The sequence below is a fragment of the Acrocarpospora catenulata genome, assembly GCF_018476525.1.
GTDB classification, from domain to species: domain Bacteria; phylum Actinomycetota; class Actinomycetes; order Streptosporangiales; family Streptosporangiaceae; genus Acrocarpospora; species Acrocarpospora catenulata.
This window is the reverse complement of sequence record NZ_JAHCST010000038.1, coordinates 1-57,671: the sequence shown is the minus strand read 5'-3', so window position 1 is coordinate 57,671 and position 57,671 is coordinate 1. Positions and strand designations below refer to the sequence as shown.

Genomic DNA, 57,671 nt, shown 5'->3' with positions numbered 1-57,671 from the left:
GGCTCCCGTCGGGCCGGTCGTGTCCATCGTGATCCATGTCGTCTGCGGTCAGTCGACGACGAACCTGGAAGCGAGTTGCTGCGGTACGGCCAGGTGCGTGCGCCGCCGTCACTCACGTCAAGGTGCTGAATGGCGACGTGAGTGACCGCGGACCCCGGAGTCGATGTGCTCCCACACCGCATTCCCCGTAAGCGTTCGGCGGCGACTGACGTTTCGTCGGATGCTCAGCGAGACGACCGCCGTGACCACGAGCATGCAGATCCCGACCACCAGCAGCGTGCGGATCGCCTCCAGAGGCTGGCCGCCTTCGGCCGTGTATGGGAACGCAGCCGTGGCCAGCGCAACCGCCAGGATCGGGAAGGCCGCGCTGGCCAGCGAGTTCGTCGCCTGGGTGAAACTGGCGGTAGAGCTGAGACGTTCAGGAACAGCGAACTGGTTCACGAGGTTCCACACGGTGCTCACGTAGAGGCCGCCACCGCTGCCAAAGATCAGACCGGACATCGCCAAGGCGACCTCGCTGTCCATGGCGACGAGCACGACAAGGAGCGCGACGATCATGAGGCCCATGCCCGCGACCATGATCAATCGCCCATCAACCCGTCGAGCAGCCAGGCCCCCGATCACTCCGCCGCTCGCATAACCAACCGTGTAGCACAGGAATATCCACGCATACCCCGTGGCACCGATGCCCAGCCCGTACCCAAGCCCCGCGTCATCAGAGATGAATGACACTGTACTCAAGATGGCGAGAAAGATCGGGCCGACTGCCATCCCGAGCGAATAGCCGGCAATCGTCGCGATAATGGATCGATTTGACAGCACGCGTAGATCGATCAAGGGCTCTCTCAGGCGCAATGCGGAGATGATCCACAGCACGGATCCAACCGCTCCAGTGATCAGCAGCAGCAAAACGAGACCTGAGGACCATCCCCGTTCGGGGCCGAGGCTCACCCCCGCCAGTAAGGCGACCATCGATCCGCCCAGCAAGGCAGCGCCGAGGAAGTCCACCTGGCCGGTTGCCCTCTCAGTTGTGCGCGGAATCACCAGCGACGCCAGCATCACGAAACTTGGCCGCTGCGGAGGATGGGGCAGCCCAAAGAATCCTCGAACCTCGTGCTCTTCCTCGCATCGGATGATTCCAGCTACTCAACCGGCGCCGATTTTGTTATTGACGGCGGACAGGTCACCAAAATGTAATCCGTTTCAGCGAGCGCGATGCCGGCGACATGGGAGGGGAGCCGTACCGTCCCGTCTTGGCCCGCGCACAAACCTTCCGTCAGCCGGTGTCTGTCGGCGAGCTGGTAGTCCTAGATGGCGATCCAGTTGGTCACCACGTCGATGCCGACGGCGGTGTGGCAGCGCAGGTAGAAGGGGGTGCGCGGGATCGGGCGGAGGGTGAAGCAGCCGACCTGGTCGGTGGTGACGACCAGTTCCTCGCCGGACAGGGTGAGCACCTGGATGTCGAGCACCTGGCAGGGCACGATCTGCCCGTGCACGGCCTCGTCGGTGATCTCCAGTTCGAAGGTCAGCTCGGGCGAGGAGTAGGTGAGCGCGCGCAGCGGGGCGGACTCGTCCCGGGTGAGGGTGCCGGCCCGGTCGCCGTCGTACGCGGAGTCGTAGGTGAGCTCGGCCAGCTCATCGTCGATGCTGAGCCAGGTGAAAGCCAGCTGCCCGGCCTCGGCGAACTCCAGGGGCACCTCACCGGGCGCGCGCAGAGCCAGGGCCAGCTCCGCCATCAGCTCGTCATCGTCCCATCCCGGCTTCTGGTCATCCATCGCCGCCGCTCCCCACATCATCGGCCTCAGGGCCGAGAAAACCCATCAGGTACGGGCTCTGCCGGAGCCGCTCCAGGCACCTACCCCGGGTCGGGCCGATCCCACCGACGGACATGCGCAACCGTTCGGCGATCTCCACGTACGCCATCGGCTCGTCCCGCATGAGCAGGAGCAGCAGCTCCCGGCACCGCGGTGGGAGCTGCGCGAACGCCGCCCGGAGCGCGGCACGCAGCTCGGCCAGCTCCAGTTCCCGCCCCACCATCGCCGCCTGTTCGTCCGGACTCCTGTCGAAGTCCACAAAGTACTCGCCCCCGTCCCGCCTGCGGGCCGCCTGCGCGGTGTGCAGGCACTCCCGCTGGGTGACCGTCGCCAGCCAGCCGGGAAAGGCGCCGGGGGTCTGCAGGGACCCCAGTTTCTGGACCGCGCGCAACCACACGGTCTGGGCCACGTCGTTCATGTCCTCGCGGCTCAGCCGGTAACGGCGGCAGATCGCCAGGATGAACGGGTTGTACCGGTCAAGGAGTTGATCCCATGCGTCCTGGTCGCCCTTCCTGGCCCTTACCACCAGGTCGGCGACGGTCGAGTCTTCTGCCATGGGCTCTCCCAAGGTGGTGAGTCAATTGACTGGGTCGAATGGCTCGATGTCTTCATAGCCGCTGCCGCGGACCGGGTCGACACCTCGCCGGAGTAGGACCTCCATGGCCGCGTGGGCGTCGATGCCCCGCTCGGCGGCCAGGCCCGCGACGGCGCCGGTCACGGCGGCCGTGGCGAAGGAGCTGCCGCTCCACGTCGCACCGCCGGTGAACAGCGCGGTCTTGGCCGCGTGCTCCTTGGTGGCGGGCAGGTTGACGTACCCGTCCAGGAAGAGGCTCTGGACGTGCTCGCCGGGCGCCATCAGGTCGGTCCACGGCACCTGCGGGGAGAATCTCGCCGCCTGCTTCGCCCCGCCCGTCCCGAAGGCTCCGACGGCGACGACCTCGTCGCAGGCGGCGGGCCACATCGGCGTCGTCGGGGTGACCTTGGCGGGGCTACCGGCATCCTCCGCGCCGTGGTTCCCGACGGCGGCGACGAGCACGGCGCGGGCGGCGAGCCGTTGCACGGCGCGGGCCAGCACCAGCGGCGCCTCGCGGTCGACGGTGAAACAGCCGAAGGACAGGTTGACCACGTCGATCCGGGCGTCGAGCAACTCCGCCATGGCCTTGGCCACGGCCCAGGAGCTGGTGCCGAACCCGGTGTCGTCCAGCACCGGCCGGACCAGCACGTCGGCGCCGGGCACCCGCTGGAGGATGAGCCCAAGGATGAACGTGGCGTGTCCCGCCATCGGTGGCAGGGCACCCGTCGGCGTGCGCGGCAGCACGGCCTGCCCGGACGCCAGATACCGGCCGTCGAGCGCGGCCAGGGGCGCGACCCGGGTGTCCAGGAGCGCGACCCTGATGGGTGGCCCGGACGGCTCCGGCCGCTCGGGCAACATGAGGGGGGCGCTCAGCGCCTCGGGTCTGCCGTCGGCCCCGCCCGTGTACGGCCGAGCCTCCACCCCCTCGACCAGCCGGTGCTTGCCTATTGTCGGCTGCCAGCCGTCGTAGGCGGTACGGGCGTGCTCGCGGAGCGCGTACAGCAGCAGGTCGAGCGGCTCGATGTCGGTCGCGTACGAGCCGCGCCGTTCCTTGGTGGCGGCCTCGGCCAGGCCCTCGACGCGCCGCAGGGTGTTCTCGGCGGCGGTCAGGCCGGGCACGGACAGCAGCGACAGACCGAGGGCCGGGCTGTCGTCCACGATGGCGACGGCCGTCTCGCCGCCCCATTCGACGATCAGTTTGACGACCAGGTCGCGGTGGGCGCGCTCGACGACGAGCTGGTCGGCGTGGTAGGTCTCTCGGTCGGTGGTGACAGGAAGCTGGGCGATGGTCATCGGGCTCTCCAGTCCGGAAGAAGATGTGCGTCACCCGGAACAGAGCGGGATGTCGCCCGCCTGATACATCACAGCCCCAAGATCCTCGGGCACACTTCGGGAAGTGGAGACGACGGCCCTCGATCTCGGCGATGAGCTGTTACGCCTCGCGGAGGACGACCCCGCCCGCCTGACCGGGACCGCGGCCGAGGTGAGCGCCGCCGCCCGGGAGCGGGGGGATCTGGCTCTGCTCTCGGTCGTGGAGCGCGCCCTGGGCGTGGCCGCCCACCACCTCGACGACCTGCGCACCGCCGCCGCCCACCAGCGCGCCGCGATGGCGCTGGCCCGCCGGGCCCACTCCCCCGCGCTGGCCGCCGAGGCGCGCATCCGGCTGGCCTTCGTGCTCAGCCTGCGCGGGCGCTCCCAGGTCGCGCTGCGCGAGATCGAGGCCGCCCTGCCCGACCTGCACGGCGCCGCCAGGGCGCGGGGCGAGGCCCAGCGCGCCGCCGTCTACAACCACCTGGGGCGCCGGGAGGACGCGCTGGCCGTCTACCGGGTCGTCATCCCCGCGCTGCGCCGCGCGGGCGACCACGTCTGGCTGCAGCGCGTGCTGTCCAACCGCGCCATCGTGTACGGCTACCAGCACCGGTTCGCCGCCGCCGAGGCCGACCTGCGGGAGGCGCAGGCGCTCTGCGAGGCGCTCGGCCTGGACCTGTCGCTGGCCGTCGTCCGGCTCAACCTCGGCTGGGTGAGCGCCCAGCGCGGGGACGTGCCCACCGCGCTCGGCCACTTCGACGCCGCCGAGGAGCGCTTCCGCGCGCTGGGCACGCACCAGCTGGGGTGGCTGCTGCACGACCGCGCGGAGTTGCTGCTCTCGGCGGGCCTGGTCACCGAGGCCAGGGCCGCCGCCGAGCAGTCCGTCGAGGAGCTGCGCCGCCGGGACCGGATGATCGGCCTTTCCGAGGTACGGCTCCTGCTGGCCCGCACCGCCACCCTTCAGGGCGACCACGAGCGCGCGCTCGCGGAGGGCCGTAGGGCGGTGGCGGAACTGGCCCGCCAGCGCCGCCCCGAATGGTCGGCTCTGGCGAAGTTCGCGGTGTTACGGTCGCGGACCTTCCAGGAGCCGGACGGCCGCGGCCTGCTGGGCGCGCTCGAACGGAGCGCCGACCGGCTCGCGGCGGCGGGCTGGCCGCACGGGGAGGTGGAGGCGCGGCTGCTGGCCGCCCGGCTGGCGTTCGCGCGCGGTCACGGCGACCGGGGCCGCCGCCAGCTGGAGGGCGCCGCCACGGCCCGGCTGCGGGGGCCCGCCCTGTTGCGCAGCCGGGGCTGGCACGCCGAGGCGCTGCTCCGGGGCGAGCGGGGCAACCCGCGCGGCGCGTACGCGGCCGTACGGTCCGGCCTGCGGATCCTGGACGAGCACCGGGCCACCCTGACCGCCACCGACCTGCGCGGGTACGGCTTCCAGTACCGGGCCGAGCTGACCGCGCTCGGCCTGCGCATGGCCGTACGGCGGGGGCGGCCCGAGCGGGTCTTCCACTGGGCCGAGCAGGGCCGGGCCAGCCACCTGATGATCCGCCCGGCCCGGGCGCCGGAGGATCCCGCGCTGACCGCGGCGCTCGCCGAGCTGCGTACCACCATGAGCCGCCTCAACAAGGCGGGCGCCGCGCGCGGGCCGCTGGTCGAGCGGCAGATCGCCCTGGAACGCCAGGTGCGCGACCTCTCCCGCCGCCTGCCCCCGTCCGGGGCCGCCGCCCGTCCCGCCGCGCCCGTCCCGGTCGCGGCCCTGCGCGAGGCGCTGGACGGCCAGGCGCTGGTCGAGTACTTCCAGGTGGAGAACCACCTGCACGCGGTGACGCTGGTGGACGGCCGCCTGCGTACGACGCCGCTCGCGCCGCTGACCCCGGTCGGCGATCTGATCGATCGCATTCCGTTCGCGCTGCGCCGCCTCAACAGCCGCGCGCCCGCCGCCAGCCGGGCGGCGGCCGAGGCGATGCTCACCGACGCCACCGGCAGGCTGGACGCCATCCTGCTCGGCCCGCTGGCCGGTCAGCTCGGCGACCGCCCGCTGACCGGTCCCCGCGCCACCGCCGCCCGGGTGCTCTCCGCCCTGGACGGTGCCCGCCTGGCCCACCTGGCGGCGCACGGGCGCCTGCACGGCAGCAACCCGCTGTTCTCCTCGCTCCGGCTGGCCGACGGCCCGCTCACCATCTACGACCTGGAGGGCCTGCGTCACGCGCCCCGCATGGTCGTGCTGGCCGCCTGCGACAGCGGCCGCTCAGTGGTGCGCACGGGCGACGAACTGCTCGGCCTGAGCGCCACCTTCCTCAGCCTCGGCACCCGGACGATCATCGCTCCCGTGGTGTCGGTCCCCGACGCGGCGACCGCCGCCATGATGGTCACCCTGCACCGCCTCCTCCTGTCCGGCCTCTCGGCGGCCGCCGCCCTCGCCCAGACCCAGGCCGACCATCGCACCGCCTCAGCCGGCTTCGTCTGCATGGGCGCGGACACCTTCCTGCCGGGCTAAGCGGACCGGTGTCGTGGTCGTCCAGTCGAAGTGGTCCAGGGCGGTGCGGATGGTGCCGCGGAGGACGGCCGAGTCGCCGAGGGCGGAGCGATGGACGGTGACGAACGGAGGCGCGTCGGTCAGCAGGGATTTGACGGTGGTGGTGAGCAGGTCGCCGAAGGCCCAGGTGAGGGAACCTCCCAGGACGATGTGACGGGGGGCCAGCGTCCAGCTGAGCGTGGACAGGGCGCGGGCGAGGATGGCGGCGAAGCGGTGCACCTCGGCGAGGGCGGCGGGGTCGCCGGTGTGGGCGCGGGCCAGCAGGGCGGCGGCCTCGGCGCGCCGGGATTCCGGCTGAAGGCGGCCGAGGCCGATCAGCGGGGAGGTCCTGAGGTCGTCCAGGCCGAGTGCCTTGGCCCAGAAGATCTCTCCGGCCGCGCCGTCGACACCGCGGAAGGGGGTGCCGTTGACGACGATGCCGAGGCCGTTGTGGCGGCCCTCGAGCATCAGCCAGAGCATGTGGTCGGCGCCGGGGGTGGCGCCTTCGCGGAGTTCGGCCAGCGCGGCCAGCTTGGCGTCGTTCTCGACGTGGATGGGACAGCTGAAGTCGGCGGCGAACTCCGCGCCGAGCCGGACGCCCATCCAGTCGCGCATGGACAGGCGGACGGCCACCATGCCCCGGTCGTCCACGTTGCCGGGGGTGGCCACACCGACCGCGCCGATCTGGCCGGGGCTGAGGCCGACCGCCCCGAGAGCCTGCGCGATGGCCTCCCGGGCCAGGTCCAGGCGTTCGGCCCGGCCGGGTTCGCCGCGGACGGGGAGCACCCGCCGGGCGAGTTCGACGCCACGCAGGTCGGCGACGGCGGCGGCGCAGTGGCCGTGCGCGATGTCCACGCCGAGAACCATGCCGGCGTCGTCGCGGAACGAGAAGAGCCGGGCGGGGCGGCCCCGGCCGTTGGCCTGCGGGTCGGGCGGGTGGGTCTGGATCCAGTCCCGGTCGTCGAGGTCGGTGAGGATGAGTTCGACGGTCCGCCTGGACAGTCCGGTACGGGCGGTGAGCTGGGCCAGCGAGACGACCGAGTGCTCGTAGAGGGTGCCCAGCACGGTTTCCGCGTTGGCCTGCCGCATCGCCTTCGGGTCAAGTGCCGCCACTCGTGTCCTCCTGCCGCGCATCCCGGGACCGCCGGTCAGCCGACGCGGACGGTGGCGGTCAGCGGACGGTGGGCGGAGGAGAACCCGGCCGTGAGGGTGAAGTCCCCCGGCTCGTACGCCCACCCCCCGTCCCAGTGGGCGAAGGCCCGGACGGGGATGCGCATCTCGGCCTCGCCGGTCGCGCCCGCAGCCAGTCGTACAGTAGCGAAACCGGCGAGCCAGGTCACCGGGCGCTCGATCGCGGTTTCGGCGCGGGCGCAGTACAACTGGATGACCTGCTTGCCCGCCCGGTCGCCGGTGTTGCGGATCCGGACCCGGACGGTGAAGGTGTCGTCGGTGGCGGGGTCGACGGCGGCGGGGTCGACGGCGGCGGGGGCGCGGAGGTCCTCCAGGGCCCACGTGGTGTAGCCGAGCCCGTGGCCGAAGGGGTAGGCGGGGGTGCGGCCGAGGCGGAGCCAGTTACGGTAGCCGACGTGGACGCCCTCGTCGTAGTGGACCTGGCCGGCCACCGGCTCGATCCGGAGGATGGGCACCTGGGCCTCGTCGGCGGGCCAGGTGGTGGGCAGCCGCCCGCCGGGTTCGGCGGCACCGGTGAGCAGGTCGCCGACGGCGCCGCCGATCTCCTGGCCGCCGAACCAGACCTGGAGCACGGCGCCCACGTCGCGGGCCCACGGCAGCAGCATGGGGGCGCCGCAGTTGACCACGGCGACGGTGGCCGGGTTGGCCTGGGCGAGCGCGGCGACCAGGTCGTCCTGGCGGCCGGGCAAGGCGAGGGTGTGGCGGTCCGCGCCTTCGGCCTCCAACTCCTTGTTGCTGCCGACGACGACCACGACCAGGTCGGCGTCTCGGGCGTCGGCGACGGCTTCGGCGATCAGCCGCTCATCGTCGATCTCGGGTGGGAGCAGGCCGATCCGGAAGCCGAGCGCGTTGCGCAGGCCCGCGTCGGCCCGGCGCGGGGCGAGCGTCAGCTTGAGGTCGACCGGCCGGTCCTGGTGTACGGCGAACGGGAAGGCTTCCACGGGGGCGGCGAGCAGGGCGGCGCCGAGGTCGGTGCCGACCGGTTCGATGTGGCGCTCGCCGACCACCTGGCCGTCGGCGGTGACCTGGAGCAGGCCGAGGGTGCTGACGCCGAGCCGTATCTCGCCGCCGGTCTCCGGCAGGTAGCGGGTGCTGACCTCCACGGTGGCGGCGCGTTCGATGGGGGCGTCGCCGCCGAACCAGACCAGGTCGCTGGAGCGGCGCTCCTCGGTGTGGATGACGGAGCCGTGGGCGTCCAGGAAGCGCACCCGCGCGCCGGGCTCGCCGGTGGCGGGGTTGGTCATCCGGCCGGGCGCGAGATGGGTGAGCCCGTTCTCGACCAGCGGCCCCGGCCGGTAGGTGACCTGGGCGGCGGGGAAGGCCGCCCGGATGCCGTCCAGCGGGGTGACCACGTGGGCGGGGACCACGGTCGCGCTGCCGCCGCCCTGGGTGCGGGGGTGGGCGGCGCCGTGCCCGACGACGAGCACCCGGCGCACCCCGGATGGGTCGATCGGCAGCACGCCCCGGTTCTCCAGCAGCACCGCGCCCTCGGCGGCGGCCTCCCTGGCGAACCGCACCGGGTCCAGGTCAGGGGTGGTTCTGGGGACGGCGAGCGGGCTGCCGTCCAGCTTGCCGAGCCGGGCCGCCAGGCGCAGCAGGCGGACCACCTTGCGGTCGACCACCGCCTCGTCGATCTCCCCGGCCTCCACCGCCTTCACCAGAGCCTCCCCCCAGGGGCCGTCCGGTCCTGGCATGACCAGGTCCTGGGGGTACCGGGCGCTGTTCAGGCTGCGTACGCCGGTCCAGTCGCCGATGACGACCCCGTCGAACCCCCACTCGTCGTTGAGCGGTGTCTCCAGCAACGGGTTCTCGCTGGAGGTGGCGCCGTTGACCGCGTTGTAGGCGCTCATCACCAGCCAGGCGCCGGCCTGCCTGACGGCGCCCTCGAAGGCCGCCAGGTAGACCTCGCGCAGGGCGCGTTCGGACACCCGGACGTCCACGGTGTAGCGCTCGGTCTCGAAGTCGTTGCACAGGTAGTGCTTGGGGGTGGCACCGATGCCGTGCTGTTGGATGCCCTCGGTGTAGGCGGCGGCCAGTTCGGCGGTGAGCACCGGGTCCTCGCTGAACGCCTCGAAGTGCCGGCCCCCGCCGGGGGTGCGGTGCATGTTGATGGTCGGGCCGAGTACCACGTCCACGCCCTTGCGCTGTGCCTCCCCGGCCAGCACCGCCCCGTAGCTGCCGGCCACGGCGCGGTCCCAGGCGGCGGCGAGGGCGGTGGGCGAGGGCAGGTTCACCGACGGGTCGCGCTCGTCCCAGGCCTGGCCGCGGATCCCGGACGGGCCGTCGGAGAAGACGATCGAACGCAGGCCGATCCGGGCCAGCTCCCGGGTGGACCAGAAGTCGCGCCCGGTCAGCAGGGAGACCTTCTCCACCAGGGTGAGCTCGGCGCAGAGCCGGTGCAGGTTCGCGGACATCGCGGGGGTTTCGCCTTTCGTCATTTCAGGCCGGTGGTGGAGATGCCCTGGATGAAGTAGCGCTGGAGGAACAGGAACAGCACCAGGATGGGGAGCACGATCACGGTGGCCCCGGCCAGCAGCAGACCGTAGTTGACGGTGTTGGCGCCGGCCGAGATCAGCGCGATGCCCACCGGCAGCGTGTACATGTCCTCGGTCTGCGCGGCGACCAGCGGCCAGAGGAACTCGTTCCAGGAGGACAGGAACTGGAGGATGGCCAGGGTGGCCAGGGCGGGGCCGGAGAGCGGAATGATGATGGTGAAGAAGATCCGGAACTCGCCGGCGCCGTCCAGCCTGGCGGCCTCGATCAGCGAGTCGGGGATCTCGCGGATGAACTGCCGCATGATGAAGACGCCGAGCGGGGTGGCCAGGAACGGCAGGATCAGCGCGCCGTAGGTGTTGGCCAGGCCCATCCGGGTGACCAGGACGAACAGCGGGACGAAGGTGACCACGGTGGGCACCATGAGCATGGTCATGACCACCGCGAACAGGGCGCGCCGCCCGGGGAATTCGATCTTGCTCAGCGCGTACCCGAGCATGGAGCAGAAGATCAGGTTGCCCAGGACGACGGCGACCGCGACGAGCACGCTGTTCACGAAGTACGAGCCGAAGTCCACCCGGGTGAACAGGTCGGCGAAGTTGCGCAGCGTGCCGTTCTCCGGCAGCAGGGTGAACTCGCCGGAGAGGATCTCGCTCTGCGGTTTGAACGCGCCGCTGACCATCCACACGAACGGCAGCACGGTCAGGCCGAGGCCGATCAGCAGCGGGATGTAGAGGTACCACCGGCTGTGCCGGGTGTTTCTGATGGTCAATGCTCTAGTCCTTCGCGCGCAGGACGCGGAACTGCACCAGCGTCACCAGGGCGATCGCGACGGCCAGGATGTAGCTGGCGGCGGAGGCGTGCCCGTAGTCGCCGTAGCCGAACTGGTTGTAGGTGAAGTAGGTGATCGAGAGCGTGCTGTCCAGCGGACCGCCACCGGTCATCACGAACGCCTCCTCGAAGAACTGGAAGTAGTAGACGCTGATCAGCACGCAGCCGAGCAGGATGGTGGGCCGCATCAGCGGCAGGGTGAGGTCGCGGAAGCGCTGGAAGGGCCCGGCGCCGTCCATCCGGGCCGCCTCGTACACCTCGGCGGGCAGGCCCTGGAGCCCGGCCAGGAACACGATCATCAGCGTGCCCATGTTCCGCCACATCGCCATCAGGATCAGCGACGGCATCGCGAAGGCGGTGTCGTGCAGCCAGTCGGGACCGGTCACGCCCAGGGCGGCCAGGCCCTGGTTGAGCAGGCCGTCCGGCTCCAGGATGTACTTCCAGACCACGGCGATGGCGACGATGCTGGTCACCACCGGCGTGTAGAAGCCGACCCGGAAGAACGCCCGGAACCGGTTGATGCCGTTGTTGAGGGCCAGCGCGATCAGCATCGCGACGGCCACGGTGAGCGGCACACCGACTCCGGCGAAGTAGAGGGTGTTCCCGACCGCCCGCAGGAACTTCTCGTCGGTGAACAGGTCGGCGAAGTTGGACAGCCCGACGAACCCCACCGCGAACGGCGTGCGCAGGTCGCGGCTGGTCGCGTCGGTGAAGCTCAGCGCCAGCGAGGCACCGAGCGGCCCGATCATGAAGGCGGCGAACAGCGCGGTGAACGGCAGCGCCAGCAGCCAGCCGGCCAGGGCGCGGCGCCGGCGCCACGCGGGCCGTCGGCGGCGGTGCGGGACGGCGTGCCTGGCCGCCGTCGCGGGCGCGTTGGCGGTGGGGTTCATTTCGGTACGTCTCCTGGGCAGCGGGGGTTACTTGAGGCCGACGGCCGACATGTCCTTCTGCAGGCCCGCCGCCGCGTCCTGCGGGGTGACGGTGCCCCGGGCCAGCCGCTCGCCGTACCCGTCGATGATCGAGGAGAGCTGTGCCCAGGTCGGGATGACCGGCGGGGTGGCGGTGGACTTGAGCTGGTCGTTGAAGACCGCCACGGCGGGGTCCTTGTCCAGTCCGGCCACGCCCCACGCGGCGGTGACCGCGGGCAGGTCGGCGGTCAACTCGCTGAAGTGCGCGGCCTGCTCGGGGGTGGAGATGAACCGGATGAACTTCCAGGCGCCGTCGGGGTTCTTGGCGTCGGCGAAGACGGCAAGCTGGCCGCCGCTGAGCCAGCTCACGCCGCCGCCGGGTCCGGCGGGCACCGTGGCGATGCCGATCTTCTGGTCGAACTCGTCGCCGAGCAACTCCTTGAGCGGACCGATCAGCCAGGAGCCGTTCACCACCGAGCCGATCTCGCCGCGGGCCAGCCGCTCCTCGACCGAGCCCCACGGCTCGTAGGTCCCGGTCTGGCTGGACACGCCGTCCTTGACCAGCGACTGGTACTTGGCCAGACCCTCGATCACCTGCGGGGTGTTCAGGGTGAACTCGGTCTGGTCGGCGTTGGTCAGGGCGCCCCCGGCCTGCCAGACGTACGGCAGGAGCACCTGGTGGGTGAAACCGGCCTCGCCGGTGGCCAGCAGCAGCCCGTCCTTGGCCCCGGCCTTCTTCAGCGCGGCGCCGAAGGTATTCAGCTCGTCCCAGCTCTTGGGGGCGCTGACGCCGGCCTTCTCGGCGAGGTCCTTGCGGTAGAAGAGGGTCCGGGTGTCGACGTAGAGGGGGACCGCGTAGCTCGTGCCGTCGATCTTGGTGGCGGCGATGGCGTTGGCGTCGAAGCCCGACTCGTCGATCAGGCCGGCGGGCACGGGGGCGAAGCCCTTGGCGGCCACGAACGTGGCGAGCGCGTCGGGGTTGAGCAGGGTGATGTCGGGCGTCTGGCCGGAGGCGATGGCGGTCGAGATCTTGGTGGGGGCGTCGTCCCAGGGCACGCCGGTGACGGTCACCTTGGCCTCGGGGTTGGCCTGCTGGAAGGCTTCGCCGATCTTGGGCAGCTGGTCGCCCTCGCCGCCCATCGCCCAGACGGTGATCTCGCCCTTGGCGGGGCTGTCGTCGATGGCGGCGGCGGGGGCGGAGGGGGCGTTCGCGGTGTCGCCGCCGGCGTCGCGGCCGCAGGCGGTCAGGGTGAGGGAGGCGGCGGTGACCAGGGCCAGGCCGGTGGCCCACTTCTTAATGATCATGTGCATCGTCCTTCGGGAGTGGAGGTGGGGGTGGTCCGGCAGCTTCCCGACGGGCTGCGTGCGAGCCACTATGTGGCGTGCGAGCCGATTTATGCAATAGTCGCGCGTTAAATATCTATGAAGTAGTTACAGTGCCACTGAAATCGGCACCCACCCCCACACCCGTCCAGCCGACCTGATCTTTCACTATGATTGAAGGCGTACAAGATTGTTTAAACTTCGTTACACACTGTTAACGCAACATCACCGCTTATAGAGCGGGATGGCCACAGACCGCTTGACCCAGTTCACTGTGGCTGAAACCGTGGGCGCTGCCCGCCCACCCTTGGATCGGAGGTCCCTTGAACGCGCCGGACGCAGCTCTCCCCGCACCGAACCAGCAGAGCGCCGACCAGACCATGGCACAGGTGGGCGCCCGCATCCGGCAGCTGCGCTCCCGGCAGGGACTGACCCTCAAGGAGGTCGCGGAGCGGACGGGGATCAGCACCTCCATGCTGAGCATGCTGGAGCGCGGCGTCTCCAACGCCTCGGTCGGCACGCTGGTCTCGGTGGCCTCCGCCCTCGGCCTGCACATGTACGACCTCTTCGACCGGCCGGACCAGGGCGCCGGATCGCCGGTGACCCGGCTGGCCGAGCAGACCCTGATCCGGGCCGGGGAGGGCACCACCCGGCGGGTGGCGCACAGCGACGCGCAGGCAGGGGTCGAGATGGCGGTCAACACCTACGAGCCGGGCGGCGCGAGCGGCCCGGCGGCCACCCATCACCGCGGCCGGGAGTTCGGCATGGTGGTCTCGGGCTCGCTCACCGTGGAGCTGGACGGTGAGATCTACCAGCTGGCGGCGGGCGACGTGATCGCCTACCCGTCCGCCCGCCCGCACCGCATCGTCAACTCCGGGGCGAACGAGGCCGTCGCGGTGTGGATCAACATCGACTGATGCCGTTCGTCCCGTCATGACGGATTTTAACGTCACTTAACAAGTTCGATCCAATTGAATGCTATCGTCCTTGGCGTGACGCAGAACCACCAGACCTCCCCGGGCATGCGCGTCGTCTCCCCCGACCAGTGGGGCCCCGACCTGGGCCTTGTCGCGGGCGGCACGTGGCGAGAGATCATCGGACCCGGCACCGGCGCCCGCTGCCGCAGCCTCTACGCCATCGACCTGGGACCGGGCGCCGCCACCCGGGCGCTCGCCCATCCCGGCGAGGCCGTCTACTACGTCGTCGGCGGCACCGTGACGGTCACCGAACAGCTGGCCGGGGGCCGCGCCGCCGGTCACGAGCTGGCCGAGGGCGCGATGGCGCACCTCCGCGCCGGATCGCTCTACACACTCGCGGCCGAGGCGGGAGCCCGGCTGGTCGGCGGCCCCAGCCCAGTGGACCCGGCGCTCGGCACCGCGCCCGCCGAACCCCCCGCCGAGCCCGGCGTGACCACCTACCACCGGGACCGGCCGGGCCTGCTGGTGCCGTTCATCTCGGCCGATGCCCGGCTGGTCGTCTGGCTCGGCGCCGGGGCGGTCACCGCCAACATGAACTACGTCGTCCTGGAGCCGGGCGAGCGCAACCGGGAACACGTGCACGCCGAGTCCGAGGACACCATCCACATCCTGGCCGGGCACGGCACCGCGGAGAACGTGACCACCGGGGAGAAGTTCCGATTCGGGCCCGGCGACACCATCCACATCGAGATCGGCTACTGGCACGCGGTGGCCGCCGACCAGGGCGAGCGGGTGGTCAGCGTCGGCGGCCCCTGCCCCGCGGACACCGACATGCTGCGCGCCGCCGGGGTGGACGTGGACGCCCTGCCGCTGACCGGCGCCACGCGATGACCACCGTCGCGCTGGAGCAGATCGACGTGGTGGCCGGCGAGGTCGCCGCCAACCGCGCCCTGGCCGCCACCCGGGCCGCGGCGGCCTTCCAGGCGGGCGCCGACCTGGTGGTCCTGCCGGAGCTGGCGGTCAGCGGCTACGTCGTCGATCCGGTGCTCGCCCGTACGGTCGCCGAACCGCTCGACGGGCCGAGCCTGGCCGCCTTCACCCGGGTCGCCGGCCGGGCAGGTCTGGTCGTGTACGGCTTCTGCGAGCGCGACGGCGACGATCTGTTCAACACGGTCGTGGCGGTGGACGGGGACGGACCGGTCCTGCACTACCGCAAACTCCACCTGTTCGACCGGGAGAAGGGCGTCTACACCCCCGGCGACCTGGGCCTGCCGGTCCGCGAGACGCCGTACGGCGTGCTCGGCCTGTGCGTCTGCTACGACCTCCGGTTCGTGGAGGTCCTGCGCGCCCTCTCCCTCCAGGGCGCCGACCTGGTGATCGCGCCCGCCGCCTGGGTGGCGGGTTTCGACCGCACCGTCCCCGTCGCCGGGGCCACCCGCCACGTCGACTCGGTGCTCGCGCAGGCCAACCTGGACCAGGTGGCCGTGGTCGCGGTGTCCCAGGTGGCCGGAGCCTCGCACGGGGGCCCGGCTACCCTGGGCGGTTCAGTGGCCTGCGACGCGTACGGTGAGGTGCTGGCCGGTCCGCTCTCCCGCACCGCGGCCGACGCCGCCCTGGTGCGGATCGACATCGCGGCGGTGCGCGCGGCCCGGGTACGCGGCCCGGCGATCCGTCCCCGGGAGGACCGCAGGACGGACGTCTATTCCCTGAACTACCGTGGGGAGTCCTGGTGAAGCCCAGCCCGTTCGAGTACGTCCGCCCACGCACCCTCACCGAGGCGCTGGCGGCGATCGCCGAGGACCCGGACGAAAGCAAGATCCTGGCCGGCGGTCAGAGCCTCATCCCGATGATGAACTTCCGCCTGGCCCGCCCCGCCCGCCTCGTCGACGTGAACCGGGTGCCCGGCCTGGCCGGCCTGGCGAGCGACGGGGACCGGGTGCGGGTGGGCACGCTGACCCGGCACCACGCGATGGAGCACAACCCGCTGCCCGGCCCGCTCGGCGGCCTGCTGCGCCGCGCCGCCGCCCACGTCGGCCACCTGCCGATCCGCACCCGGGGCACGTTCGGGGGCTCGCTCGCGCACTGCGACGCCGCCTCGGAGTGGTGCCTGGTGGCCAGGCTGCTGGACGCCGAGATGACGGTGCGCAGCCAGGCCAGGGGAACCCGGGTGATCCCGGCGGCGGACTTCTTCCAGGCCGTCTTCACCACCGCGATGGCCCCGGACGAGATTCTCACCTCGATCGCCCTGCCCGCGCTGGACGAGCACTACCGCACCGGCATCGCGGAGTTCGCCCGGCGGGCGGGGGACTTCGCCATCGTGGCCGCCACCGCCGCCGTCCGGGTCGAGGAGGGGCTGGTCACCGAGGCCAGGATCTGCCTGGGCGGGGTGGCCGAGGTGCCGTTGCGCAGCGCCGCCGCCGAGCGGGTCCTGCTCGGCGAACGCTGGTCGCCGGAGCTGGTGACCGCCGCGGCCGAAGCCGCCGCGGCCGACTGCGACCCGCCGGGCGACGCGCACGGCGACCCGGCCTACCGCCGGGACCTCGTCCGCGCCCTGGTCCCCCGGGCGCTCGGCCTGGACGCGCGGCGATGACCGGGACCGAGCCGCCGACCTGGACCGGCCGGGCGCTGCCCCGGCTGGAGGATCCGGCGATCGTGCGCGGCTGGGGCCGCTACGTCGGCGACATCGCCGCCCGCGACCAGGGCTGCCTGCACGCCCGGTTCGTCCGGAGCGGCGTGGCCGCCGGGCGGCTGGTCTCGGTCACCGCCCCACCCGGCATTACCCTGTTCACCGCGGCCGACCTGGCCGGCGTGAAGCCCATCAGGGCCGTGCTGAACCGGCCCGACTTCGTCGCGGTGGACACCCCGATCCTGGCCGAAGACATGGTCCGCTTCGTCGGCGAGCCGGTCGGCCTGGTGATCGCCGCCTCCGAGGCCGCGGCCGAGGACGCGCTGGAGCTGGTGGACATCGAGATCGAGCCGCTGCCCGCCGTGGTCTCCGCCGAGCAGGCGCTGGCCCCCGGCGCGCCGCTGGTGCACGCGGTGGCGTATCCCGGCGACCCCAACACCGTGGTGGACGGCCGTATCCACACCGAGGGCTTCGACGCGGCCTTCGCCCGGGCCGACCGGATCGTCGAGATCCAGGTCAGCTCGGCCCGGCAGAGCGCGATGCCGCTGGAGGCCCGCGCCGCGCATGTCGCCTACGACCGGGCCGGCGGGCGCTCCACCCTGCACGTGACCACCCAGATGCCGCACGTCATCCGGACCGGCATCGCCGACGCCCTCGGCCTGCGCGAGGACGATCTGCGGGTCGTCGCTCCGGACGTGGGCGGCGGCTTCGGCGCCAAGATGGCGCTGGCCAGGGAGGACGTGGCCCTGGTCTGGGCGTCCCGGCGGCTGCGCCGGTCCATCGCCTGGCTGGAGACCCGCGAGGAGAACTTCCTGGCCGCCTGGCACAGCCGCGAGCAGGTCTACGACATCGCCGGCGCCTTCGCCGCCGACGGCGAGCTGCTGGCTCTGCGCGGCGACCTCGTCTGCGACGTCGGGGCCTACAGCTGCTACCCGGTGACCTGGGGTGTGGAGCCGCTGATGGCAATGGCCGAGCTGCCGGGAGCCTACCGGGTGCGGGAGTACTCGGTGCGGTCCCGGGCGATCGCCACCAACAAGTGCCCGATCGCGCCCTACCGCGGCGTGTCCCGGCCGGTCCAGGTGCTGGCCATGGAGCGGCTGTTCGACGTGGCCGCCGCCGAGCTGGGTCTTGACCGGGTCGCGATCCGGGAGCGGAACCTGATCGTGGAGTTCCCGCACCGCTCGCCCAGCGGCCTGGTCCTGGACCAGGCGTCCCACCTGGAGACGCTGCGCGCGGCCACCGAACTGGCCGATCTGGACGACTTCCGGGACCGGCAGGAGCGAGCCCGCGCCCAGGGCCGCTACCTCGGCCTCGGCATCGCCTGCTTCGCCGAGCGCACCGGCTACGGCACGCCCGCCTTCGCCGCCAGGTCCCGTCCGATCCGGCTCGGCCGGGAGCCCGCGCCGCTGATCACCCCCGGGTACGAGCGGGTGGTCCTGACCATGGACCCGTCCGGCGCGCTCACGCTGCGGATCGGGGCCTCCCCGCACGGGCAGGGGCTGCGGACCACGCTGGCCCAGCTGGTCTGCGACGAGCTGGGGCTGGCGCCGGACGCGGTCCGGGTGATCGCCTCCGACACCGACGCCACGCCGTACGGGTGGGGCAGTTTCGCCAGCCGGGCGATGGTGATCGCGGGCGGGGCGGCGCTGCTGGCCGCCCGGGAGCTGGCCGCCCGGCTGCGGGTGCTCGCCGCCGACCGGCTGGGCGGGCTGCCCGGTGACATCGAACTCACCGGCGGCCGGGCCGTACGGGCGGGGGACGAGACGGGGGTGTCGCTGGCGACGCTGGCCCGGGACACCTACCTGAACGCGCATCTCATCCCCGACAAGGGCGAACCCGCGCTGGAGGCGGTCGGCCTGTACGACCCGTCCGGGACGTTCGCCAACGCCTGCCACGTCGCCGAGGTCGAAGTGGACCCGCTGACCGGCCGGGTGTCGGTCACCCGGTTCCTGGTCGCCGAGGACGCCGGGCGGCTGATCAACCCGGCCATCGTGGACGGCCAGATCCACGGCGGGGTGGCGCAGGGGGTGGCCAACGCGCTCTACGAGGAGCTGATCTACGACGAGCGTGGGGTGCTGGTGACCACCTCGCTGATGGACTACCTGCCGCCGACCATCGCGGAGCTGCCCGGCATCGAGATCGTGCACCTGGACACCCGCTCCCCCGAGTCGATCACCGGCGCGAAGGGGGTCGGCGAGGGCGGCACCATCGGTGCGCCCGCCGCCATCGCCAACGCCGTCAGCGACGCGCTGGCGCCGTTCGGCCTCGGCGTCTTCCACCTGCCCGCCACCCCGCACCGGGTCAGGACCGCCGTCCGCACCGGCACCGACGTCCGCAGAACCGAGAAAGGGACCGCACCATGACGTCCGCGATTCCCCTCCGCCTCTACGTCAACGGCGACCGGTACGAGATCGCGGTCGAGCCCCGCCGTACCCTGGCCGACGCGCTTCGCGAGGACTGCGGCCTGACCGGCACCCACCTGGGCTGCGAGCACGGCGTCTGCGGCGCGTGCACGGTGCTGGTGGACGGGCAGCCGGTCCGGTCCTGCCTGATGTTCGCCGTCCAGGCCGAGGACAGCTCGGTGCGCACGGTGGAGGGCCTGGCTCCGGACGAGGAGCGGCTGCACCCGGTGCAGCAGGCGTTCTGGGAGAACCACGGCCTCCAGTGCGGGTTCTGCACCCCCGGGTTCCTCGTGCTGGTCGCCGGCTACCTGGAGGAACATCCGGACGCGGAGGAGGCGGAGCTGCGCGAGGTGCTCTCCTCCAACCTGTGCCGCTGCACCGGATACCAGAACATTCTGACCGCGACGATGTGCGCCGCCCGGGCCATGCGCGGCGAGGAGCTGCCATGATCGGGGCACGGGCGCTGCGCATCGAGGACCCGGTGCTGCTGCGCGGCGCCGGCCGGTTCGCCGCCGACGTCATCCGCCCGGGCGAGTTGCACATGCGGGTGGTGCGCTCGCCCATCGCGCACGGCCGGATCCGCTCGGTCGACGTCACCCCGGCGCTGCTGCTGGACGGCGTGGTGGCCGCGTGGACCCACGCCGACATCGCCGAGCTGCCCGCCATCGGGTTCCGGCTGACCCCGCTGGCCGACCTGCTGCCCTACCGGCAGCCGGTGCTGGCCCGGCGGATCGTCCGGTACGTCGGCGAACCGGTGGCCGTGGTCTTCGCCACCTCCGCCTACCTGGCCGAGGACGGCGCCGAGCTGGTCAGGCTGGACCTCGACCCGCTGCCCGCGCACCTGGACGCCGACGCGGAACCGACGGCCTGGCTCGACGCCGAGCAGGCCACCTGGGCGGCGGGCCTGGACGTCGAGCTGCCCGCGCAGGACTCCCAGGCCACCGCCTTCACCGTGGAGTACGGCGACGTGGACGCCGCTTTCGCCGCCCCAGGACCCGGCTGGCGGGTGATCGAGACGGACGCCCGGATCGGCAGGCACACCGGCGTGCCGATGGAGTGCCGCGGCCTGGCGGCCGTCTATGACGAGGCCGAGCAGCAGCTGATCGTGGACGGCGCGGCCAAGGTGCCGTTCTGGAACCGGGAGGCGGTCGCCGCCATGTGCGGCCTGCCGCCCCGGCAGGTGCAGGTCAGGGAGACCCACGTCGGCGGCGGCTTCGGCCCGCGCGGCGAGCTCTACCCCGAGGACGTCCTGGTCACCCTGGCCGCCGTACGGCTGCGCCGCCCGATCAAGTGGATCGAGGACCGGCAGGAGCACCTGGTGGCCACCAACCACTCCCGCGGGCAGCACCACCGCCTGCGGGCCCTGGTCCGGCCGGACGGCGAGATCGAGGCGCTGGACGCCGCCTTCGTCCTGGACCAGGGCGCCTACGTGCGCACCCACGGCGCGACGGTGGCCTCGCTGACCGCCTCGATGCTGCCGGGGCCGTACCGCATCCCGCACTTCCGGGCCCGCGCCCAGGTCCGGCTGACCCACAAGACCCCGGCCGGGACCTACCGCTCGCCCGGCCGGTACGAGGGCACCTTCGCCCGCGAGCGCCTGGTCGACCGGATCGCCGGTGAGCTGGGGCTGGACCCGGTGGAGGTGCGCGAGCGCAACTTCATCCCGGCCGGGGCGATGCCGTACGAGCGGCCGATTCAGGCGATGGGCACCCACCTCGTGCACGACTCCGGCGACTATGCGCTGCTGCGCGCGAAGGTGTGGGAGAAGTTCGACCTCGACGGCGTGCGGCGGAGCGTCGCGGAACGGCGGGCGGCCGGGGAGCTGGCCGGTTTCGGATTCGCGTTCTTCGTGGAGAAGAGCGGGATCGGGCCGTACGAGGGGGCCCGGGTCTCGGTGGACAGCTCCGGCGCGGTCACCGTGACCTGCGGCGCGTCCTCGGTCGGCCAGGGCGTGGACACCGTGCTGGCCCAGGTCGCCGCCGAGGTGCTGGGCATCGCGCACGACACGATCAGGGTGGTCCGGGGCCGTACCGACCAGTTCGAGTACGGCCGGGGCGCGTTCGCCACCCGGCTGGCCGTGATGGCCGGTTCCGCGGTCGCCAACGCCGCGCGGGCACTGGCGGGCAAGGCCCGCCGGGTGGCCGCGCACACCCTCGGCGTGCCGGTCGAGGACCTCGGCCTGGCGGACGGCAGGGTGCTGGTGACCGGCGACCCGGCCCGGGCGCTCACCCTGGCCGAGATCGCCCGCCTGCTGGACCCGTCCGGCGCGGCCGAGCTGGGGGAATCACCTGGCCTGACCGCCGAGGGCTGGTTCCACTCCGACCACATGACCTACCCGTACGGGCTGCACGCCGCCGTCGTCCGGATCGACCCGGGCACCGGCCGGCCGCACGTCGAGCGGTTCATCGTCGGCTACGACGTCGGCCGCGCGCTCAACCCCACCCTGGTGGAGGGCCAGATCGCGGGCGGCGTCGCGCAGGGCCTCGGCGGCGCGCTGTACGAGGAGTTCCGGTACGCCGAGGACGGCACCCCGCTCTGCACGACGTTCATGGACTACCTGATCCCCACCGCCCTGGAGATCCCCCCGATCGAGACCCTGATCACCGAGGACGCGCCCAGCCCGATCAACCCGCTGGGGGTGAAGGGCGCGGGCGAGGGCGGCACCACGGCGGTCGCCGCGGCCGTGGCCGCCGCCGTGGACGACGCGCTGGGCCGGCCGAACGCGATCACCTCGGTGCCCATCCATCCCGCCCAGGTCCGCCGCCTGCTCGGCTAGCCCCCGGTGACCCCGGTCAACGGCCGTACCAGCCCATCAGATTTCACTTCCATCGAACACCTATCAGTCACATTGAACGGAGCCACATCATGCGGATCGTCGACCTGACCCACCCCTGGGGCATCCACACTCCCGGCTGGGTCGGTTACCCGGGCGGCAAGATGTACTACACCCAGAACCTCCAGACCAACCAGATCGTCTCGCAGCGGATCGAGAGCTCCCTGCACAGCGGCACCCACCTGGACGGCCCGATGCACGGCACCGACGGCGGCCTGGACATGGCCTCGCTGCCGCTGACCAAGCTGATCCACCCGGGGGCCATCGTGGACGTCTCCGACGTGGTGTCCGACTGGGACCTCATCGAGCCCGAGCACATCACCGGCAAGGTGGAGGTCCGCAAGGGTGACATCCTGATCATCCACACCGGGTTCATCGACTACTACCAGGGCCGGGAGAAGCAGGACCTGGTCCGCTACTTCACCATGCACCCGGGCGGCAGCCCGCGGCTGGCCAGGTGGATGGCCGAGATGGAGATCGCCTGGTGGGGCATCGACGCCGGGTCCGGCGACCACCCGATGAACACCACCATCCGCAACATGCGCCCCGACCTGCTGAAGAAGTTCGAGGAGCACGTGGGCATGAGCTACCGGGAGTTCTTCGGCGAGTACACCTACACCCACCACATGTCCGGCCGGGAGATCACCTCCGATATCTTCCCCATGCACCACCTGGCCTTCCAGGACGGCTGCATCCACGCCGAGAACGTCGGCGGCGACCTGAAGACGGTGCTCAACCAGCGCGCGATCATCGGGGCCTTCCCGTGGAAGATCGAGGGCGGCGAGGCGTGCCCGTGCCGGATCATGGCCTTCTTCGACTGCGGCGCCGACGAGGTCATCGAGGGCCTGGCCGGCCGGAAGGGCTGACACCGTGCTGCTCAAGAACGAGTTCGAACTCGACGCCGACCTGGATCTGGCCTGGGCGCTCCTGACCGACCTGGAGCGCATCGCGCCCTGCATGCCGGGGGCCCGGCTGGACGGCCGGGACGGCGACGCCTACCTGGGCAGCGTCCGGGTGAAGGTCGGCCCGATCGGCGCGCACTTCACCGGGACGGCCAGGTTCGACCACCGGGACGACGCGGCCCGGGTCGCGGTGATCGCCGCCAGCGGCAAGGACCCCCGCGGGCAGGCCACCGCCGCCGCCCGGATCCACGCCCGCCTGGAACCGGTCGGCCCGGCCAGGACCCGGGTGCTGATCGACACCGACCTGGACATCTCCGGCCGGATGGCCCAGTTCGGCCGGGGCGCCATCGCCGACGTCAGCAACCGCCTGATCGGCCAGTTCGTCAGCAACCTGAGCACCCAGCTGGTGCCCGCCGACACCCCCCGGGAAGCGGCGGCCCCACCCCCGCCGCCGCAGGAACCGGAGGCGGGCGGCCTCAACGCCGCCGAGCTGATCCTCCCGGTGCTCCGGGACCGGTATGGCAAGGCGGCGGCGGGCGTCCTGCTGGGCTTCCTGCTCGGCTGGCTCGTCTTCGGTCGCCGGCGATGACCGAGCGCCTGCCCCGGCTGACCCCCGCCGACCTGGACGAGGCCCAGCACGCGGTCTACCAGGCCATCGCGGGGGGAGACCGGGCCAAGGGCGTGCAACACTTTCCGCTCACCGCCGCCGACGGCTCGCTGCACGGACCGTTCGGGATCATGTTGCACGCCCCGGGCGTCGGCCTGGCGTTGCAGGCTCTCGGCGCGGCCGTCCGGTTCGGCGCCGACCTGACTCCCCGGATCCGGGAGATCGCCATCCTGCAGACGGCGCACGCCACGGGGAGCACCTTCGAGTGGTGGGCGCACGAGCGGGTCGGCCGGGCGGCCGGACTCACCGGCCCCGAGCTGACCGCGCTCTCGCTCGGCGCCTTCCACTCCCCCGACCCGGCCGAGAACGCCGCCGCCACCTTCGTCGCGACCTTGCTGACCTCGGCCACGGTCACCGACGCGGAGTTCGCGGCGGCCTCGCAGGTGCTCACCGACCGGCAGTTGATCGACCTGACCGTGCTGGTCGGCTACTACCGGACGCTGGCCCAGCTGATGACGGTCTTCGCGGTGGGCGCGCCCACCGGCTGAGCCTCCCTCCAGAGAGCCGGGGCCCGCGGTGAGCGGGAACGAAAGCCGTCATCCTTCAGGTCAGGATCGTCTCGCCGATCCAGCCATCAGGGCCGCAGCCCGGCGGGATCAGGAACACGGCCGAGCCGATCGGGGTCGTCCACTCGTTGAGCAGGTCGGCTTCGGCCAGGCGTTGTTGCATCGGGACGAACTGGCGGGCGATGTCGGCCTGGTAGGAGGCGAACAGCAGGCCCGTGTCGGGGACGCCGTCGGCGGTGAGGCCGTCGTCGTAGTTGTAGGGGCGGCGCAGGATCCGCGAGGCCGGGTCCTCGACGCGGGCGCGGCGGATGTGGGCGTACTCCGAGATGACGGGGAACCCGGCCGGGGTGAGCCGTTGGAAGTCCGGTTCGTCGTGCTCGCGGGAACCGGTCAGCGGCGCGCCGTCCGACAGCCGCCTGCCGATGGTGAACTCCTTGGCGGTGGGGTCGGCGGCGTCCCAGGTCTCCAGGTCGGTGTGGATCCGGCGCAGGACCAGGGTGGTGCCGTGGCTGTTCCAGACGGCGCGGTCGAACTCGGCGGTGCCGGGGAGCGGATTCACGGTGCCGTCGAGCTGGCCCATCAGGTTGCGCTGGGTGCGGCCGGGCTCCTCGGTCTGGGCGGCGCGGCGGAAGCCCCGCTGGGTCCACCGGACGGTGGCGAACGCGCGGGCGTCCTTGACGATCATGCGTAGCGTGTGGCTGACCGTCAGGGGGTCGTCGGCGCAGATCTGGACGAGCAGGTCGCCGCCGCTCCAGCGGTCCTGGAGTTTGTCGATGGAGAAGGCGGGCAGCGGCGCGACGGACGGCGGGGCGGCCAGGCCCGCCGCCTGGAACAGGCCGGGGCCGAAGCCGAAGGTCACGGTGAGCCGGGCGGGCAGCGCCGCCAGCTCCGGCTCGGTGTCGGCCAGGGCGGCCCTGCCCTGGGTGAGACGGCGGGCGTCGTCGGTGAGCAGCCGCAGCAGCCGCGTCACGCCGTCCCGGTCGACGCCGGCGCGCAGGTCCAGCCCGAGGAAGACCGCGTGCGCCTGGGCGGGGGTGGCCACGCCGGCCTGGCGCGGCCCGTGGAAGGGCTCGGTGGTGGCGCCCGTCGCAGCCGCCGTCGAGGCGGTCCTGTCCTGCGGTTGGGTGAGCGCCACCCCGGCGCCCGCCATCCCGATGCCTGCCGCGCCGAGGGCGAGGGCCCCTCCCCTGATGAGCCCTCGCCGGGAGAACCGCGGCGCCGGAGGTGGGGTCGGTTCAACCATGCGAGCCGCCCGGCTGGTAGTTCTCCTTGGCGCCCGCGTAGGGCTTGCCGACAGCGTTGAACTTGAACGTGCTTCCGTCCTTGAGGGTGAGCGTGAACGGGATCTCCGCCCCCGGCTTCACCTCTTTCGTGACGCCCATGAGCATGATGTGGTCACCGCCGGGCTTCAGCACGTGGGTGCCGTGGGCGGGGACCAGGAAGCCGCCCTTCTTGGGCTGCATGACGGTCTTGCCGCCCGAGTTCACGACTTCGTGAAGTTCCGCCTTGGGCGCGAACGGCGTGCTCGCCGACACCACGACGATGTCGGTGCCGGAGTGGTTGACCAGGGTGCCGAACGCGGCGGTCATCCCCTCCTTGGTGGTCTTGACCCAGGGGTCGGTGATGGTGAGCGCGGTGGCCGTCGCCGTGGACGAGGAGGTCACCGGAGCTATCGGACCCGTCACCGCGGCGGCGACGGATGATGCGGCTCCATGCGAGCCGCAGGCGGAGGCCGCCGCGACGGCGGCCAGCGCGAGTGATGCGAAGGCATGGCGCGTTGACATGGAAATGCCCTTCTGACAAGCACTGATGAACTCGGCGGCGTTCGCACGCCGAAACGCCCCTGATCCAGGGGTTGGTGGGCCTGAGAAGGTCAGGCCGTAACGGTGCTCACAGAAGGCGGCGGGCCGCGCCGACCCACCTCATGGCCGAGCATGACGGGACGCGGGATCGTGATCCGCTCCACCATGGGCGGCACGCTGGAGGTGTCCGCCGGATCGGCGACCGCCACGGCCAGGGGCCGCAACCGGCTCTCCAGCCGTCGCAGCAGCGCCCACACGAAGGCCTCGCCGCGCGCCAGCCACAGCGCGGTCATCCCGGCCGCCCACACGTGCGCCACCAGCATGCCCAGCCCCGAATGCGCATGGTGCTGAGCCGCGAGCGGCTCCACGCCGTGCCCGTACGAGAAGAGCACGTGCAGCCCCGCCTGGGATGCCGCCAACGCCGGGAAAATCACCGCTTTGGATCGTTCCCGCCCCGCCAGCACACCGGCGAACAGGAAGACCGCGACCAGGGCGATCACCACAGTGCCCGCGGAAACGCCCCCACCAGCGAAAACGTGCGCCCCGATGCCGAGTACGACCGAGACCACGGCGAAGGCGGCGGCCCGGACGACTCTCAGCAGCATCGTGGCTGACATTGCGCCGCCATCATCGCACGTCACCGGCCCGCTACCAATCTGACCTTCACACCAGTCACATCAATGCTCAAACGCCCCCCGGTAGCGGGGGTCCGGCGGCGTCGCGTTTCCAGGAGCCGAGTACCAGCAGGGTCTTGGTGCCGGTGACCTCGCCGGTGCGGCGCAGGCGGTCGACGACCTGCTGGAGGTGTCCGAGGTCGCGGACGCGGATGTGGATGAGGGAGTCCTGGTCACCGGCGATGGTGAACACCGCCTGCACCTCGGGGACGCCGGTCGCGGTACGGACGATCCTGCTGACCGGCGTGGTCCCGGCGTAGCGCAGCTCGGTGAAGGCCTCGATGCCCCAGCCGAGTTTGGCGTAGTCGACCTGCACGGTGAAGCCGGTGATCACGCCGATCTCGCGGAGCCGGTCCACCCGCCGTTTGACGGCGGCCACCGACAGGCCGACCTCGGCCGCCATCTCGGAGAAGGTCCGGCGCCCGTCCTCGCGCAGCAAACTCAGCAGCCGATGGTCGATGTCATCCACATCTGGCACGATGTTCCGTCCTCTGCGCAAAGAAGAAGAGCCCACTCTGGAGTCAATGTAGAGATTTTTGCGTCTTGTGTGCATCTTGTGGCCAGATACTTGCGTATGTCCATATTGCGTTGCTGTGCTGGGGTCCTTACACGTACCACCCCCCAGGAGCGTGAGCATGACTCCCCTTCAGGTGTCGCTCGACGACAAGTACGCGGCAGCGGACGGGACAGTGCTGATCTCGGGCGTTCAGGCGCTGGTCCGCCTGACGCTCGAACAGCGTCGCCTGGATCGTGAGCGCGGCCTGAACACGCGGGTCTTCGTCTCCGGCTACCAGGGCTCCCCCCTCGGCGGCCTCGACCTGGAGATGGGACGGGCCAGGAAGTTCCTCGAACCCGCGGGGGTGGTGTTCCGTCCGGGGCTCAACGAGGAACTGGCCGCCACGGCCGTGGCCGGCACGCAGCTGCTTGACCAGGTCCCCGGCCGCCGGCACGACGGGGTGACCGGCTTCTGGTACGGCAAGAACCCGGGTCTGGACCGGGCCGCCGACGCCATCCGGCACGGCAACGTCATGGGCACCTCGCCGCTCGGCGGAGCGGTGGCCTGGATCGGGGACGACCCGGAGAGTAAATCCTCCACCGTGCCCAGTTCCTGCGAACCGATGTGCCAGAGCCTGTCCATGCCGCTGCTGGCGCCGGGCTCGGTCGGGGAGATCATCGAGTTCGGACTGCACGCGGTGGCGCTGTCGCGCGCCACCGGCCTGTGGACCGGTCTGAAGATCCTCGCCGACGTCGCCGACGCGTCCGCCACCGTCGACCTCGGCGCGGTACGGCCGGACCTCCCGCCACCGGCCAGGGCCAACCGCGGCAAACCGCCCACCCTGGTCGGCGCCGCTTCCCTGGACGCCGAGCACGACATGCTCACCCGCAGGCTCGGCCTCGCCCGCGAGTACGCGCGCGCCCACGGGCTCAACCGGGTGATGTTCGAGGCGCGGCAGGCCAAGCTGGGCATCCTCGCCTCCGGCGCCGGCTACGCCGTGGTCCGGCGGGCGCTGGCCGACCTCGGCGTGGACAAGGCTGCGATGGACCACCTCGGACTCCGGCTGATCCGGCTCGCCATGCCGTACCCCCTCGACCACAAGGACCTGGCGACCATGAGCGCGGGTCTCGACACGGTGCTCGTGGTGGAGGACAAGACGCCCTTCCTGGAAGGCCAGCTCAAGCAGGCGCTGTACGGGAGCCCCTGGTCCCCCGACGTGATCGGCCGTGACCTGCTGACCGCCAGGGGCACGCTCGGCGCCGCGGACGTGGCCAAGGCGCTGGCCGCCTGCGTCGACCCGGACCGGCTGCCCCGGACGGCGGCCGTCCTGACGCCGGCTCCCCAGCCGCGCCGCCAGCTCCCGGTGGTCGCCGCGCGTACGCCGTTCTTCTGCTCGGGCTGCCCGCACAACGCCTCCACCCGCACCGCCGACACCACGCTCGTCGGCGCGGGGATCGGCTGCCACGCCATGATCGCCCTGGACGGCAAGGGCAGGGGCGCCCAGATCGGCATCACCCAGATGGGCGGCGAGGGGGCCCAGTGGTTCGGCCTGGCCCCCTTCACCCAGGACCGGCACTTCGTGCAGAACCTCGGCGACGGCACCTTCCACCACTCCGGCTCGCTGGCGATCCGGGCCGCCGTCGCGGCCGGGGTCACCATGACCTACAAGCTCCTCTACAACGACGCTGTGGCGATGACCGGCGGCCAGCGCGCCGAAGGCCGGCTCGACGTCCCCACGCTGACCCGGTCGCTGGCCGCCGAGGGAGTCCGCCGGATCGTGGTCACCACACCCGAGCCGGACGGCTACCGCGGCGTGCGGCTCGCGCCGATCGCGTCGGTACGGCACCGCGACGACCTGCCGGACGTGGAGCGGGAACTGGCCGGAATCGACGGGGTCACGGTGCTGATCCACGACGACCGGTGCGCGGCCGAGGAACGCCGGCTGCGCAAGCGCGGCACCCTCCCCACGCCGCGGGCCAAGATCGTGATCAACGAGCGGGTGTGCGAGGGCTGCGGCGACTGCGGCGATGTCTCCACCTGCCTGTCGGTGCAGCCGGTGGAGACCGAGTTCGGCCGCAAGACCCGCATCCACCAGGCGTCCTGCAACTCCGACCTGAGCTGCCTCAAGGGCGACTGCCCGTCGTTCCTGCTCGTGGAGCCCCGCGCCCGCCGCCCGCGTACGGTGCCGGAACTCACGGTGGAACTGACCGAGCCGGTCATGCGCTTCCCGGATCGGGCGGTGCTGCTGCGCATGCCCGGCATCGGCGGCACCGGCGTCGTCACGGTCTCGCAGATCCTGCAGATGGCGGCGCACCTCGACGGCCTGCACGCGGCCGGTCTCGAGCAGACCGGCCTGGCGCAGAAGGGCGGGCCCGTGGTCAGCGACGTCCGCGTCTCCCCGTGGCCGATCATCGGCTCCATCCGCGCGACGCGCGGCACGGCCGACGTGCTGATCGGCTTCGACCTGCTCGGCGCCGCCGCCGACGGCAACCTCGCGACCGCCTCGCCGGAGCGTACCGTCGCCGTGGTGAACACCGCCGTCGTGCCCACCGCCGCCATGGTCACGGGGCGCGTCGCCGTACCCGGCACGCCCGACGACGCGCTCGCCCGCATCGAGTCGGCCACCGACCGGGCCGGCAACCTCTACCTCGACACGGGCGGCCTGTCCGAGGCGTTGTTCGGCGACCACATGCCCGCCAACCTGCTGCTCGTCGGGGCGGCCTACCAGCACGGCTGCGTCCCGGTCTCTGCGGCGGCGATCGAGCGGGCGATCCGGCTCAACGGGGCCGCGGTCGAACAGAACCTGGCGGCCTTCCGCTGGGGGCGCGCGGCCGTACTGGACCGCGAGGCCGTGTTCCGGGCCGCCTATCCGTCGGCTGCGCCGGTGGAAGCGGCCGGTTCTGAGTCGCTGGAGGAGGCGCTGGCCGTGCGGGTGGCCGACCTGACCGGTTACCAGAACGCGGCCTACGCCCAGACGTATGCCGAGGATGTGCGGCGGGTGGCCGCGCTCGCCGTCGAGAACGCCGGGGAGGCGGCGGGCGCGCGTGTCGGGCTCGCGTACGCCCGTGGGCTGCACAAGCTCATGGCGTACAAGGACGAGTACGAGGTCGCCCGGCTGCACCTGGACCCGGCGGAGCAGGCGCGGCGCGAGCGCGAGTTCGGTCCCGGCGCCGTGGTGTCGGTCCTGTTGCACCCGCCGGTGCTGCGGGCCCTGGGCATGCGGCGCAAGATCAGGCTGCGCCGTTCGGCGGGGCTGCTGTTCCGGGGGCTGCGCGCCGCCCGCGGGCTGCGGGGCACCGCGCTCGACGTGTTCGGCTACGCGAAGGTACGGCGGGTCGAACGGGCCCTGATCACCGAGTACCGCGACCTGATGAGCCAGGCCCTGGCCCGGCTCACCCCCGCCACCGCCGAGGCCGTGACCGAGATCGCTGCCCTGCCGGAGGCGATCCGCGGCTACGAGGACATCAAGCTCGCCCGCGTCGCCGACTTCCACGAGCAGGCTCGGACCCTTCTCACCCAGCTCAACGAGCGCATGCCCGCGACGGCGATGTAACGGTTTGACATATCGGCCTGCCCAATATTGCCGCCGAACTGGGCAAATATCACCGCGTAGTACGACTTATCCCTATAACGGTTCTGATGACGGGTTGACCTGCTGATCTTCGCTACCCAAGACTTCCACCCATCGAGCGTCCGAAGCGGGCTGACCTGCCGCCCGCCGGGCGCCAGCTGGAGGATCTGTTGACCAGGCACGCCCACACCCATGACGGCGTACGCGGCCCCACCCCCCGCCGCACGCTGATCGTGCTCGCCCTGGTGCTCGTGCCGCTCGCGCTGGCGACCCTGGTCGGCCTGGCGCTGCTCTGGCCTGGGCAGACGAACCAGCCGGCCCCCGGCGCCGCGAACCCCCAGCCCGCGCGAGGGGTCACCCATCCCGAGGCGACGGTACTGGCCATCAGCCCGTACGAGTGCCCGGCCATCAATCAGCGTCCCGGTCCCACCGGGACGCAACGGATGGTGACCTGCGCCAACGTGGAAGTCCTCGTGGAGACCGGGCGGGATCAGGGTCAGCGCGTCAACGTCGACGTGCCCGCGGAAAGCTACCGGGCCGGCATGCGGACCGGCGACCGGATCAGGTTGACCCGCGTCTTCAACCACCTCGACGGTCCGTCGGCCTACGGCTTCTACGACTACGCGCGCCAGACCCCCATCGGCGTGCTGGCGATCGCGTTCGCGGTCGTGGTCGTCGCGGTGGCCCGGCTCCGCGGCCTGGCGGCGCTGATCGGCCTGGGTCTCGCCTTCCTCGTACTGATGAGGTTCATGCTGCCCGCACTACTCGCGGGCGAGTCCCCACTCCTGATCGGGCTGGTCGGCTCCTCGGCCATCATGTTCATCGTGCTCTACCTGGCCCACGGCTTCTCGGCCCGGACCACCACCGCCCTGGTCGGCACGCTGTTCGGCCTACTCTCCACGGCCGGGCTCGGCACCTGGGCGGTCCACGCCGCCCACCTGACCGGACTCGCCGACACCGAAGGAGTCGCGCTCACCGCACTCAACGGGCGAATCGACCTGTCCGGCCTCGTCCTGTGCGGCATCATCGTGGCCGGACTCGGCGTCCTCAACGACGTGACCATCACCCAGTCCTCCGCCGTCTGGGAACTCCACGAACTCTCCCCCAACCGCTCAGCCCGCGACCTGTTCACCAGCGCGATGCGCATCGGCCGCGACCACATCGCCTCCACCGTCTACACAATCGCCTTCGCCTACGCCGGCGCCACCCTCCCCATCCTCCTCCTGGTCGACACCTACGGCCGCCCCCTCCTCGACGTACTCGGCACCGAGGCGGTAGCCGAAGAGGTGATACGCACCCTGGTCGGCTCCATCGGCCTCGTACTGGCCATCCCCCTCACCACCGCAGTCGCGGTAGCAGTAGTCAAGTCGACCGCCACCCGCCCCCACACCGATCCACAACAGGACAAGTCCGGCATCGAATCTTGATCGGCCGTCCCCTTACCGGGCACGAATGACCAGATCGGGAAATGTACCGGGTTTAGGGATGAAACAACACCAATTAGCCAGTCCTGCCAGGAGCCTTTTATTCGGGCGGGTGCGTGGCTACCATACCGGAGGATATTCATCACACTGCGGAGGAAGTTTTCACGCCCGGGAGATGCATGGCCACGCAGGGGGAGATCGACGCGGCTCGGCAGAAGATTGAGCAACTGATTGATCAGCATGGCAATGACGTGCGGAACCTGCTCAAACTCATCGACAGCGGAGCGATCAAGGGGAAGGCCGCGAACACCCTCACCCGGGAATTGGAGGGGTTCGACGCGGGTCTGAAGAACGTCTTCCGTCGCGCCTTGGCTCTAGTGGACAGTGCCCAGCCTGACAAAGTTTGACAAGGAGGGTGCGTGAACGGGCCTGCGGTAGACCTCCGCTACCGGTCCCCCTCGGCGTCGACCACGATCGGCGGCTCGCCAGGTGGGGGGACGTGGTGAGCGCGGGCTCAGGAATGGTGGGTATCGATCCGACGTTGATGACCCAGCTCATCAACCAGGCCAAGCGCGCCGGCACCGAGTTGCCGTCGGTCTCCCAGCAGATCGACCAGATACTTGCCACGCTGAACCTGTCGTTGACCGGTCCGGGGACGCTCCGCGATATCGGCCATCAGATCGGTGCCCGCGTGCCAGATCTGCAGCGCCGTCTGGACCTGATCCTGGCCGCACCTGAGGTGGAACTCGGGGGCGCAGGCATCTTGTGGGCTGACGATTCCGGGTGGCTGACTGCGACACCGGCCGCCGGGGCGGCCGAAGCCAGGTTGCTCGCCGACAGGCTTCGCGTCGAGGCCGGCAACGGAAAACTGAGCGCGGAGACCCTTGCCGACCTGAACAAGTACCAGAACGATCCTTACTTCGCCGCCGCCTTCGCCCGCGAACTCCCGAACCTCAAGGGCCTCTTCGCCCAACTCTTCCGTGCCGACGTGCTCAGTCAGTCCGGTGCCGATACGCGCGCCTCGGTCAGCGCCCAAGACCAGGAGAAACTCGCCGCTGCGCTAAGCGGCATCCTCGGCACGGCGTCAAGGCTCAAGGGCACCTTGAAAGTTCAAGGCGGCTACGCTGACAGGCTGATCGAGGATCTCGGCTCGCCGGAAACCGCCTTCGCACTCAACAAGCTGCTGAGGTACGGGACGTTCGAGGAGACGTTTCTGCTCGATCTGGCCACAAAGGTCTACGACTACGAGCGCTCGCAACCTGCGGGCACGCCATACTGGCAAACGGTGAATCCGAGCGTGGGCGCGGCAAGCCGCTGGGGTGCCACGGTGATGTTGCCGCAAACCGATCCGATGGCGGCTGTCATGGCCGCGTTCGCCAACAATCCCGCCGCGGCGCAGGACTTCTTCACCGACCCGAAGCGCAAGCCGCTCGCTTATCTGATGCGGGAGCGGGACTGGCGCGCCGGCAACGACGACGACCTCGGCCGGGCCATCGAGGCGGCCACCACCGTATTTCGCGACCACGAGGAGCCGCCTAGGCAGTCGCGCGGCTGGAAGTCGGCGTTGATCGCCGCTTGGGCTGTCCACTTCTGGAAAGGCGAGGATGTCCAGAGGAACCTCCCCAACACGCGCGACAGCGCGGGTCGGCTCTTGGCCTCCTATGTCAGCGACGTGAACTCCGCAATGCGGTGGAGCGGGGACAGTCAAATCGGTGTCCGCTCGGGGGACCCGGATCGGAATCTCGCCGGTGTGCAGCCCTATGGGGCGGATTTCACAGCAACAGGTTTGAAGCAGGCCATGACCTGGGCCTTCACGGACAGCGGCGCATTCAAGTCGGTAGCCGCCGCCCAGGCGCAGTACAGCGCCGAGGTGCTCGATGCCCAGGCTGCCAAGCTCAAGGACGAGGTGGACACCGTATTCGCCAAGTGGAAGGCCGACCACCCGGGTGCGACTGCGAAAGAACTGGACGATCAGCGTCAGGAGGTCCTGGAGGATCGAATGAACGCCCACGGAGGTCAAGCATTCAGCTCGCTGACACGCGCGTTGGCCTCCACCTTCGGGGTAATTGTCGATGCCGGAGCGATCTCCGATATCAACGAAGCCAAGAAACATGACGCGAATGTGCAGGCCTTCGCCGACATCGTGAACAGCGCGAGTGGACTGGTGCCGTTGCCGAATCTGGTCAGCCAGAACCAACTTCTGGAGTGGGGAATCGATCAGGCGAAGGAGGCGGGAATCGGGCAGATCTCATCTGACTATGAAGGAGAAGCGCGGAGCCGTGCTCAGGAGACTCGCGACCAAACCGTGGACCTGTTCCGTGACATCACAGCCGGTGCCATGATGCGCCACGGTCTGTTCGGCGACGGTGGTGTTCCGGCGGTCACCCATCCGTACAGTATGGAGAATTCCAGGCCAGGTACGGTCGGTGACTTCTTACGGAAGGGCGAAATCGTCCCGTGGGAGCGAATGACGACCGATCAGCAACGTGCCTACATCGAGTGGATCACCTACGTCGACACTGGGCGTGTCTTCTTCGACCCTGAGTCCGCCATAGACGATGGGTTCAAAAAAGCTGAGAAATACTATGAACGTCAATAAAGGCGGATGGGCGCTCGGGCTCATGGTGCTGCTCGTGGCCGCGTGCTCCCAGCAGCCGGACAACCGGCCCTTGGGGGACGTTGTCCTCAGGGGTGCGGGGTGCGAATTGCTGGCGGAGCAGGCCGTGCGACTGGCTACCGGGGTGGAAAATCTCCGTTTTAACGGGCAATTGGTCCACGGTCGACCGTTCCCGAAATGCGAGGTCTACGAGAAACTCGGGGGGGTCAGTGAAGGCGACCTGCTGTTCGCCGTCGATCTTCAGGAACCGGCGATGAATACAGCGGAGGAGGAGGTCAGCAGTCGCCTCAAAAATGGTTTTCCTCCCATTCCCGCTGATATCGGGAAAGGCGTCAGCGGCTCCATCAGAGACAGTGACGACGACCAGGTCATCGGCATGTTCGCGCAGACCTACCGTGGCACGCGCCTGCTCACCATCGAGATCTACAAAGAGGCGCCCGGCAGGGATCGCAAAGCGGACGCGATCGAGTTTCTCCGGCAACTCGGACCGGTCCTTCTGGCTCAGACTTCCACGCCCGCATCTTGACCCGTATGGTGCAGGGCGATTTGGTTCATCGCCGCTCTGGGTCGTGGTGGTGACGTGATGGGTGCGCCCGCCCGCGGAATGATCCGGCGGGCGGGCGTGGGTTGTTAGGTGATCAGGTGGCGCTGCAGGTCAGGGTTGGTGTGGTGCCGGGGGTGCCGTTGGCGAGGAAGCCGAACGTTGTTGCGGCTCCGGCGCCTAGTGAGCCGTTGTAGGAGACGTTGCGGGCCGTTACGGCGGAGCCGCTGCTGGTTACCGTTGCGCTCCATGCCGAGCTGACTGTCTGGCCGCTGGTGTACGTCCAGTTGACCGTCCAGGCGGTGATCGAGGCCGAGCCGGCGACGACGCGGACCTCGGCCTGGAAGCCGCCGCTCCACGAGTTCACGAGCTGGTAGGTGGCCGAGCAACCCCGGCTGGCGGTGGGAGTGGGGCTGGGAGAGACCGTGGGCGTGGGAGTCGGCGTGGGGGTGCGGCTGGGGGTGGGCGTGGGAGTCGGAGTAGGCGTGGGTGAGGGGTTCGAGCCTACGAAGTTCACGTCGCTGCAGAAGTAGTACGACTGGTCCATGTGGCTGGCCTGCCAGATCGTGAACACGATGTGGTGGCCGGAGCGGCCGGGGGCGTTCACCTCGACAGGGGTCACGGCACCTGTGGGGACCTTGCCCGTCTGGCCGACCAGTTCCAGGTCGCTCCAGCGCAGGGCCTGCGTCTTGGGGTTGAAGCCCTGTTTGGTCGCGTACACGCGAATGTAGTCCGCGCCGTGGATGGCCTGGTCGAGGAGGTTCAGCGTGAAGCGGGCGGGCTTGTCGACCGTCTTCCAGTCGCCGATGGCGTCCATCGCGGCGTAGCGGCCGTTCTGGGTCCTGCCGCCGCTGCAGAGCTGGCCGTCGGGGATGGCCGCCTGGTGGTTGCCGGCCACGCCCTCGCGGTACAGGCCGTTCCAGTTCCACATGGCCTGGACGTCAGCCTGCCAGGCCTGCCAGCACATGGGGTCCAGGGTGGCCATCTGCGGGTTCTGGAAGTCGCTGCCCCAGCGCTGCCAGCAACCGTAGTTCCGGGACGGGGGGTCGCTCACCGAGCCGTGCGCCGACGCGGGCACGACCAGCGCGGTGGTTAGCAGCAGCGTGGCGCTCACGGCTGCGAGCAGACTTCGGAGCAATCTGCGGGGGAGCGTATGCACAGGGTTCCTCCTGGAGTTGAGGGTGCATTCGGGCGCCACGATCTCCTAACCGCAAGTCAGGAACAACGGTGATGCGCGGCCACGCGCAGGCGAACTGGGCTTTCGCTCTCATTAGGGTGAAAGGTTCAAGTTTTTTGTTGGGCGTGGAAACTTAACCGAGGTGGTTCGTCTGGGTGTTCGCGGCTCGAGCGTGGTGAGGTCCTGGGCAGGCTGCTGACGGTGTTGTGATCCGATCTCTATCTCACCGCCGAGCCGCCGTCGATCAACCAGCCGTTATGAGCCCACGGGCCTGAGAAAGCTGTTGAGGACCACGAGGCCCTTTCCGCACTTTTCGTCGACCTCGTGCTGGAGTTCCGGTGTGGCCAGCCAGACCCCGATTTCGACCTGGCCCGTCAGTTCGTCGACCGAGCCGGAAAAGACCCCTTTGATCTCCTTGTATGCCCTTTTCTGGAGGGTCTCCAGTTCCTCCTGGGTGTGCTGGGCCTGGCTCAGGCACAGCGCGCCACCCCAGAGTTCGCGGATCATGGGCTCGCGGGTGGCCACGTCGCCGGTGAAACGCAGGTTCAGCACCAGCCGCTTGGGCGTATCGCTCCATGAACTGGAAGTCATTGGCGTCGTAGCCTTCGAGCTCCTCCAGGTAGCACCCTGAGACGGTCGAACACGATGATGGGTTCGCCGCGGCGGGAACCCTCAGGATTGTTCGACCAGTTGGAGAAGTCTGGTGTTGGGGGTGCCGACCAGTGCCGGCGCGTTGGCGGGCGTGGACCATACCCGGGTGGTGAGGAATTCCAGGAATCTTGTGGCCTCGTCCTCGGAACCGAAGTCGAGGTCGATGAGCACGTAGCGGTCGTCGTCCGATGGGCGGTGGACTCGGTGACTCAGCACACCGCTGCTGCGGCGCATGTCGGCGAAGCTGTCGAACGCCTGCTTCCACGTGCCGAAGTCGCTGATCGCGTGCTCGATGTGCAAGGTGACCACGGTGTTCTCCTTCCGGCTGACCTGACTGCCCCAAGGATGGGCCCGTGCTCGCGGTCGGAGATATCCCAGAAGTCTGGGTACGCTTCGCCTCGTGGCGGCGTCTCTCGCTCACGAGCGCATCCGTGAGCGCATCGTGCGGTTGTGCCGCGGCGCAACGCAGGCGCGGCAGTTACGCGCGGAGGTGCTCGATCAGCTGCGCCACGTGATCGAGTTCGACTTCTACGTCTTCACGCTCACCGACCCGCGTACCTGTGTGGGCTGCGATCCCCTGGCCGACGTGCCGCTCCTCGACGAGCTGCCGCGATTGATCAAGCTCAAGTACGTCACCGCCGTCAACCGGTGGACCAGCCTGAGTGAACCCCCGGTGGCGCTGCTGTGGGAGGGCACCGACGGGCGGCGCGAGCAGAGCCCGCTGTGGCGCGACATGCTGGAGCTCGCCGGCATAGTCGATGTCGCCTCCGTGGTGTTCCGTGATCGTTTCGGCTGCTGGGGTTTCCTGGACCTGTGGCGAGCCGCGCCGGCGACACCGTTCACCGACGCGGACGCCGGCTTCCTCACTGCGGTCGCTCCCCCGGTGACCGAAGCGCTGCGCCGCTGCCAGGCCGCCACGTTCACGGCCCCACCTGGGGACACCGGCCCGCACACCCCGCTGGTGCTGCTGCTGTCACCGGAACTGACGATCCGGGCCCAGACGCGGCAGACCCACGACTATCTGCGCCAACTCCTGCCGACCCCCGCGGAGCGATCCCCTGTCCCTGCCGCCGCCTACAACGTCGCCGCGCAGTTGGTCGCGCTGGAGGAGGGCGTCGACGAGCACCCGTCCGCCGCGAGCGTTCATCTGGCGCACGGAGTCTGGGTCACGCTGCGGGCGGCCAGAATCGGGGACGGCGACATCACGGTCACCATCGAACACGCCACACCGGCGGAACGACTGGACGTCTTCAGCCGAGCCTGCGCGCTCAGCGCCCGTGAAGGCGAGCTCCTCACGGTGCTCGCGCACGGAGCCGACACCCGCCAGGCCGCCTCGCGGCTGAACCTGTCCCCGCACACGGTGCAGGACCACCTCAAGTCGATCTTCCTCAAGACGGGTACGCGGAGCAGACGCGAACTGTTCGCCCGAGTCCTCGGCTGACCGGCTTTTCGCGCCGCAGGCCGTACCGGGACGATAGGGCCTGCGGCAGGGTGTGACGTCAGGGAGTGCGGCCGCGGTTGGTGCCGGCGGGAGTGGTCGCGCCCACGGGAAGGCGCAGGGGGCGACGGACGCCGATGCCAAGGCGAGCATGGCAAAAGCGCCGGGTCGGCGGAGATTACACATATTCTTCTTCCAGCGATTCAGCTGATAAGTCAGGCGACACCCGACACACAAAGTAGTCACGCGAATACCCGAAACAAGATCGCCACGCCGGACGTGCGCCCCCGCTGAAACCCGACAAGGTGACCGACCATCCATTTGACCACGGAGAACCACCCCCGGCGGTAAACCAGCCGATTCCCCGTGATCTTGTAGATTGGCCTTTGTACGCGCCGAAGGTCATTGACGCCGCACGTCGGAAAGTTGGGTTATCGCAATGTCCGGTATTGCAGATACGAGAAAATTCCCGAAGGCGTCCTTATCACCCAACCTTTCGCCGAGAGGCGACGGCATCGATGAGATAGGCCCGCTGTGACTGGGTGAGCTCACCGACAGGGCGGGTGAACTCGATGCCTTTGGCGGACAGCAGTGTCCTGACCTCGGCCGGCTGGTAGCCGGGCAGGCCGCGCAGGAGCCATCCGATGTAGGTGCCCGTGGTCAGCTTGTCGGTACGAGCCAGCACCTCGGCCACACTCAGTTGCCCTGAGGCCAGCGCCGCCCGTAGTTCCTCTCTGCTCTGAGGAGTGAACGAGGCCGGTGGCGAGCTCGCCGGCGACGGCAGGCGGGCCATGGTCTGCCCGAGGGAGACCTGTGCCTGTTCGGCCTGGTCGGTGGGCATCCAGCGCATGGCGCCGATGAGCACCGCCAAGATCCCGGCCAGGAGGAGGGCGCTGACGATGTGCCGCCGGGGCAGCCGCCCATCCTGCTGCCTGCTGGCCGCCAGCTTGATGCCCACCACGGCGGTACGCAGGAGAACGCCGGCCACCACGCCGATCAGAATGGGCTCCACCTGCGGAGGTATAGGGCGGACCGTTGCGATCAGGACGCCGACCGCAGGGCTGACACAGGAGACCGTCAGCCACGGGGTCACCCGCTGCTTGGCCATGTCCAGCAGCGCGGTCAGGGCCAGCCCTTCGCTGGTGGAATGCACCATGAGCGCGATCACGACCACGGCCGACGCCGTCAGAGCGAGCGTCGCGCCTTCGACCGCCCGGTGGACCGACAGTGCCGCGGCGGTGCCCACGCCGCCGAAGACGGTGGCGCTGACCACCTCTTTGACCCGGCGGTGCAGGCCGGGCCGGTGCCTGCCCGCGGCCGGTGCGCCGTCCTCGTGCCCGTGACCGTGTCCGCAACCCTTGCGGGTGAAATAGGTGATGACCAGGAAGCCAAAGGCGATCGCCAACCCCAGCGCCCACAGCGGGACGCCGGTCTCGCTCGCCTCCTGCCAGGCATCGGGCAGCATGTCGATCAACGCGGTGACCAGCATCAGTGCGGACGCGACCGAGAGCAAGGCGGTGACCTGCCGGGACTTCCTTCTGGCCAGCCAAGCCCCGGCCAGGGTGGACAACGAGATCAAGACGACCGCCAGCCACACCGACACCCCTGACGATCGTCCCTCAAGGGCGGGTTCCAATGCCGGGCTCATCAAATGCGTCCATCCGGACGTGCGCATGGTTCTCCTCCGTCCTGCCAGCGGAAAGACCGTTCTGAGGGGGACCGCCGGGGGCGACGGTCCCCGGGTAACTTCACTCCGTCGCGCAGCAACCGTCCTGATCTGGCAGGCCGACACACTGATCAGCGCCGGTTTCCTCGTGTTCCGCGTCCACGTGGTGTTCGTGGACGTCGTGGATTTCCGCATCTCCGGCGTGCGAATGATGGTGGGTATGGGTCATGGCTGCCTCCCTGGGGATAACCCGGCGGTCATCACGGAGGGTAGATAGCCAATCACTCAGCGTTTACACATCTGATCAGATGTTCATGCGTTGACAGCACGCAGCACTCCCGCCACACTCCAACATGTGAACATGGGTTCAAGTGTTAAGGAGTGGAACGGTGACTGACCACGGCCACCAGCACGGACACGGTCACGGGGTCAGGGCGGAAACCGACCGCCGTTACCTGACCGGTGCGCTCATCCTGATCGTCGCCTTCATGGCGGTCGAGGTCGTGGTCGGCGTCATCGCCCAGTCCCTGGCCCTGATCTCGGACGCCGGGCACATGCTCACCGACGCCATCGCCATCGTCTTCGCCCTGATCGCGATGCGCATCTCCGCCCGCCCGCCGCGCGGAGGCTTCACCTATGGCCTCAAACGCGCGGAAATCATCTCCGCCCAGATCAACGGCATCACGCTGCTACTGCTCAGTGTGTACTTCGTCGTCGAAGGCGTACGCCGGATCGTGGACCCTCCCGAAGTGGCGGGACTGTACGTGGTCGTCACCGGCCTGGCCGGGATCGCGGTGAACATCGCGGCCACCTGGCTGCTGTCCAAGGCCAACCGGAGCAGCCTCAACGTCGAAGGCGCCTACCAGCACATCCTCAACGACCTGTTCGCCTTCATCGCCACCACCATCGCCGGAGCGATCGTCTGGCTCACCGGCTGGGGCCGCGCCGACGCCCTCGCCGCCCTGGTCGTGGCCGCCCTCATGCTCAAGGCCGGGTGGGGCCTGGTCCGCGACGCGGGCCGGGTCTTCATGGAGGCCGCCCCCGCCGGCATGAACCCCACCGAGATCGGCACCAGGACCGCCGCCCTGGACAAGGTCGTCGAAGTACACGACCTGCACATCTGGGAGGTCACCTCGGGCTACCCCGCCATGTCGGCGCACATCCTGGTCGAACCCGGCGCCGACTGCCACGCGGTCCGCCTCGCCGCCGAACGACTCGCCCACGACCAGTACGGCATCGACCACACCACTCTCCAGGTCGACCACGCCCCCGCGGAACTGCTGACCGTCGGCACGACGGAGGCGGCGCACTGCGCCGCCCCCCACGGCCCCTCCCACAGGGGAGCCGTGTCGTGATCGTCGGGCAAGGCCCGTGCAAGGTCAGGCCTTGTCGCCCGCCGGCACCGTGACCTGGTCGTCGCCTGACGGGACGTCGGCCTCGGCGGCGTCCGCATCCTCCGAAGCGGCGACTGCGGGGACGGCGCGCTTGGTGGCGAGGAAGGCGGCCGAGGCCAGTACGACGCCGCAGACGACGAGCAGCAGGACCCGGTAATCGAGGAGCGCGATGAGGCTCGCGCCCACCGCGATCGAGGCCACCTGCGGGACCGTGACGCCGAACTCGAAGGCGGCGAAGACGCGCCCGCGCAGGTCCTCCGGCGTGGAGCGCTGGAGCGCGGTGGTCGCGCCGATCACGATCCACGGCGTGGAGATGCCGAGCACCAGCATGCCGGCGATCACCACCGCGACGATGGGCGTGGTCAGCAGCAGGCTGCTGGCGGCCACCATCGCCAGGGCGATGACCACCAGCTTCAGCTCGCTGGTGCGCCGGATCACCGCGCCGGCCGTGGCGCCGCCGATGATGGTCCCCACCGCCTGGACGGCGCCGAGTACCGCCAGGAAGGTCGCGGCGCGTCCGAGGCCCTCGGTGACCACCGCGAAACCGATGGACTCGTAGAAGCCGATGACCAGCATGGTGAGCGCGCAGGCGACGACGAGCCCGCGGAGGGTGGCGTTGCCGCGCAGGAAGCGCAGCCCGCCGGTGGTCTCGGCCACCCAGGGCTCGGAGGTGGGGGTGGGCGCGGACTCGGTGACCTTCATGAGCGCGATCGACGCCGCGGCCAGCACGAAGACGGCCGCGTCGAGGACGACCACCGCCTCCGCGCCGAGCCAGGCGAACAGCCCGGCCCCGATGATCGGGGAGAAGACGCGGAGCAACCCGCGCAGGGACTGGACCACGCCGTTGGCGTCGCCCAGCCGATCCTCGGGCACCACCGAGGGCAGGAAGGCGTTCTGCGCCGGGCCGGTCACGCTGCCGAGCGCGCCGTACAGGAACATGATCACGTAGATCATCCAGATGTCGCCGCTGTCGCGTACCAGCAGGAGCGGGAGGACGACGGCGGCGGAGGACAGGTAGGAGCCGGCCAGCAGGGGGCGGCGCCGGAACCTGTCGACCAGCAGGCCCGACACGGGTAGCAGCAGGCTGCCTCCGGCGAACGCGAACATCACCAAGCCGGCGGCCGTGGTGCTGCCGGTGAGGGTCTTCACCCAGATGGCCATCGCGAGGAACAGCGCGAAGTCGCCGAAGTTGGAAAGCGCGTCCCCGAGAATGTAGAGGCGCAGCTGAGGAATCCTGAGTAGGGGCACCATTTCTCTGGTCGCTTTCTCTCAGTGTTCGCGTCAGGGATGGTTGAGCCGAGCCTCAAGCTAACATCGCGGTCTGCCCTGGTTGGGGAACGTGGCGCGAACTTGCCACCTTGGCCGCCGGACCCGGTCGCGCCGGAGGAACCCGGCTAACTTCCGAATCATCATTCTCAGCGAGAAAGCCATCCATAGACAGCCGCATGGCCGCCGACCAGGCGACTTACCACTGCGGACGTCCGGACCACGGCCTTCTCATTAATCGGTCCGGTTCTCGGAGGCCCCGATGACTTTTCCGAAAATCCCCTTCTCGGAATTGCCGTGATCCCGATGGAGAATCCGATATTCGAGGCCGCGGAGCGATTCGCGGTCAAATTCGGTGTCCCGGTCGGTGCGGTGCTCGCCGGTTGCTGCCTGGTGGTCCTGGCCCAGGGCGCGGGCGAGGAGCAGATCCGCGGAGTGGTCTCGGACCCGGACGGCGGCAGCCCTGGCGAGGTGCTGCTGCCCTGGCGGGTCAGGCTGCGGGAGCTGGTCGAGCGGGTGGCCGGGTTGCCGCTGCCGCCCGCCCGCCTGCTCGTCCGCCTGGCCGACGCGGATTCCAGCCAAGCGGATTCACATCCGTCCATCCTGATCGATCTCGACCGGCGCGAGGTGGCCGCCGAGCCGCTGCTGTGCTCGCGCCTGCAGGCGGCGCTGGCCGCCGAGCCCGAGCTGCCCGCGGGCCGTGCCTGGTTGTGGAGCGCCGAGGACGAGCGGATCGTCGCCGCAGCGCACTCCCCCCGCTCCTGGGACACCACCGAGACGGTGGCCTCGCTGATCAGGCGCCACATGCTGGACACGCCCGACGCGGTCGCCATCGAGGAGGGCTCGCGCGCGGTCACCTACCGGCAGCTGGGCGAGCTGGTGGCCGGGCTGGCCGGCCAGTTCGCGCGCGCGGGCGCCGGCCCCGGCGACATGGTCGGCATCGGCCTGCCCCGCCGTGTGGAGACGATCGCCGCGCTGCTCGCCGTCTGGTCGCTGGGCGCCGGTTTCCTGCCGCTGGACCTCAAGCACCCGCCGCTGCGCCTGGGACAGCAGCTGACGGCGGCCGGGGCCAGGTTCGCGGTGCTCCCCGACGACGCCGCGCTGGACCTGCCGGGCATCCACGTGCTGTCCGCCTCGGCCGACCCGGTCCCCGGCGAGGTGCCCGCCTTCCCCGTGGCGCTGGACGGCGTGGCCTACGCGCTGTCGACCTCGGGCTCGACGGGCGTGCCGAAGGCGGTGGCGATACCGCACGCCGCGCTGCGGCACTCGGTCGGCGCCATCGGCGCCATGATCGGCGCCGACCGGCCGCACGTGACCTGCATGGCGACGCTCACCTTCGACATGTCCACCATGGAGATCTTCCTGCCGCTGGCGAGGGGCGGCCGGCTCGTGCTGGTCCGCGAGGAGCTCCAGCGTGACCCGGAACGGCTGGCCGCCTGGCTGACCGGCCGCCCCCTCCAGCTGGTGCAGGCCACCCCGACCACCTGGCGGATGACCGTGCCGTACCTGCCGGAGGGCGGCCTGCGCGACGTGGACGTCATCTGCGGGGGCGAGGCGCTCAGCGCCGACCTGGTGGCCGCCCTGCACCGGACCGGCGCGCGGGTGTGGAACGGGTACGGCCCGACCGAGGTCACCATCTACACCGTCACCCACCTGGTGCCGGAACCGCCGCTCGACCCCATACCGATCGGCCGCCCGCTGGCCGGCACCCGGGCCGCGGTCCTCGACCAGTGGGGCAGGACGGCGCCGGTCGGCCAGGTCGGCGAGCTCGTCCTGGGCGGGCCGCAACTCGCCATCGGGTACGTCGGCGACCCCGACCGTACCGCGGCGGTCTTCCAGCACCACCCCGAGCTGGGCCGGATCTACCGAACCGGCGACCTGTGCGCGTGGCGGCGGGACGGCGCACTGGCCTACCACGGCCGCATCGACCACCAGGTGAAGCTGCGCGGCCAGCGCATCGAACTGGAGGAGATCGAGGCCGTCGCCGAGCGCCACCCGGACGTGACCCGTGCGGCGGCGCTGGTGGTCGAGCACACCGCGGGCGACCAGCGGCTCGCCCTGTACGCGCAGGCCACGCGGGTGCAGCCCGCCGAGCTGCGCGCGCACCTGGAGCAGTGGCTCCCCCGGGCGCTGATGCCCCAGTGGATCACCATCCTGCCCAGCCTTCCCCGCACCGGCAGCCAGAAGATCGACAGGCGTGCGCTCCAGCGGCACGCCGCCGCAGCTATGGAGACGCGATGAGAATCCTGGGTATCAGCGGCCTGCACAATTCCGAGGAGTTCAAGCGCCGGGAGCTGCCCGGCCTGTCCGAGCGCGAGTACCGCGTCAGCCAGGGCCGCGACTCCGCCGCCGCGCTCGTGGTGGACGGCAAGATCGTGGCCGCCGCCGCCGAGGAGCGTTTCACCGGCGAGAAGAGCACCGGCAGCTTCCCCGTCAACGCCATGCGCGACTGCCTGGACCGGGCGGGGCTGCGGCTGGCCGACATCGACCTGATCGGCCACGGCTTCGCGCACGAGCCGTCCGAGCTGGAGGCCGGCGAGGAGTACCTGGCGCGCCGCTACCGGGAGGTCTACGACCCCGCGGTGCAGCTGCGCTGGCTGGCCGAGCACTTCCCCGGCGAGAACTTCCCCGGCGAGAACTTCCCCGGTGAGCGCTCCCCCGGCGAGGGCTTCGCCTCCCGCTTCGTGCCGGTCCCGCATCACCTCGCGCACGCCGCGAGCGCGTACTACGCCAGCGGGTTCGACGACTGCCTGGTGCTGGTGGCCGACGGCCGGGGCGAGACCGAGTGCCTCACGGTCTACACGGGCATCGGCGGCAAGCTGGAGCCGCTGCACAGCGTGCCGGCGCTGCACTCGCTCGGCACGCTCTACGGGGTCTTCACCCTCTACCTCGGCTTCGAGATGGCCCTCGACGAGTACAAGATGATGGGCCTGGCCTCCTACGGCGACCGCACCCGCTACGAGCGCCACCTGCGGCAGATGATCAACCTGCGCCCCGGGGGGCCCGAGTACAGCATCCCGCTGCTGGCCCGCGACGGCGACCTGCTGCAGCGCGAGACGCACCGCGGCGTGCTCGCCGTCCTGGAGGAGACCTTCGGCCCCGCGCGGATACCCGGCGGGCCGATCGAGCAGCACCACATGGACATCGCCGCCGCCGCGCAGGGCGCGCTGGAGCGCTGCCTGCTGCACGTGCTGCGCCACTACCGCCGCCAGACCGGGCTGCGCGACCTGTGCTACGCCGGCGGCGTCGCGCTCAACTGCACCGCCAACAGCCTCATCCTGCGCTCCCGCCTGTTCGACCGGGTGTTCGTCCCGCCGGGCGCGGGCGACGACGGCACCGCGGTGGGCGCCGCGCTCTACCTGCACGCCACGCGCAAGCCGGAGACGCCGATCACGCCGATGGTCATGCCGTACTGGGGCACCTCGTTCAGCTCGGCGGAGATCGCCGAGCACCTGGCGACCAGGACCGACTGCGGGTACCGGCACGTGCCCGACCAGGAGGAACTGCTGGCCGACACGGCGGCGGCGCTGGACCGCGGCGAAGTGGTCGCCTGGTTCCAGGGCGGCATGGAGTTCGGCCCGCGCGCGCTGGGCAACCGCAGCATCCTGGCCGACCCGCGCGAGGCCCGGATGCGCGACCACATCAACAACCTGATCAAGAAGCGCGAGGATTTCCGCCCCTTCGCCCCGGTCGTGAAGGAGGAGGCGGCCGCCGAGCTGTTCGAGATCAGGCGCGGGCGCGAGCGGCAGTACGCGCACATGCTCTTCACCACCAGGACCCGCCCCGAGCACCGCGAGCACCTGGGCGCGGTCACCCACATCGACGGCACCGCGCGCGTGCAGGCGGTGAGCCGCGCGGGCAACCCGCGGCTGTGGGAGCTGCTGACCGCGTTCGGCGCGCGCACCGGAGTGCCCGCGCTGCTCAACACCTCCTTCAACCTGCGCGGCCAGCCGATCGTCCGGACCCCGCGCGAGGCGGTGGACACCTTCCTGCGCGGCGGTCTCGACCGGCTGGTCATCGGCGATCACGTGGTGCTGCCCGGAGGCTCGTCATGAGCGTCTCGACCACGCTGGCCCCCGACGTCGCCGAGCCGGCCCGCCCCACCTACGCACGCGGTTCGCTGACCCGCTCGCTGGACGGCCGGTACGGCGCTGATCCGCTGGCCGTGCTCGCGGCGGCGGTGCAGGCCCTCATCGCCGGGCCGGACGCCGAGGCGGTGGCGGTCGTGGCGGTCTCCGGTGGCGGGCTGCGCGGCCTGCGTTCACCACTGGGCGAGGGCACCCGGATCGGGGCACTGCTCGACGCGGCCGACGGCGAGATCGACCCGGAGGCGCGGGTCGTCGTGGCGGTCGACGCCGACCGCGCCGAGGTGGAGCGGCTCGCCCTCGCGCTGCCCGGCTGCGACTGCGTGTTCCTGCTGTACGGCGACGCCGACGGCTGGTCGCTGGAGTGCGACTACGACGCCGACCGCTACGGCGCCCCGACCATGGAATGGCACCTGGACCGGCTGGAGTCGATCCTCGAACTGCTGGAGACCGACCCCGGCGCGCCGCTGTACGACGTCATGGTGGCGCCGGAGGCGCTGGCCGACGACGACGGCTGGCAGGAGCGGGCCTACGTCGCGCCGCGCACCCCCACCGAGGAGGCCCTGGCCGCCATCTGGGCGGAGGTCCTGCAGGTGGACAAGGTCGGCGCCGAGGACGACTTCTTCGCGCTCGGCGGCCACTCCATCCTCGCGGCCCGCGTGCTGACCAGGATCCGCGCGGTGTTCGGCGTCGACGTGCACTTCGACCAGCTGTTCGCCGCTCCGACGCTGGCGGCCTGCGCGCGGGCGGTGTCCTCCGCCGCCACGGGCGCCCCCGCCCATCCGCTGGCGCCGGTGCCGGCCGGGGAGGCCGTCGCCTCGCTGGAACAGGAGCGGTTGTGGTTCCTGGACCAGTGGCGGCCGGGCACCGCCCTCTACAACGTGCCCGTGCTGCTGGAGCTCACCGGCCAGGTGGACCCGGCGCGACTGCGCGCGGCGGTCCAGCGGGTCGCCGACCGGCACCCCGCCCTGCGCACCGCGTTCGCCCCGGTGGACGGCAGGCCGGAGCCGTACACCGCGCCCGCGGACGTGCCGTGGAGCGAGGCGACCGCCGCCACCTGGGAGCAGGCCGGAGCTCTGGCCGACGAACGGCTGCGCGAGCCCTTCGACCTGACCACCCCGCCGCTCATCAAGGCCGGGCTGGTCAGCCACACCACCGACCGCCACCTGCTGTGGATCTCCATCCACCACATCGCCGTGGACGGCTGGTCCCTCACCCTCCTGCTGGACGACCTCACGGCCGCCTACCAGGATGAGCCCCTGTCCGGTCAGGGCCAGTACGGCTACGCCGAGTACGCCGCCTGGCAGCGCGCCACCCTCACCGGCCCTGCCCTCGACGCGGGCCTGACCTGGTGGCGCGGCTACCTGGACGGCCTGCCGCCGCTGCTCGACCTGCCCGCCGACCGCCGCCGCCCGGCCGTACAGAGCTTCGCCGGCGGGACCACGTACCACCAGGTGCCGCCCGAGCTGGCCGCGGCGCTGGCGGAGTTCGCCAGGTCGTGCTCGGCCACCGCCTTCGACGTGGGCATGGCCGTCTTCGCGCTGCTGGTACGCCGCTGGACCGGGCACACCGACCTGGCGGTCGCCACGCCGGTGGCAGGCAGGCCGCTGCCCGAGCTGGAGAGCCTGGTCGGCTTCTTCGTCAACACCCTGGTCATCAGGACCGACCTGACCGGCGACCCCACCTTCCGCGAGCTGGTCGACCGGGTGCGCCACAGCGCCGCCGGCGCGCTCAGCCACCAGGACATCCCGTTCTCCGCGCTGGTGGAGGCGCTCCGGCCGGAACGCGACCTGGCCTACGGGCCGCTGGCCCAGCTGGCCTTCGCCCACTACCGGCCCTCCCCCTACGCCTGGCCGCTGACCGGCGAGCTGGACGCGCGGCTGCGGCCCGCCGACACCGGCACGGCCAAGTTCGACCTGACCCTCACTCTGCACGACAACCCGGACGGCATGGTCGTGGCGGTCGAGTACGCCGAGGACCTGTTCGAGGCGGCCACCGCCGACCGGCTGGCCGAGCAGTGGCTGACGCTGCTGCGCGGCCTGCTGGCCGACCCCGTCGCGCCGGTCTCCCGGATCACCGAGCTGCCCGCCCACCAGCGACGGGTGGTCGTCGACTGGGCGGGCGAACTCAGCGGCCGGCCGCTGCCGCCGATCACCGAGCTGGTCGCCCGCCGGGTGCGCGAGCGCCCGGACGCGGTGGCCGTGCGGGACGGGGACACCGAGCTGACCTACGGGCAGCTGTGGGCCAGGGCGGGGGCGCTGGCCTCCCTGCTCGGCCCCTCGCGCGGCGACCTCGTGGGGCTGGCCTGCCACCGGGGGGCCGACCTCGTGGTCGGCATGCTCGGCATCCTGCGCGCCGGGGCCGCCTATGTACCGCTCGACCCGGCCTACCCCGTCGGCCGCCTGGCCTTCATGCTGGAGGACACGGGCGCTCGCCGGGTGGTCGGACACCGCGACCTGCTCGCGAAGCTGCCGCTGGACGGCCGTACCGGAATCGACGTGCGGGAGGCGGCCGAGGCGGACGCGCCCGAGGTGGCCACGACGCCGGACGACGCCGCGTACGTGATCTACACCTCCGGCTCCACCGGCCGTCCCAAGGGCGTGGTAGTACAGCACCGGGGCATCACCCGCCTGGTCGAGGACACCGACTACGTCACGCTCGACGAGTCGACCGTGCTCGCCCAGCTCTCCAACGCCTCCTTCGACGCCATCACCTTCGAGGTGTGGGGCGCGCTGGCGGCAGGCGGACAGATCGTCGTCGTGCCGCCCGAGGCGGTGCTGTCGCCGCCCGCGCTGGCGGGCCTGCTGCGCGACACCGGCGTCACCACGGTGTTCATCACCACGGCCCTGTTCAACGCGGCGACCGGCGAGGTGCCCGACGCCTTCGCCACCGTGGCGCAGCTCTACTTCGGCGGCGAGGCCCTCGACGTCGCCAGGGTCGCCGAGGTCCTGCGCGGCGGGCAGGGGCCCCGGGCCCTGCACAACATCTACGGGCCGACCGAGGTCACCACCTTCTCCACCTACCAGCCGCTCACCGAGCCGCCGGCCACCCGGGGCCCGATCGGCGGTCCCATCGCCGACACCACCGCCTGGGTGGTCGAGCTCGGCACCGGCGACCTCGCGCCCGTGGGCGTGCCCGGCGAACTGTGGCTCGGCGGCCCCGGCGTGGCCTGCGGCTACTGGGGAAGGCCGGGCCACACCGCGCGCTCCTTCGTGCCCGACCCCTTCTCCGGTACGGCGGGAGCCCGGCTCTACCGCACCGGCGACCTGGTCAGATGGACCTCGGACGGCACGCTGGAGTTCCTGGGCCGGATCGACCACCAGCTGAAGATCCGGGGCTTCCGCGTCGAACTCGGCGAGGTCGAACTGGCCCTGTCGGCCCTCCCGCAGGTGCGCGCCTGCGCCGTCGTCGCACTCCAGCCGGAGGGCGGGCCCGTGGAGCTGGTCGGCTACGTGCAGCCGCGGGCCGGGGCCGACGTGGTCGCCCTGCGCGAGGCGCTGGCCGGAGAGCTGCCCGACCACCTGATCCCGGCGCACCTGATCCTGGTGGACCGGCTGCCGCTGAACCCCAACGGCAAGATCGACACCGCCGCCCTGCCCGCCCCGCGGAGCGCGCGCGCCGGCCTCGGCCTCGCGCCGCCCGAGGGGCCGGTCGAGCAGCTCCTGGCCGAGGTGTGGGCCGAGGTGCTCGGCCGCGCGGAGCTCGGCGCCGAGGACGACTTCTTCGAACTGGGCGGCCACTCGCTGGACGCGCTCAAGGTCACCACCCGCATCGAGCGGGCGCTGCGCACCCCGCTGTCGGTGCGCGAGCTCTTCCAGCACAAGACCGTACGGCGGCTGGCCGCCGCACTGCGCGAGCGCGACGCCGACCGCATGGACCGGGTCGCCCGCGTGGTCCTGGCGGTCCGGAGCCTGACACCGGAAGAGCGCGAAGCCCGGCTGCGTCAAGGAGAGGAAAACGCCTGATGGACACCCAGCACGCCGAGGAGCAGCTGATCAGCAGGCTGCTCGCCGAAGCCGGCATCGAGGACGAGACACGGCCGGCCGCCGTCCCGCGCCGCCGGCCAGGACCGGCTCCGCTGTCGTTCGGCCAGGAGCGGCTGTGGTTCCTGGACCAGTGGCGGCCCGGCACCGCGCTCTACAACGTGCCCGTGCTGCTTGAGCTCAGCGGGCCCGCCGATCCGGCGCGGCTGAGCGCGGCCGTCCAGCGGCTGGCCGACCGGCACCCGGCCCTGCGCACCGCGTTCACCTCCGTGGACGGCAGGCCGGAGCCGTACACGGCGCCCGCCGCCGTGCCGTGGAGCGAGGCCGCCGCCGGCACCTGGGAGCAGGCCAGGGAGCTGGCCGACGAGCGGCTGCGCGAGCCCTTCGACCTGACCGCCCCGCCGCTCATCAGAGCCGGGCTGATCACCCACACCGCCGGACGTCACCTGCTGTGGATCTCCATCCACCACATCGCCGTGGACGGCTGGTCCCTCGCCCTGCTCCTCGACGAGCTGGCCGGGGAGCGGGAGGCCAAGACGGCCATCGACTACACCGACTACGCCGCCTGGCAGCGCGACGCCCTCACCGGCGCCACCCGGGAGACGGGCCTGTCCTGGTGGCGCGGTTACCTGGACGGCCTGCCGCCGCTGCTCGACCTGCCCGCCGACCGCCAGCGCCCGGCCGTACAGGACTTCACCGGGGACACCAAGCACTTCGTGCTGCCCGCGGAGCTGGCCGAGCAGGTGCGCGGCCTGGCCAGGACCGGCGGCGCCACCGTGTTCGAGGTGCTGCTGGCCGCCTTCGCGCTGCTCCTGGGGCGGTGGACCGGCCGTACCGACGTGGTGGTCGCCTCCCCGGTGGCCGGGAGGCCGGCCCGCGAGCTGGAGGACCTGGTCGGCTTCTTCGTCAACACCCTGGTCATCAGGACCGACCTGGCGGGCGACCCGACCTTCGCGCAGCTGGTGGCGAGGGTGGGCGAGTCGGCCGGTCAGGCGCAGGCCCACCAGGACATCCCGTTCGCGCTGCTGGCCGACGCGCTCCAGCCGGACCGCGACCTGTCGCACCCGCCGCTCGTCCAGGTGCAGTTCGGGCTGCACCGCCAGGAGCGCAGCAGCTGGCAGTTGGACGGCGGGGTACGCGCCGTCCAGCTGCCGGTGGACACCGGCACCGCCAAGTTCGACCTCACCGTCACCGTCGTGGACACGCCGGACCAGATGCGGGTGGAGCTGGAGTACGCCACCAGCCTGTTCGACGCGCGCACCGCCGACCGGCTCGCCGAGCAGTGGCAGACGCTGCTGCGCGGCCTGCTGGCCGACCCCGCCGTGCCGGTCTCGCACGTCAGCGCGCTACCCGCGGCGGAGTCCGAGCTGCTGGCCGCCTGGTCGGGGCCCCGCGAACAGCTGCCCGCCGTCGCGTCGCTGCCCGGCCTGGTGGCCGAGCAGGTGCGGGCCAGGCCGGACGCCGTCGCCCTCACCGACGGCGCCACCCAGCTCACCTACGCCGAGCTGTGGGCACGTTCCGGCGCGCTGGCCGGCCATCTCGGCACCGGTCCCGGCGACCTGGTGGGGCTCGCCTGCCGGCGCAGCGCCGACCTGGTCGTCGGCATGCTCGCCATCCTGCGCACCGGAGCCGCGTACGTGCCGCTCGACCCGGCCTACCCGGACAGCCGCCTGGCTTTCATGCTGGCGGACACCGGCCTGGACGTGGTCGTCACCCAGCGCGGGGTCAAACTGCCGCCCGGCGACTACCGGACCGTCCTGGCCGACGCGCCGGGGCAGCCGTTCACCGACGCGGAACCCGGCCCGCACGACCTGGCCTACCTGATCTACACCTCCGGCTCCACCGGCACGCCCAAGGCCGTCATGGTCACCCACCACAACGTGATCAGGCTGCTCGGCGGCACCCACGAGTGGTACGGCTTCGGCCACGGGGACGTGTGGACCCTGCTCCACTCCAGCTCCTTCGACGTCTCGGTCTGGGAGGTGTGGGGGGCGCTCACCACCGGGGGCAGGCTCGTGGTGGTCTCCCACTGGGAGAGCAGGGAGCCCGAGGCGTACTACGACCTGGTCCGCCGCGAGCGGGTCACCGTGCTGAACGCCACCCCGGCCGTCTTCCGCCAGTTCGTGGCGGTCGACGAGCGCACCGCGGCCGACCTGGACCTGCGGCTGGTGGTCTTCGCCGGCGACGCGCTCGACCGTGACTCGGTGCTGCGCTGGTGGGAGCGGCACGGCACGGACACGCCGCGGCTGGTCAACATGTACGGGATCACCGAGACCACGGTGCACAGCACCTACGGCCCGCTGACCCGCGAGCTGCTGGCCGAGCGGGCCAGCCCCGTCGGCGTGCCGCTGCCCGACCTGGGCATCCACCTCCTGGACCCGGCGGGCCGCCCGGTGGCCGTCGGCGTGATCGGCGAGCTCTACGTGAGCGGCGACGGCGTGGCGCGCGGCTACTGGAACCGGCCCGCGCTCACCGCCGAGCGGTTCCTGCCCGACCCCTTCTCCGGACGTCCCGGGGCCAGGCTCTACCGCAGCGGCGACCTGGCCAGCTGGAAGCCCGACGGCACGCTGGAGTTCCACGGCCGGATCGACCACCAGCTGAAGATCCGCGGCTTCCGCATCGAGCCCGGCGAGGTGGAGGCGGCGATCACCGCGCACCCCGACGTGTCCAAGTGCGTGGTCGTCGCGCACGGCGACACCGACCGGCGGCTGGCCGCCTACGTCGTGCCACGGCCGGGCGTCCGGCTGAGCGTCGAGACCGTGCACGAGTACCTCGAACCCCGGCTGCCCGTCCACATGGTTCCCTCGGTCGTGGTCATCCTCGACGAGCTGCCGCTCACCACCAACGGCAAGATCGACCGCGCCGCGCTGCCCTCGCCCGACGAGGCGCGGCCCGCGCTGGCGCACGGGTACGTCGAGCCGCGCACCGAGACCGAGCGGGAGCTCGCCCAGGTGTGGGCCGAGGTGCTGGAGCTGGAGCGGGTCGGCGTGACCGACAACTTCTTCCACCTCGGCGGGGACTCCATCCGGAGCGTGCAGGTGCTGGCGCTGGCCCGGGACCGCGGGCTCGACTTCCAGCTCCAGCGGCTCTTCCAGCTGCCCACCGTCGCGCAGCTGGCCGCCGACATCGTGCCGGCCACGCCGGTGGAACGGGCGCGTGAGCCGTACGAGCTGATCTCCGCGGCGGACCGGGCCAGACTGCCCGAGGACGTCGTGGACGCCTACCCGATGGCCGCGCTCCAGGTCGGCATGGTCTTCCACATGGAATCCGACGAGCGCATGCTCTACCAGAACGTCGACAGCTTCCACCTGCGCGCGCCGTTCGTCGAGGACCTCTTCCGCGCCGCCACCGACCAGGTGGTCCAGCGGCACGACATCCTGCGCACCTCCTTCCACCTGAGCGAGTACAGCGACATGCTGCAGCTCGTCCACCGCACGGCGGAGCTGCCCGTCGTCGTGGCGGACGTGCGCGACCTGGACCCCGAGGAGCAGGCGCGCGTCATCGGCGAGCTGGTCGAGCGGGAGCGCGGGCGCCCCTTCGACCTGTCGGCCCCGCCGCTGTGGCGCTTCTTCGTCCACCTGCGCAGCGACGAGACCTTCCAGTGGACGCTGGTGGAGCACCACGCCATCCTGGACGGCTGGAGCCTGCACTCCACGATCGCCGAGATCCTGGAGCGCTACCTCGCGCTGCTCAAGGACCCGGCGAGCGAGCCCGAGCCGCGCCCGGCCTCGGTCTACCGCGACTTCGTCGAGGCCGAGCGCCGCGCGCTGGAGTCCGACGACGAGCGCGAGTGGTGGATGGCCAGGATGGCCGGGCTCGACCGGCTGGAGCTGCCGCGCTGGCCGCAGGACTGCCCGGCCGACGAGGTGGCGCCGGCCTACGACGTGCAGGACTGGACGCTGCCGCCGGACAGCAGCGACTTCTACGGCTGGCGGGAGACCAAGATCCCCGACGAGCTCTGCCACGGCCTGGAGCGGGTGGCCGAGCGGCTCGGCGTGCCGCTGAAGAGCGTGCTGCTGGCCGTGCACATGCGGGTGCTCGGCTACCTGACCGGGACCGCCGACGTGGTCACCGGCATGGCGTTCAACGGACGGCTTGAGGAGACCGGCGGCACCGAGACGCGCGGGCTGTTCCTCAACTCCCTGCCGGTGCGGGCCCAGGTGGCGGGCACCTGGACGGACCTGATCCGCGGCGTCTTCGCCGAGGAGAACGCGCTGCTGCCGCACCGCAGGTTCCCCACCTCGGAGATCCAGCGGCTGGCCGGCGGCGACCAGCTGTACGAGACGCACTTCGTCTACAACCACTTCCACGTGCTCAAGGACGTGCTCGACGGCGGCGAGGTGGCCTTCGTCGACCCCAAGCTCGACTCCTTCACCACGGTGCGCGTCGAACCGACCAACTACCCGTTCGTCTGCGGCTTCCTGCGCAACCCGCGCTCGGGCACCGGCCTGCTGATGGGCCTGGACTTCCACCTCGGCGAGTTCGCGCCCGAGCAGGTCCGGCGGATCAGGGACTGCTACCTGACCGCGCTGCACCAGGTGGTCGCCGACCCGGACGCCCCCGTGGCGGCCCTGCCGCTGTCGGCCCCGGCCGAGCGGGCGCTCGTACGGCGCTGGAACAGGACAGAACGGCCGGGAGCGCTGGCCCGATCGATGCAGTCGCTGGTCGCCGACCACGTGCGGCAGCGGCCGGACAGCGTCGCGGTGGTGGACGGCACGCGGCGGCTGACCTACGCCGAACTCTGGGCGCGCGCCGGGTCGATCGCGGCCGCGCTGCGCCGGGCCGGCGTGACGGCGGGCGACCTGGTGGGGCTGTGCTGCGAGCGCGGCGCCGACCTGGTGGCCGGGATGGTCGGCATCCTGCGGGCCGGGGCGGCCTACGTGCCGCTCGACCCCGGCTACCCGCCGGAGCGGCTGTCCTTCATGGTCGAGGACACCGGCGTCCCGGTGGTGGTCGGCCACCGCGACCTGCTGGCCGGGCTGCCCATCGAGGACCACCAAGCCCTGCCCGTGGAGGACATCCCCGACGCGGCGTTCGACGAGGACCTGCCGGGCGGGGGCGGCGACGCGGTCGCGACCGTCGTCTACACCTCGGGCTCCACCGGACGGCCCAAGGGAGTCGCGGTGCCGCACCGCGGCGTGGTCCGCCTGGTGTGCGACACCGACTACGTCGACCTGGGCCCCGACAGCGTGGTGGCCCAGCTGTCGAACTCCTCCTTCGACCCGCTCATCTTCGAGGTGTGGGGCGCGCTGCTCAACGGCGGCCGGCTGGTGATCGTGCCCAACGAGACCGTGCTGTCCCCCACCGGCCTGGCCGCGCTGCTGCGCGAGGAGGGCGTGACCATGCTGGCGCTGGTCACCGCCCTGTTCAACGCCACCGTACGGGAGGCGCCCGACGCCTTCGCCACGGTCGGCCAGGTCTACATCGGCGGCGAGCGGGTCAACCTGGCCAGCGTGCGCGCCGCCGAGCACGGCGGGCTCAACAACATCTACGGCCCGACCGAGGTGACCAGCATCTCCACCTGCCGGCCGCTGGCCGACGTACCGCTCACCAACGGGCAGATCGGCCCGCCGATCGCCAACACCCAGGCCTGGGTGGTGGACGACGCGCTCAACCCGGCGCCGGTCGGCGTGCCGGGCGAGCTGTGGCTGGGCGGTCCCGGCGTGGCCGCCGGCTACTGGCGGCGCCCCGGCCTCACCGCCGACAAGTTCGTCGCCGACCCCTTCTCGGGGGTGCCGGGCTCCCGCGTGTACCGCACCGGCGACCTCGCGTGCTGGCGGCCCGACGGAACGCTGGAGTTCCTCGGCCGCCGCGACCACCAGGTCAAGATCCGCGGGTTCCGGGTGGAGCTCGGCGAGGTCGAGGCGGTGCTCTCGGCCCACCCGGCGGTCGCCGTCTGCGTGGTGACCGCGCCCGGCGGCAAGCTGGTCGGTTACGTGGAGCCCAAGGCGGCGGTCAGCGTGACCGAGCTCCTCGGCCACCTGGCGGAACGGCTGCCCGAGCACATGGTGCCGACCATCTTGATGATCATGGATCGGCTGCCGCTCAACCCCAACGGCAAGATCGACCGGGGCGCGCTGCCCCAGCCGGACTCCGGGCAGTCCGGGACGGCCGCCGAGTACGTCGCCCCGCGCGACCCGGTCGAGGAGGCCATCGCCGGCATCTGGTCGGAGGTGCTGGAGGTGGCACGGGTCGGGGCCGAGGACGACTTCTTCGCCCTGGGCGGCCACTCCCTCCACTCGGTGCAGGTGGCCTTCCGCATCAGGACGACCTTCGGCGTCGAGCTCGGCATCAAGCAGATCCTCGCCGAACCGCGGGTCAGCGTCCTGGCGCGGCGCGTCACCGAGGAACTCGAGCGGGTCTCCGCTTCTTCCTGGACGGCCGACCTGCCCGAAGCCCTGGACGCCATCGAAGCGCTCTCCGACGCCGAGATCGAGCGGCTTCTTCTGTCCGATTCCTGAGAGGACCCGCACCGCAATGTCCGAGACGTTCGCCACCCGGATCGCCCAGCTGTCGCCCGAGCGGCGCAAGCTGCTGCTTGAGCGCCTGTCGCGCGCCTCGGGCCCGCGCCGCCGGGCGCCGCGCGACGGCAGGCCGCTGGCGTTGTCGTTCGCCCAGGAGCGGCTCTGGTTCCTGTGGCGCATGGAGCCCGCCAGCCCCGCCTACAACGCCCCCGCCGCCCTGCGGCTACGCGGCCCGCTCGACGTGCCGGCCCTGTCGGCCGCCCTGACCGGCATAGTGTCCAGACACGAGGTGCTACGCACCCGCTACGCCGAAATAGACGGCACCCCCGCCCAGGTCGTCGACCCACCCACACCGGTCGAACTGCCGGTGATCACCGTCCCAGGGCAACCATCCACCCCGGCGGAGCCGGGCCCGGACCCGGAGAAGCTGGTGGCCACCGCCCCACGGCAACCATCCACCCCGGTGGAGCCGGGCCCGGACCCGGAGAAGCTGGTGGCCACCGCCCCACGGCAACCATCCACCCCGGCGGAGCCGGGCCCGGACCCGGAGGGTCAAGAGGGTGGGTGGGTGACCCACGGCAATCAATCGCACTGCGCGAGTTGGTCGCGCGGGAATGCGGG

44 protein-coding genes (1 of these 44 running past the window's edge) are annotated in these 57,671 nt (G+C 71.3%); 24 read left to right on the top strand and 20 right to left on the bottom strand.

Going from position 1 to position 57,671, the window contains the following annotated elements; all coding sequences use genetic code 11:
* Positions 1-112: the beginning of a transposase gene (locus KIP79_RS30190; protein WP_214108349.1), read on the bottom strand. The gene continues 158 nt to the left of window position 1, outside the view; only the first 112 of its 270 coding nucleotides appear in the window; its start codon is at positions 110-112; the stop codon falls past the left edge of the window.
* A 5-nt stretch (positions 113-117) separates the two neighbouring features.
* The gene (locus KIP79_RS30185) at positions 118-1,059 is read right to left on the bottom strand and encodes an MFS transporter (protein ID WP_214108348.1); all 942 of its coding nucleotides are present in this window, start codon (positions 1,057-1,059) and stop codon (positions 118-120) included.
* A 24-nt stretch (positions 1,060-1,083) separates the two neighbouring features.
* On the opposite strand from KIP79_RS30185, the gene KIP79_RS30180 reads away from it, so the two are divergent.
* Positions 1,084-1,197, top strand: a complete 114-nt coding sequence (locus KIP79_RS30180; RefSeq protein ID WP_214108347.1) for an SDR family oxidoreductase — start codon at positions 1,084-1,086, stop codon at positions 1,195-1,197.
* Positions 1,198-1,307: 110 nt separating this feature from the next.
* On the opposite strand, the gene KIP79_RS30175 is transcribed toward KIP79_RS30180, so the two are convergent.
* The 3 genes from KIP79_RS30175 to KIP79_RS30165 are packed head-to-tail and all read right to left on the bottom strand — an operon-like array spanning position 1,308 to position 3,681.
* Positions 1,308-1,775 carry a hypothetical protein gene (locus tag KIP79_RS30175; RefSeq protein WP_214108346.1) on the bottom strand — a complete coding sequence of 156 codons (468 nt, stop codon included), beginning with the start codon at positions 1,773-1,775 and terminating at the stop codon, positions 1,308-1,310.
* The gene (locus KIP79_RS30170; protein WP_214108345.1) at positions 1,768-2,370 is read right to left on the bottom strand and encodes an RNA polymerase sigma factor; all 603 of its coding nucleotides are present in this window, start codon (positions 2,368-2,370) and stop codon (positions 1,768-1,770) included. The genes KIP79_RS30175 and KIP79_RS30170 overlap by 8 nt, the downstream gene beginning before the upstream one ends.
* Before the next feature lie 21 nt (positions 2,371-2,391).
* The gene (locus KIP79_RS30165; protein WP_214108344.1) at positions 2,392-3,681 is read right to left on the bottom strand and encodes a S8/S53 family peptidase; all 1,290 of its coding nucleotides are present in this window, start codon (positions 3,679-3,681) and stop codon (positions 2,392-2,394) included.
* A 103-nt stretch (positions 3,682-3,784) separates the two neighbouring features.
* Here KIP79_RS30165 and KIP79_RS49710 point away from each other — a divergent pair, with 103 nt between their 5' ends.
* Entirely contained in the window at positions 3,785-6,184 is a 2,400-nt protein-coding gene (locus KIP79_RS49710) for a CHAT domain-containing protein (protein WP_214108343.1), read from the top strand.
* Here KIP79_RS49710 and KIP79_RS30155 read toward each other — a convergent pair.
* From KIP79_RS30155 to KIP79_RS30135, 5 genes are read right to left on the bottom strand one after another with little or no spacing between them, the layout of a single operon-like run.
* Complete coding sequence (locus KIP79_RS30155) at positions 6,137-7,315, bottom strand: ROK family protein (protein ID WP_214108342.1); 1,179 nt, start codon at positions 7,313-7,315, stop codon at positions 6,137-6,139. The genes KIP79_RS49710 and KIP79_RS30155 overlap by 48 nt on opposite strands.
* Before the next feature lie 35 nt (positions 7,316-7,350).
* Positions 7,351-9,831 carry a beta-glucosidase family protein gene (locus KIP79_RS30150; protein ID WP_214108341.1) on the bottom strand — a complete coding sequence of 827 codons (2,481 nt, stop codon included), beginning with the start codon at positions 9,829-9,831 and terminating at the stop codon, positions 7,351-7,353.
* A complete protein-coding gene (locus KIP79_RS30145) occupies positions 9,828-10,658 on the bottom strand; it encodes a carbohydrate ABC transporter permease (RefSeq protein WP_214108340.1) in 831 nt (276 codons plus the stop codon). The genes KIP79_RS30150 and KIP79_RS30145 overlap by 4 nt, the downstream gene beginning before the upstream one ends.
* Before the next feature lie 4 nt (positions 10,659-10,662).
* Positions 10,663-11,607, bottom strand: coding sequence for a carbohydrate ABC transporter permease (locus tag KIP79_RS30140; RefSeq protein ID WP_214108339.1), 945 nt, complete (start codon positions 11,605-11,607; stop codon positions 10,663-10,665).
* 27 nt (positions 11,608-11,634) lie between these two features.
* A complete protein-coding gene (locus tag KIP79_RS30135; RefSeq protein WP_214108338.1) occupies positions 11,635-12,930 on the bottom strand; it encodes an extracellular solute-binding protein in 1,296 nt (431 codons plus the stop codon).
* Between the two features lie 341 nt (positions 12,931-13,271).
* Between KIP79_RS30135 and KIP79_RS30130 the strand changes: the two genes are divergently transcribed.
* The 10 genes from KIP79_RS30130 to KIP79_RS30085 all read left to right on the top strand — a co-directional run bounded on the left by KIP79_RS30130 (position 13,272) and on the right by KIP79_RS30085 (position 23,783).
* Entirely contained in the window at positions 13,272-13,865 is a 594-nt protein-coding gene (locus KIP79_RS30130) for a cupin domain-containing protein (RefSeq protein ID WP_214108337.1), read from the top strand.
* 75 nt (positions 13,866-13,940) lie between these two features.
* A complete protein-coding gene (locus tag KIP79_RS49705; RefSeq protein WP_214108336.1) occupies positions 13,941-14,756 on the top strand; it encodes a cupin domain-containing protein in 816 nt (271 codons plus the stop codon).
* Complete coding sequence (locus KIP79_RS30120; RefSeq protein WP_214108335.1) at positions 14,753-15,598, top strand: nitrilase-related carbon-nitrogen hydrolase; 846 nt, start codon at positions 14,753-14,755, stop codon at positions 15,596-15,598. Before KIP79_RS49705 ends, KIP79_RS30120 begins: the two co-directional genes overlap by 4 nt.
* Complete coding sequence (locus KIP79_RS30115; RefSeq protein ID WP_214108334.1) at positions 15,595-16,455, top strand: FAD binding domain-containing protein; 861 nt, start codon at positions 15,595-15,597, stop codon at positions 16,453-16,455. The genes KIP79_RS30120 and KIP79_RS30115 overlap by 4 nt, the downstream gene beginning before the upstream one ends.
* Positions 16,452-18,854: a xanthine dehydrogenase family protein molybdopterin-binding subunit gene (locus KIP79_RS30110; RefSeq protein WP_214108333.1), complete on the top strand. Its 2,403-nt coding sequence runs from the start codon at positions 16,452-16,454 to the stop codon at positions 18,852-18,854. The genes KIP79_RS30115 and KIP79_RS30110 overlap by 4 nt, the downstream gene beginning before the upstream one ends.
* The gene (locus tag KIP79_RS30105; protein ID WP_214108332.1) at positions 18,851-19,342 is read left to right on the top strand and encodes a (2Fe-2S)-binding protein; all 492 of its coding nucleotides are present in this window, start codon (positions 18,851-18,853) and stop codon (positions 19,340-19,342) included. The genes KIP79_RS30110 and KIP79_RS30105 overlap by 4 nt, the downstream gene beginning before the upstream one ends.
* The gene (locus tag KIP79_RS30100) at positions 19,339-21,669 is read left to right on the top strand and encodes a xanthine dehydrogenase family protein molybdopterin-binding subunit (protein WP_214108331.1); all 2,331 of its coding nucleotides are present in this window, start codon (positions 19,339-19,341) and stop codon (positions 21,667-21,669) included. The genes KIP79_RS30105 and KIP79_RS30100 overlap by 4 nt, the downstream gene beginning before the upstream one ends.
* Positions 21,670-21,758: 89 nt before the next feature.
* Positions 21,759-22,592, top strand: a complete 834-nt coding sequence (locus KIP79_RS30095; RefSeq protein ID WP_214108330.1) for a cyclase family protein — start codon at positions 21,759-21,761, stop codon at positions 22,590-22,592.
* Positions 22,593-22,596: 4 nt separating this feature from the next.
* Positions 22,597-23,217 carry an SRPBCC family protein gene (locus tag KIP79_RS30090; RefSeq protein ID WP_214108329.1) on the top strand — a complete coding sequence of 207 codons (621 nt, stop codon included), beginning with the start codon at positions 22,597-22,599 and terminating at the stop codon, positions 23,215-23,217.
* Positions 23,214-23,783, top strand: coding sequence for a carboxymuconolactone decarboxylase family protein (locus KIP79_RS30085; protein WP_214108328.1), 570 nt, complete (start codon positions 23,214-23,216; stop codon positions 23,781-23,783). The genes KIP79_RS30090 and KIP79_RS30085 overlap by 4 nt, the downstream gene beginning before the upstream one ends.
* Positions 23,784-23,838: 55 nt before the next feature.
* Here the strand turns inward: KIP79_RS30085 and KIP79_RS30080 are convergent, their stop codons facing one another.
* The 4 genes from KIP79_RS30080 to KIP79_RS30065 all read right to left on the bottom strand — a co-directional run bounded on the left by KIP79_RS30080 (position 23,839) and on the right by KIP79_RS30065 (position 26,755).
* Entirely contained in the window at positions 23,839-25,044 is a 1,206-nt protein-coding gene (locus tag KIP79_RS30080; RefSeq protein ID WP_214108327.1) for a Dyp-type peroxidase, read from the bottom strand.
* Entirely contained in the window at positions 25,037-25,585 is a 549-nt protein-coding gene (locus KIP79_RS30075; protein WP_214108326.1) for a copper chaperone PCu(A)C, read from the bottom strand. Before KIP79_RS30075 ends, KIP79_RS30080 begins: the two co-directional genes overlap by 8 nt.
* A gap of 89 nt (positions 25,586-25,674) precedes the next feature.
* Positions 25,675-26,208, bottom strand: a complete 534-nt coding sequence (locus KIP79_RS30070; RefSeq protein ID WP_214108325.1) for an MFS transporter — start codon at positions 26,206-26,208, stop codon at positions 25,675-25,677.
* Between the two features lie 79 nt (positions 26,209-26,287).
* Positions 26,288-26,755: an Lrp/AsnC family transcriptional regulator gene (locus KIP79_RS30065; protein WP_214108324.1), complete on the bottom strand. Its 468-nt coding sequence runs from the start codon at positions 26,753-26,755 to the stop codon at positions 26,288-26,290.
* 115 nt (positions 26,756-26,870) lie between these two features.
* Between KIP79_RS30065 and KIP79_RS30060 the strand changes: the two genes are divergently transcribed.
* The 5 genes from KIP79_RS30060 to KIP79_RS30040 all read left to right on the top strand — a co-directional run bounded on the left by KIP79_RS30060 (position 26,871) and on the right by KIP79_RS30040 (position 34,911).
* Complete coding sequence (locus KIP79_RS30060) at positions 26,871-30,326, top strand: indolepyruvate ferredoxin oxidoreductase family protein (protein WP_443611864.1); 3,456 nt, start codon at positions 26,871-26,873, stop codon at positions 30,324-30,326.
* 188 nt (positions 30,327-30,514) lie between these two features.
* Complete coding sequence (locus tag KIP79_RS30055) at positions 30,515-31,771, top strand: YibE/F family protein (protein WP_214108322.1); 1,257 nt, start codon at positions 30,515-30,517, stop codon at positions 31,769-31,771.
* Between the two features lie 176 nt (positions 31,772-31,947).
* On the top strand, positions 31,948-32,175 hold the full coding sequence (locus KIP79_RS30050; protein WP_214108321.1) for a hypothetical protein: 228 nt from the start codon (positions 31,948-31,950) through the stop codon (positions 32,173-32,175).
* Between the two features lie 92 nt (positions 32,176-32,267).
* Positions 32,268-34,367: a DUF6571 family protein gene (locus KIP79_RS30045; RefSeq protein WP_214108320.1), complete on the top strand. Its 2,100-nt coding sequence runs from the start codon at positions 32,268-32,270 to the stop codon at positions 34,365-34,367.
* A complete protein-coding gene (locus KIP79_RS30040; protein WP_214108319.1) occupies positions 34,354-34,911 on the top strand; it encodes a hypothetical protein in 558 nt (185 codons plus the stop codon). The genes KIP79_RS30045 and KIP79_RS30040 overlap by 14 nt, the downstream gene beginning before the upstream one ends.
* Before the next feature lie 112 nt (positions 34,912-35,023).
* On the opposite strand, the gene KIP79_RS49700 is transcribed toward KIP79_RS30040, so the two are convergent.
* From KIP79_RS49700 to KIP79_RS30025, 3 genes are all read right to left on the bottom strand, one after another.
* Entirely contained in the window at positions 35,024-36,040 is a 1,017-nt protein-coding gene (locus KIP79_RS49700) for a lytic polysaccharide monooxygenase auxiliary activity family 9 protein (protein WP_308169962.1), read from the bottom strand.
* A 318-nt stretch (positions 36,041-36,358) separates the two neighbouring features.
* Entirely contained in the window at positions 36,359-36,694 is a 336-nt protein-coding gene (locus tag KIP79_RS30030) for a hypothetical protein (RefSeq protein WP_214108317.1), read from the bottom strand.
* A gap of 81 nt (positions 36,695-36,775) precedes the next feature.
* Positions 36,776-37,063: a hypothetical protein gene (locus KIP79_RS30025; protein WP_214108316.1), complete on the bottom strand. Its 288-nt coding sequence runs from the start codon at positions 37,061-37,063 to the stop codon at positions 36,776-36,778.
* Positions 37,064-37,154: 91 nt separating this feature from the next.
* On the opposite strand from KIP79_RS30025, the gene KIP79_RS30020 reads away from it, so the two are divergent.
* Positions 37,155-38,195: a helix-turn-helix transcriptional regulator gene (locus KIP79_RS30020; RefSeq protein WP_214108315.1), complete on the top strand. Its 1,041-nt coding sequence runs from the start codon at positions 37,155-37,157 to the stop codon at positions 38,193-38,195.
* A 481-nt stretch (positions 38,196-38,676) separates the two neighbouring features.
* On the opposite strand, the gene KIP79_RS30015 is transcribed toward KIP79_RS30020, so the two are convergent.
* On the bottom strand, positions 38,677-39,840 hold the full coding sequence (locus tag KIP79_RS30015; RefSeq protein WP_214108314.1) for a ZIP family transporter: 1,164 nt from the start codon (positions 39,838-39,840) through the stop codon (positions 38,677-38,679).
* Between the two features lie 100 nt (positions 39,841-39,940).
* Positions 39,941-40,087 (bottom strand): hypothetical protein, encoded by a 147-nt coding sequence (locus KIP79_RS30010; RefSeq protein ID WP_214108313.1) that lies wholly within the window; start codon positions 40,085-40,087, stop codon positions 39,941-39,943.
* A 160-nt stretch (positions 40,088-40,247) separates the two neighbouring features.
* On the opposite strand from KIP79_RS30010, the gene KIP79_RS30005 reads away from it, so the two are divergent.
* Positions 40,248-41,213 (top strand): cation diffusion facilitator family transporter, encoded by a 966-nt coding sequence (locus KIP79_RS30005; RefSeq protein ID WP_214108312.1) that lies wholly within the window; start codon positions 40,248-40,250, stop codon positions 41,211-41,213.
* 24 nt (positions 41,214-41,237) lie between these two features.
* Here the strand turns inward: KIP79_RS30005 and KIP79_RS30000 are convergent, their stop codons facing one another.
* The gene (locus KIP79_RS30000; RefSeq protein WP_214108311.1) at positions 41,238-42,503 is read right to left on the bottom strand and encodes an MFS transporter; all 1,266 of its coding nucleotides are present in this window, start codon (positions 42,501-42,503) and stop codon (positions 41,238-41,240) included.
* A gap of 321 nt (positions 42,504-42,824) precedes the next feature.
* Between KIP79_RS30000 and KIP79_RS29995 the strand changes: the two genes are divergently transcribed.
* The 5 genes from KIP79_RS29995 to KIP79_RS29975 all read left to right on the top strand — a co-directional run.
* Complete coding sequence (locus KIP79_RS29995; protein WP_214108310.1) at positions 42,825-44,759, top strand: amino acid adenylation domain-containing protein; 1,935 nt, start codon at positions 42,825-42,827, stop codon at positions 44,757-44,759.
* The gene (locus tag KIP79_RS29990) at positions 44,756-46,573 is read left to right on the top strand and encodes a carbamoyltransferase family protein (RefSeq protein WP_214108309.1); all 1,818 of its coding nucleotides are present in this window, start codon (positions 44,756-44,758) and stop codon (positions 46,571-46,573) included. The genes KIP79_RS29995 and KIP79_RS29990 overlap by 4 nt, the downstream gene beginning before the upstream one ends.
* Positions 46,570-50,568, top strand: coding sequence for a non-ribosomal peptide synthetase (locus KIP79_RS29985; RefSeq protein ID WP_214108308.1), 3,999 nt, complete (start codon positions 46,570-46,572; stop codon positions 50,566-50,568). The genes KIP79_RS29990 and KIP79_RS29985 overlap by 4 nt, the downstream gene beginning before the upstream one ends.
* Positions 50,568-57,047 carry a non-ribosomal peptide synthetase gene (locus KIP79_RS29980; RefSeq protein WP_214108307.1) on the top strand — a complete coding sequence of 2,160 codons (6,480 nt, stop codon included), beginning with the start codon at positions 50,568-50,570 and terminating at the stop codon, positions 57,045-57,047. Before KIP79_RS29985 ends, KIP79_RS29980 begins: the two co-directional genes overlap by 1 nt.
* A 16-nt stretch (positions 57,048-57,063) precedes the next feature.
* On the top strand, positions 57,064-57,671 hold a 608-nt coding region (locus KIP79_RS29975), incomplete at its 3' end, for a condensation domain-containing protein (RefSeq protein ID WP_214108306.1).

Excerpts from the sequence above, each read along its gene's own strand:
- KIP79_RS30185 (WP_214108348.1), bottom strand. The coding sequence starts at position 1,059 with ATGCTGGCGTCGCTGGTGATTCCGCGCACAACTGAGAGGGCAACCGGC.
- KIP79_RS30180 (WP_214108347.1), top strand. The coding sequence starts at position 1,084 with ATGGGGCAGCCCAAAGAATCCTCGAACCTCGTGCTCTTCCTCGCATCG.
- KIP79_RS30175 (WP_214108346.1), bottom strand. The coding sequence starts at position 1,775 with ATGGATGACCAGAAGCCGGGATGGGACGATGACGAGCTGATGGCGGAG.
- KIP79_RS30170 (WP_214108345.1), bottom strand. The coding sequence starts at position 2,370 with ATGGCAGAAGACTCGACCGTCGCCGACCTGGTGGTAAGGGCCAGGAAG.
- KIP79_RS30165 (WP_214108344.1), bottom strand. The coding sequence starts at position 3,681 with ATGACCATCGCCCAGCTTCCTGTCACCACCGACCGAGAGACCTACCAC.
- KIP79_RS30150 (WP_214108341.1), bottom strand. The coding sequence starts at position 9,831 with ATGACGAAAGGCGAAACCCCCGCGATGTCCGCGAACCTGCACCGGCTC.
- KIP79_RS30140 (WP_214108339.1), bottom strand. The coding sequence starts at position 11,607 with ATGAACCCCACCGCCAACGCGCCCGCGACGGCGGCCAGGCACGCCGTC.
- KIP79_RS30135 (WP_214108338.1), bottom strand. The coding sequence starts at position 12,930 with ATGATCATTAAGAAGTGGGCCACCGGCCTGGCCCTGGTCACCGCCGCC.
- KIP79_RS30120 (WP_214108335.1), top strand. The coding sequence starts at position 14,753 with ATGACCACCGTCGCGCTGGAGCAGATCGACGTGGTGGCCGGCGAGGTC.
- KIP79_RS30110 (WP_214108333.1), top strand. The coding sequence starts at position 16,452 with ATGACCGGGACCGAGCCGCCGACCTGGACCGGCCGGGCGCTGCCCCGG.
- KIP79_RS30105 (WP_214108332.1), top strand. The coding sequence starts at position 18,851 with ATGACGTCCGCGATTCCCCTCCGCCTCTACGTCAACGGCGACCGGTAC.
- KIP79_RS30100 (WP_214108331.1), top strand. The coding sequence starts at position 19,339 with ATGATCGGGGCACGGGCGCTGCGCATCGAGGACCCGGTGCTGCTGCGC.
- KIP79_RS30095 (WP_214108330.1), top strand. The coding sequence starts at position 21,759 with ATGCGGATCGTCGACCTGACCCACCCCTGGGGCATCCACACTCCCGGC.
- KIP79_RS30085 (WP_214108328.1), top strand. The coding sequence starts at position 23,214 with ATGACCGAGCGCCTGCCCCGGCTGACCCCCGCCGACCTGGACGAGGCC.
- KIP79_RS30080 (WP_214108327.1), bottom strand. The coding sequence starts at position 25,044 with ATGGTTGAACCGACCCCACCTCCGGCGCCGCGGTTCTCCCGGCGAGGG.
- KIP79_RS30075 (WP_214108326.1), bottom strand. The coding sequence starts at position 25,585 with ATGTCAACGCGCCATGCCTTCGCATCACTCGCGCTGGCCGCCGTCGCG.
- KIP79_RS30070 (WP_214108325.1), bottom strand. The coding sequence starts at position 26,208 with ATGCTGCTGAGAGTCGTCCGGGCCGCCGCCTTCGCCGTGGTCTCGGTC.
- KIP79_RS30050 (WP_214108321.1), top strand. The coding sequence starts at position 31,948 with ATGGCCACGCAGGGGGAGATCGACGCGGCTCGGCAGAAGATTGAGCAA.
- KIP79_RS30040 (WP_214108319.1), top strand. The coding sequence starts at position 34,354 with ATGAACGTCAATAAAGGCGGATGGGCGCTCGGGCTCATGGTGCTGCTC.
- KIP79_RS30030 (WP_214108317.1), bottom strand. The coding sequence starts at position 36,694 with ATGACTTCCAGTTCATGGAGCGATACGCCCAAGCGGCTGGTGCTGAAC.
- KIP79_RS30015 (WP_214108314.1), bottom strand. The coding sequence starts at position 39,840 with ATGAGCCCGGCATTGGAACCCGCCCTTGAGGGACGATCGTCAGGGGTG.
- KIP79_RS30010 (WP_214108313.1), bottom strand. The coding sequence starts at position 40,087 with ATGACCCATACCCACCATCATTCGCACGCCGGAGATGCGGAAATCCAC.
- KIP79_RS30000 (WP_214108311.1), bottom strand. The coding sequence starts at position 42,503 with ATGGTGCCCCTACTCAGGATTCCTCAGCTGCGCCTCTACATTCTCGGG.
- KIP79_RS29995 (WP_214108310.1), top strand. The coding sequence starts at position 42,825 with ATGGAGAATCCGATATTCGAGGCCGCGGAGCGATTCGCGGTCAAATTC.
- KIP79_RS29990 (WP_214108309.1), top strand. The coding sequence starts at position 44,756 with ATGAGAATCCTGGGTATCAGCGGCCTGCACAATTCCGAGGAGTTCAAG.
- KIP79_RS29985 (WP_214108308.1), top strand. The coding sequence starts at position 46,570 with ATGAGCGTCTCGACCACGCTGGCCCCCGACGTCGCCGAGCCGGCCCGC.
- KIP79_RS29980 (WP_214108307.1), top strand. The coding sequence starts at position 50,568 with ATGGACACCCAGCACGCCGAGGAGCAGCTGATCAGCAGGCTGCTCGCC.